Here is a 54,998-nt window from a genome sequence, read left to right as displayed (position 1 = left end):
TCGTACAGCAGCGCATGGCGCGCGGTGCGCACCAGCACCGCCTGGCCCTGGCCCACATCGGCCGCCAGCAGCTCGAACTGCCCCGGCGGCGGGCGTGGCGCCTGCCACCACAGAGCCGGCAACAGCAGCGGCAGCCCCAGCAGGCGCAGGGCCCAGGGCAGGCGCAGCGCCAGCAGCGCGCCACCGGCCACGGCCGCCACGCCGGCCCACAGCGGCGCCATGGGCAGGGCGATCTGCGCCCAGGGCCAGGCGGCGAGCCACTGCAGCAGCAGCGTGAGCGCCTGCACGCACCAGGCCGCCGCCTGCCACAGCGGCGCCCACAACACACCCAGCAACGCCAGCGGCGTGACCACCAGCGTCGCCCACGGAATGGCCAGCAGATTGGCCAGCAGCCCGACGAGCGACACCTGGCCAAACAGGAGCAGCGAGAGCGGCGTGAGCGCCAGCGTCACCACCCATTGCTCGCGCAGCAAGGCATAAAAATGGCCTGTAACGCCCGCTGGATAAGCGCTAATAGCTCTATTATCAGTAGCAAATAACACCGCCACGGCAATGAAGCTGAGCCAGAACCCCGGCTGCAGCAGCGCCCAGGGGTCGGCCAGCAGCACCACGGCGCAGGCCAGCAGCCAGACCTGCGGCCAGGGCCAGCGCCGCCCCGACAGGCGCAGCAGCGCGACCGTGGCCAGCATGACCACCGTGCGCTGCGCCGGCACGCCCCAGCCGCTGAAGAGCGCATAGGCGCCGGCCAGCAGCACCCCGCCCACCAGCGCGGCCGTTGGCGCGGGCAACATCAGGCACAGCCGGGCCGAGCGGCGCCAGGCGCGCCCCAGCAGCGCGGCCGCCAGCCAGGCAAACAGCGTGATGTGCAGGCCCGAGATGCTCATCAGATGCGCCACGCCCGTGGCGCGAAAGACATCCCAGTCGGCGCGCTCTATGGCGCGCTGGTCGCCCGTGACCAGGGCCGCCACCACACCGATGGCACGCTGCTGAGCACCGTCCGCAGCGCTGTCCACACCGCGCAGGATGGCGTCGCGCACCCGCTCGCGCAGCTGCTCAACCGGATAACGCCAGGTGGCGGCCAACCGCTCTGGCGGGCCGTGCAGCGCATCCAGCCGCGCGCTGCTGCGCACATAGCCGGTGGCCTGCACGCCCTGCTCCCACAGCCACAGCTCATAGTCAAAGCCATGTGGATTGCGCGCGCCATGCGGGGCCTTGAGCCGCACCGTCAGGCGCCAGCGCTCGCCCGCATGCACGGCGGGCGGGGGGTCTGCCTGCGCGGCATCGCCCGCTGCGCCGGCATACCAGGCCAGATCCACCAGCGGGGGCAGGCGTACGGGGGCGCCATCGCTGCGCGCCGACTCCACGGCCAGCCGCAGGCGCAAGCCGGTCTCGCGCGCCTGCGGCATGGCGGCAATCACGCCGGTGACCTGCAGGTCGCGCCCCTCCAGAGCGGGTTGCAGCGCATGATCCAGAAAGACCGTGGCGCGCAGCCCGCACAGGCCGAAAGCCAAGGCCATGGCCACCAGCGGCAGCGCCATGCCCTGCCGGCGCCCCGGCACCCATGCTGGCCAGGCCAGGCCGGCCGCAGCCAGCAGGCCGGCGCCCAGCAGCGCCGCATACGCCGACCAGGGCCACAGCGCCGCCTGCTGCAGCTGCAGCGCCACGCCCGCAACGCCCCCCAGCAGCGCCCAGGTCATGCGGCCGGCGCCGACCCTGGGCCACAGGGCCGGCTCGTCGATGGCAGACGATTCCTGCTGCAACACGGAGGCCGGTGCGCTCATGGGCGCATGCTAAGGTACGCCACCGATTTTTTCATTCATCTGTTTTCGAGGACTGCCATGAGCGTTTACGACAAGCTGAAAGCACTCAACATCACCCTGCCCCCGGTGGCCGTGCCCGCCGCCGCCTATGTGCCCTATGTGCAGACCGGCAACCTGGTGTTCCTGTCGGGCCACATCGCGCGCAAGGACGGCAAGCCCTGGGTGGGCCAGCTGGGCAAGAACATGGCCACCGAAGAAGGCAAGGCCGCGGCACGCGCCATTGCCATCGAACTCATGGGCACGCTGCACGCGGCCGCCGGCGGCGACCTGAACCGCGTCAAGCGCATCGTCAAGCTGATGAGCCTGGTCAATTCGACCGGCGACTACACCGAGCAGCACCTGGTGACCAACGGCGCCAGCGAGCTCATCGGCGAGGTCTTTGGCGACGCCGGCAAGCACGCGCGCAGCGCCTTTGGCGTGGCGCAGATCCCCATGGGCGCCTGCGTCGAGATCGAGCTGATCGCCGAGCTGAACTAAACCCGTTCAGCCATGACAAAGGGGCGCCACCGAGCGCCCCTTTGTCATTTGTGCAGCGGCACAAGCCGCCGTCAGTGCGCCGTCGGCTGCTGTCTCAGCGCCTCCATGGTCGCGTCGGGCTGGCCACCTTCGGCCAGATGCTGCTTGTACCAGACGCTCAGAATGCTGCTGACCACCGGGCCGGGGTTGGCTTGCACCTTGGCAAAGTCCCAGCCGTTGAGCTGGCAGATGCGCTCGACCAAGTCCATGTCCAGGTCGATGGCGTCCTGCGCGCAACGGCGCAGCTTGAGGTCTTCAAACACCGCGCCCTCGGGCAGCTTGAGCGCCAGGGTGGTGTCGTTGCTTGGGGTCATCGTCATACCAATTCCTTGTTGCGTTATTCCACGCGCGTCACGGTCGCCGGCTTGAAGCCCAGGTCGGCCGCCTTGCCCTTGCGGCCGCGCGGCGCGCGGGCGTTGTTCAGGCTGCGAATCTCCAGCTGCTCCTCGCGCTCCTTGCCGCCACGGCCCAGGCCGGCGATGCGCACGCTGCGCGTGTACGCCGCCGCACCGGCCAGGCTGTCCTTGTCTTCCAGGGCAATCAGCTGCAGGCCGCGCCCGCCGCCCGCCATGGTTTTGAGCTCGCTGATCTCAAACGTCAGGATGCGCCCGCCCACCGAGGCGCAGCACACGTGGGTGGCAGCGGCCAGGGGCGCGCTGGCGCTGCTGCCCGCTGCGTGCGAAGGAACGCACAGCGTCTCACCCTCGCCCAGCGTGACAAAGGCCTTGCCGCCGCGGTTGCGCGCCACCATGTGCTCGACCTGCGCCAAGAAGCCGTAGCCACCCGAGCCCGACAGCAGCAGCTGCGCGGCCAGCGGCCCGGCAAAGTAGTGGCGTATCTGCGTGCCCGTCTCCAGCTCGATCAGCGTGGTGATTGGCTGGCCGTCGCCGCGCCCGCCCGGCAGGCTGGCCACCGCGACCGAGTACACGCGGCCGTTGCTGCCAAAGACGATGAGCTGGTCGACGCTGCGGCATTCAAACGTGGCGTAGAGCGCGTCGCCCGCCTTGAAGGCGAAGGCGCCCGCCTCGTGCCCGTGGCCGGTGCGCGCACGCACCCAGCCTTTGTCTGAGACGACCACGGTGACGGGTTCATCGACGATCTTGACCTCGGCCACGGCCTTTTTCTCGGCCTGGATGAGGGTGCGGCGTGCGTCCTGAAACTGCTTGGCGTCGGCTTCTATCTCCTTGACCATCAGGCGGCGCAGCGAGGCCGGGTTGACCAGGATGTCCTCGAGCTTGCCCTGCTCCTCGCGCAGCTGCTTCAATTCCTGCTCGATCTTGATGGCCTCCAGCCTTGCCAGCTGGCGCAGGCGGATTTCCAAAATATCTTCGGCCTGGCGATCCGACAGATTGAAGCGCGCGATGAGCGCCGCCTTGGGCTCGTCGGCGGCGCGGATGATGGCAATCACCTCGTCGATATTGAGCAGCACCAGCTGCCGCCCTTCCAGAATATGGATGCGGTCGAGCACCTTGGCCAGCCGGTGCTGGCTGCGCCGCGTGATCGTCTGCTGGCGAAACGCGATCCACTCCACCAGCATCTGGCGCAGCGACTTTTGCACCGGCCGCCCGTCGATGCCGACCATGGTCAGGTTGATGGGCGCGGAGGTCTCCAGGCTGGTGTGCGCCAAGAGCGCGGTAATCAAATCCTGCTGCGGCACGCGGCCGGTCTTGGGCTCGATGACCAGGCGCACCGGCGCGTCCTTGCTCGATTCGTCGCGCACGCCGTCGAGCAGCGCCAGCATGGATGCCTTGAGCTGCTGCTGCTCCTGCGTGAGCGCCTTCTTGCCGGTCTTGACCTTGGGGTTGCTGATGTCCTCGATTTCTTCCAGCACCTTTTGCGTCGACACGCCCGGCGGCAGCTCGGTGACGACCAGCTGCCACTGGCCGCGCGCCAGGTCTTCGATCTTCCAGCGCGCGCGCACCTTCAGGCTGCCGCGCCCGCTTTGGTAGGCGTCTTGAATGTCGGCCGCACTGCTGATGATTTGCCCGCCGCCGGGGTAATCCGGGCCGGGTATCAGGCCAAACAGCTCTGCATCGGCAAGGTTCGGGTTCTTCACCAGGGCGATACAGGCATCCGCCACCTCGCGCAGGTTGTGGCTGGGGATCTCGGTCGCCAGGCCCACGGCAATGCCGCTGGCGCCGTTCAAGAGAGCAAACGGCAGGCGTGCCGGCAGCTGGCAGGGCTCCTGCGTCGATCCGTCGTAGTTGGGCTGGAAGTCCACCGTGCCCATGTCGATCTCGGACAGCAGCAGGCTGGTGATGCGCGCCAGGCGCGCCTCGGTGTAGCGCATGGCCGCCGCGCCGTCGCCGTCGCGGCTGCCAAAGTTGCCCTGGCCGTCGATCAGCGGGTAGCGCTGGTTGAAGTCCTGCGCCAGGCGCACCAGCGCGTCGTAGGCCGACTGGTCGCCGTGGGGGTGAAAACGCCCCAGCACGTCGCCCACCACGCGCGCGCTTTTCACGGGCTTGGGCGGGGTGTTGCCATTCGGCCCGCTCCACGACAGGCCCATGCGCTCCATGGCGTACAAAATGCGCCGCTGCACCGGCTTCATGCCGTCGCAGACATCGGGCAGGGCGCGGCCTTTGACCACGGAAAGGGCGTATTCCAGATAGGCGCGCTGGGCGTAGCCGCCCAGGCTGTCGTCGGCGGGCGCGGTGGGGTCTAAAAGGGTGTTTGCTTGCTCTGTCATACTATAAAAAATCTAGCTGTTTGCGCTTAATGGATAAGCGTTATAGGCCAAAAACATTCGAATATTTCACTCGGCGATACCGCCCAACTCCTGCTCAATCTGCTCGATGCTGGGCAGGCTCGACTCCAGGGTGGCGGGCAGCGCGCGCGTCAGCTCGAAGCTGGAGACGCCAATGGGTTTCTCGACACCACGCAGCGCATATTCGGCCAGCACGCGGTTGTGCTGCTGGCACAGGATCAGGCCCATGGTGGGCTGGTCGTGCGCATGGCGCAGCCGGTCATCGACCACGCTGCAGTAAAAATTCATCTTGCCCGCGTACTCGGGTTTGAATTCGCCGCGCTTGAGCTCGATCACCACATAGGGGTCTTTCAGCGTCTGCTGCACCAGGTCGGATTCGGGCTTGGGCAGGCGCAGGGCAAAGTTGCTCGCGGCGCGGCCCTGGCGCTGGTGCGCAGCGGTCTCGATCTGCATCACCAAAATGCTGCGGCTCCAGCCATGCTCCAGCGCGGCCTGCATGTACCAGTGGCGCGTGGCGGGGTCTTTGACCTTGGCCATCAGGATGGCGTGATGCGTCCAGGGCAAGGCCAAAATCAGCTCCGCCGTAAAAAGTGCCGCAGCTTGTGGCACTTTTGGCCCGGTCTCTATTTGTGCAGCAGGCTGCTGCACAAATGACAATTGCGCGTACTCCCGGTAAAACGCCAGCATCTGCTTGATGTTGCGCTCAGAAAAACCCTTCTCCTCTGGCAAATCGTTGTGCAAATCGCGCGCAAGACGGGGAATCACGCCCGCGCCCCAACCCTCTTGCTGCTGGCGCTCATCAATCACCCGGCCAATGTCCCAGTACAGGCGAATCAGCTCGGCATTGACCGCCAGCATGGCGCGCACCTGGGCGCGCCGCACGCGCTGCTTGATGTCGGCCAGCAGAGTGGCGTAGAGCGCCGGCACGTTGGGCTCAGGGGGTGTTTCAGGTTTTTTTACGCGCATGGCAGCAATTCCCGCACGCCATCCCACTGCCTGTCCTTGACCATCACGAACCGGCAGCGCCCCCCGGACAGTTCGGCCCACAGATTGCCGATCAAACGGTCATCCTCGGCGCTGCTCCAGCGGTCGGCTCCTTTGTACTCAACCACCAGCACCGCGCCATTGGGCAGTTGGCAGACAAAGTCGGGATAGAAACGCCCATCGGCCTTTTGCAGAAAGAACGAGCAGCCTTCGCGGCGCACCAGGTTGCGCACCCAGAACTGGATGCGCCCCTGCTGCGCCCACATGTCCAGCTGGCGGGCGCATTCAAACTCTTCCTTGCTGTCGAAGTCCCCCATGCGCCCGTAGAAATGTTTGCGAAAGTCGAACTGGCCAAAGCGCCCGTCGTAGTCGCGGCTGGGTGCGTAGGCGTGGGGCGCAAACTCAAAGGCGTATTGATCCGAGACCGCCACCCGCATGGCCGCATCGTCGCCAAAAAGCGCCTGCTGGAACGCCTTGCCCACGGCCTGCTTGCGCAGCTCCCGAATGCGCGCCTCGATCAGATTGCGTATCTGAAATTTCTGCAGGTTGGCCCGCGCCAGCGTGTAACCGTCACGGCGCAGCAAATCACTAAGCCACGCCGCCACGAAGGCCTGCTTGGACGGGTGGGTCAGCGACGGCTCAGGCAGGTTGCGGCACAGCCAGGTGGCAATGCGCACCGCATCCCAGTTCTCGGGCTGATAAACCAAGCCCAAATCACGCTGCAACTCGGGCAGAAAGCGGGTGAAAACCTTGCCGCTGCCCTCGTCGATGTCGATCGCACCGCCTTCCGACACCTTCAAGGCCGCGCCCAAGGCCGACAGGTCGGCCGCCGTGGGCGCCGCGTCGTTGAGCGAGACATCCCAGGGGTAGTCCAGTACCTCCGGGTCGTCAAACAGCACCAATTCCCCTTGCTGGACTGGCACCCGCAAGGCCAGCTGCGGCACGCGCAAGCGCTCGCCCAACTCGGCAGGCGTCTGAAAAAACTCGATCGCCGTGGTGCGACTGACCTCGGCGGCCTGCACGATGGCCGCCGCAGCGGCTGGCGAACTGACACAGGCCTTGAGCGTTTCGGCCTCATCCTCAGTCAGCGGCGCGCTGATGGTCAGGGTATTGAGCTGGCCGTCCCAACTCACCTTGCCCCGCACCGTTTTGGGCACGCTCTTCAAGTCCGGTTTTTCGGGCAAGGCAACCGCCACCGGGCGCAGCACCACGCGCCCGGCGTGGCCCTCCAAATCCAGCCGCGCCTGGTCGGGCAGCACGGCGGCGACAAACTCGGCCACCTCGCGCCGTTCGAACCCGGCCCCCGCCACCAGCCGGTCGCGCAAGGCGCCTGCCGTCTCAGCAAAGTCGCGCGACACCACAAAGGCATAGGACTGGTTGAGCAGCGGGGATGCCCGCTGGCTGGCCCCCGGCTGACGCAGCACGCGCCCGAGCAACTGCTCCACCGCCGTGCTCGACGACATCGACGCCATGCTCACCAAAATGTAGGCAAACGGGCAATCCCACCCTTCAGCCAGCGCTTTTTGCGTGATGACGAACTTCACCGGGCAGGCCGGGTCGACCATGCCCAGCGGGTAATCGGCGTCGATCTGCTCCAGCCCCTTTTCCTCGCCCGTGGCCACCACGATTTCACTGGCCGGGATGCCATGGTTGGCGATCAACTCCTGGCGCAGCTTGTCAAAGTCCAGCGTCTCAACCCCTGCGCGGCGCGGCTCGGACTGGATCAGCACCAGGGGGCGCAAATACGGCGCACCCGCGCGGCGCTCCTCATCGGCCAGCGCTTGCAGCGCATCGCGCCGGCCAATCGCGTCCGCCAGGCATTGCTGCCAATGGGGCTCGGTTTGCAGCAGCACCGGCAGCTTGATCATCTCCTCGGCCTTCAGCTCGGCCGCCGACACACTGTGCAGCACATTGCTGGGCGTGCGCTGCACGTCGGGCGTGGCGGTGAGCTCCATCACCCCGCTGGGGCGAAAGCGCGCCAGCATGTCAAAGGCCAGCTCGGTGCGGCTGTTGTGCGCCTCGTTCACCACCACAAAGGGGCGGCGCAGGCGCAGCACATTGGCCAGCGAATACGGCGTGCTGCGCTCGGTGCCTTCACCGTCGGCCAGCAACTCGGCGCGCTGGGCGGGCGCGAGGTGGTCAAAGTGGTGCATCAGCGCGCCGCTGCTTTGGTACACCTTGCGGCACTCCTCCTCTTCCACCTGAAAGGCCTGGCGCGTGGCGACGATGACGGTGGTCGTGGTGTCCAGCGTGCTGCGGGTCACGCTCTTGGCCTCGTCCAAATCCAGCACCGTGACCGGCCCCGCCTCGCGCAATGCCAGGTGGTAGGGGTGGCTGCGGTTTTTCAACGCCCGAATGGTTTGCTCGCGAATCGGCTTGCTGGGCACCAGCCACAGAATCACGCTGTGCTCGGTGCGCAGCAAATGCGTGTTGACCAGCGCCACGCTTTTCGCCGCCAGCCAGGTTTTGCCACCGCCCGTGGGCACACGCAGGCAAAAGTACGGCATGTCGGCAGGAAAGCCAGGCAGCGGGTGGTAGGGATTGCCACGCCCCCACAGGCGTTCGGTGGTGGCGGTAAAGGCGATTGAGGGCGAGGGCAACTCGTGGCAGGCCTTGAAATAAGCCTCCACGCTATCGAGCACCTGTTGCTGGTAGGTTTTGGGGGTAAAGGCACTCATGCGGACTCTGCCTTGGTTTCAGGCGAGTCCAGCTCCGGGGTCGGCGTCGGGGTAGGGGTCGGTTGGGGCTTGATGTGCTCCAGCACGCCATTGCGCGTCACCACCAAATCGGTGCCGGTTTGCACCGCCACCTCACGCGCACGCTGCGCGGCACGCTGCAAAGCCTGCCAGGAGCCGCGCAAATCGCTGCTACGGGCGTTCTCTAAGGGTTTGCCGTTCATCGTTCACTCCAATCCAGCAACACCGGCACTTCACCGGCGTTGTCGTACAAGGCCCAGACATCCACCGCAGGCGCGTAGTAGCGCTGGAAATTTTCCAGCCCCGCCACAAAACGCCGGCGTATCACTTCGGGCGGAATATCGTGCCCGCCCTGGCGCACCCGCTGCGCCACCCGTGCAACGGCCTCTTCGGCGCTGCTCAGACGCAAGAAAATCAGCTTTACCTCATACCCCGCCTGCTGCCAGCGCGCGATATGGCGCAAATAGGCGCGGCCCGACAGCGTGGTTTCAAAGGCAAAGCTACTACCCGCCTGAAAGTGCCGCTCCAACTCAGACAACATCAGCCGCCCGGCCTGCACCGCCGCCGACTCGGGCGCAAAAGGCGCCAGCCCGGCGGCAATCAAATCGGCATTGACGAACACCGGGCAAGCGGCCTCGTGCGGCAAGAACTCACGGGCGAACGTGGTTTTGCCCGCGCCATTGGGCCCGGCGATGATGATGACCTTGCGCTCCTGTGCGGCCATGGCTCACACCTCCAGCGCGTAGGGCGTTTGCTTGAAGGTAATGCCTGCGCGCGCCGTGCGACTGCCCAGGCGGTTGGCGGCGGCGTAAATCACCTTGGGGCCATCAAAGGGCGGCAGCACGGCCAGCACCGGGGCGGTGAGCACATTGCCGCCGGCCACGGATTTGTCCTTGAGGATGCCGTTGTAGAGCAGGTAAATGGCGCGGCCCTCATGCACGCCCAGCAGGGGCGAATCGGCCTGACCGGTGTAACCGGTTTGGGTTTCAGCCAACCAGACGAATTTAGCCAGTTCGGCAAACGTGACATCGCTGCGGATTTGACCGTAGGCGTCGAACAAAGGCTCAGACGACAGGCGGCAGAACTGAAAACCGCCGCCCAGGCCAGCTGCGGCCTGGCCTTTGGCGTTGGTGTAGCCACCGGCCACACGCCGCACGCGCTCGGCGGTGACGTTTTGGGCGATGTTTTCATCCATTTCAACGAGGATGAAGTGGCGCTGGCCGCCGTCCTCGGCGTTTTGCTTGAGTACGGCGTGGGCGGTGGTGCCGCTGCCGGCAAAGCTGTCAAGAACGATGGAATCTTTATCGGTAGCGATTTGCAGGATGCGCTGAATCAACAGCGAAGGCTTGGGTGTGGCGAAATCCGATACCGAAGGCACGTCATGCAGCACTTCGCGCAGCTCTTTACGTGAACCATCGGTGTGACCGGCGAATTCGTGCGGCCACAGCGTTTGCGGCACTACACCATCATTGCGCAACGCATGCTTGTAGCGCTTGTAGGCCGGCACTTTTCCCTTGCCATCCTTGCCCCAGTAAATCAAATCCTCCGCTCTATGCCGTTGATGCTCATCCTGCGAATAAGACCAAACACGGGTGCGTTTAGGCCAAATTTCTTCACCGGTGTTGGGGTTGGTGACCGGGTAATACAGATTGGGGCGTTCTTCGGCAGTCTTGGCGCATGTGTAATCGCTACTACGAAATTGCCCCTTTTCATCCTCAAATTTGTACTGGCTGTCCTTTTCTTCACCACGCGGCAGCAGGTTGCGCTGCCAACTAGGTGAGCGCTGGTACACCAGCACGAAGTCATGCATAGGTGCAATGGTTTTGTGGTCGTTGGCAACGGCGTATTTTTTCTGCCAGATGACATTGGCAACAAAATTACCCGACCCAAAAATCTCATCCATCAACAAGCGCAACGTCCCCACTTCGTTGTCGTCAATCGACACAAAAATCGCCCCGTCCTCGCGCAGAAATTGTTTCAAAAGCACCAGGCGCGGATACATCATGCACAGCCAGCGGTCGTGGCGGTCCAACGTTTCGCCCTCCTTGCCCACCACCTCGCCCAGCCAGCGGCGAATCTCCGGGCTGTTGACGTTGTCGTTATAGACCCAGCCCTCGTTGCCGGTGTTGTAGGGCGGGTCGATGTAGATGCATTTGACCTGCCCCGCGTAGCGCGGCAGCAGGGCTTTCAGGGCGTGCAGGTTGTCGCCCTGCACGATCAGGTTGCCACTGCCAGCCGCGCCGCAGGACAGCGCAGCATCGGGCTCCAGCAGGCGAAACGGCACGTCCTTGTGGTGTTTGACGACGACGTCCTTGCCGATCCAGTTCAATGTGGGCATGGGTTTTTACTTCAAAATCAATAGCTGCTCGCGCTTGCTGGATAAGCGTTAGACGTCAAAAAAAAAAGGAATTCCACCTCGCCCGCAGCGCCCACCGTTAACCCCAGCTGCGCGTCAGCAGTTCGTCCAGCGCGTCGCTGATGGCCTGGCCCTGCTCTGCCAGGCTGCCCACCACCGGCCCGAGCTGTTCCAGGGCGACGGACACCATGTCCAGCGGGTGCAGCACCACGGTTTGCCCGGCGATTTCAAAAACGGGGTTCATGCGCGTGCCGGCCACGCGGCCGCCGGCGGGCAGGGCCGAGCGGAGCACCAGCGGCACGACGACGCGGCGACGGTAGCCGTCGAACAGGGCCGACTGCACCAGCACCACCAGGGGCACGGTACCCCGCTGCGGGCCGGGGTTGAGGTGGACGTCAAATTGCGGCATGGGAACGGGTTTTACAGGGTGGAATGCGCGTCCGCAAAAGAACCGCTTGCATCGTGCAGCGCGTTCCAGTCGGCCACCGCCGCTTGCGCCTGCTGCTGGTGCTGGCTGCGCGCCTGGCGCTGCGCCTCCACATAGGCCTGGAGCATTTCCTCGACCTTGGCCGACAGGTTGCCGCAGTACGCCCGCGACTCGCGCACCAGGGCCTCGTTGAGCGACAGATTGACGGGTTTTTTGGCGCTGGATTCCAGGGCGGTCATGGCTTGGCTCCTTTTATGCGCATTTTATGCGCATGCCGGTTGGCAAGCCGCCCTTGGAACATGTGCAAGCCCTTTTCATGGCGGCCAGCCGCACCGGCAAAAGGCGGCGCGTGTCGGGGTTGCCCGGTGGGCGCGCTGGACTTCACACCATAGGGCCCGGCGCTCATGAATCACCGATGCAGCTTTTCCTGCAGCCACACCTTGATCAGCGACTGATACGGCACGTCCCGTGCGTTGGCCGCCGCCTTGATGGAATCGAGCAAATGCTGCGGCAGGCGCAGCGAGATGGTCTTGGTGGTGGGCTTGAGGTTGGGCAGCACCACGCTGTGCGCCTGCGACCAATCAAGATAGTCGGTCGAGTCCTGGCTTTCCCAGAAGGCGCGTTCTTCCGCCTCGCTGGCAAAGTGCGGGATTGTTTTAGTGGGCTTGTTCATAAAACGCTCGCTCCTTGCGGTGCATGTCACGGGCCGAAATCACGCGGATCAGGCTGCCTGAGCCACGCAGGGTAAAGGTCAGGTGCAGCAGCCGACCGTCATCGCTGCGGCCCAGGGCGTGGTAGCGCGGCTCTTGCTGGCTGTGCTTGGCATCGCCCAGGATCAGCAGCGGCGCGTTGAAGAAAACCTGTTCCGCCTGCGCCATGGAAACACCGTGTCTGTCGTTCTTGCGCTCATTGCCGGCGTCCCAGTCAAAACCGGTGATTTCTGCCAGTTTCAGCATATTTTGTATGTTATAGCCATATACAGTAAAGACAAGGCCGGATGCTTAAACATCCACCTCCACCGCATCCCCATGCAGCTCCATCAGCTCGCGGCGGGATGCCGCTTCACCCTTGCCCATGAGGCGGGTGATCAGCCCCTCGGTGGCGGCAAAGTCCATGGCGCCCAATTGCACAGGCAAGAGGCGCCGGGTGTCGGGGTTGAGCGTGGTGTCCCACAGCTGCTCGGCGTTCATCTCGCCCAGGCCCTTGAAGCGGCTGATCTGGCATTTCTCGCGCGCCACGCCGTCCTTGGCGGCCTTGTCGAGGATGGCCTCGAGTTCGCCCTCGTCCAGCGCGTACAGCTTGGCGGCGGGTTTTTTGCCGCGCGCGGGCACGTCCACGCGGTAGAGCGGCGGGCGCGCCACGTAGATGTGGCCGGCCTCTATCAACTTGGGGAAGTGGCGGAAGAACAGCGTGAGCAGCAGCACCTGGATGTGCGCGCCGTCCACGTCGGCGTCTGACAGGATGCAGACCTTGCCGTAGCGCAGGCCGCTCAAATCGGGTTGGTCATGGGGCCCGTGCGGGTCGACGCCGATGGCGACCGCAATGTCGTGCACCTCGTTGTTCTTGAACAGCAGGTCGCGCTCGACCTCCCAGGTGTTGAGCACCTTGCCGCGCAGCGGCAGGATGGCCTGCGTTTCCTTGTCGCGGCCCATTTTGGCGCTGCCGCCGGCGCTGTCGCCCTCGACCAGAAAGACTTCGTTATAGGCCAGGTCGCGGCTTTCGCAGTCGGTCAGCTTGCCGGGCAGCACGGCCACGCCGCTGCCTTTTTTCTTCTCGACCTTTTGCCCGGCTCTTTGCCGGGTTTGTGCCGCCTTGATGGCGAGTTCGGCCAGCTTTTTGCCCCAGTCCACATGCTGGTTGAGCCACAGTTCGAGCGCTGGGCGCACAAAGCTGCTCACCAGCCGCACGGCGTCGCGCGAATTGAGCCGCTCCTTGATCTGGCCCTGGAATTGCGGGTCCAGCACCTTGGCGCTCAGCACGTAGCTGGCGCGGGCGAACACGTCCTCGGGCATCAGTTTCACGCCCTTGGGCAAGAGCGAATGCAGCTCGATAAAGCCCTTGACGGCCTGGAACAGGCCATCGCGCAAGCCGCTGTCGTGCGTGCCGCCGGCGCTGGTGGGGATGAGGTTGACGTAGCTCTCACGCACCGGCGCGCCGTCTTCGGTAAAGGCCACGGCCCAGGCAGCGCCCTCGCCCTCGGCAAAGCTCTCGTCGCTGCCGCTGGCAAAGCCCTCGCCCTCGAACAGCGGGATCACCGGGTCGGCGGCAAGCGTCTGCGTCAGGTAGTCGACCAGGCCGCCCTTGTACTGCCAGGTCTGGGTGTCGCGGGTTTTCTCGTTGATGAGCTGCACCGTCACGCCGGGCATGAGCACGGCCTTGCTGCGCAGCAAATGCGTCAGCTCGCCCATGGGCAGCTGGGCGGATTCAAAGTATTTGGCATCGGGCCAGGCGCGCACCGTCGTGCCCTGCTTGCGCTCGCCTGTCTCCAGCGGCCTAGCCACCAGGGGCTCGACCACATCGCCCGCGGCAAAGGCCAGACGCGCGATCTGGCCCTCGCGGTGCGTGGCCACTTCCAGGCGCGTGGACAGGGCATTGGTCACCGACACGCCCACGCCGTGCAGCCCGCCCGAGAAGCTGTAGGCGCCGCCCACGCCCTTGTCGAACTTGCCGCCCGCGTGCAGGCGGGTGAACACCAGCTCGACCACCGGCGCGCCCTCTTCCGGGTGCAGGCCGAAGGGAATGCCGCGGCCGTCGTCCTCGACGCTGACCGAGCCGTCGGCGTGCAGCGTGACCTTGATCTTCTTGCCGTAGCCCGCCAGCGCCTCATCGGCGGCGTTGTCCAGCACCTCCTGGATGATGTGCAGGGGATTGTCGGTGCGGGTGTACATGCCCGGGCGCTGCTTGACGGGCTCCAGGCCCTTCAGGACGCGGATCGAGCCTTCGGAATATGCGGGTGAAGTAATCGGTTTGACTGCCATGGGCGCGGATTGTAGTGCTGGATATAAAGCCAGGTTTTCATGCTTTAAATGGCCGCGTCAGGCAGTCAACCCGGGTTTTCGCTACATTCGTGCGATGCACGACGCGACGCGAAAACTCTCCATAGCCCAGGTGCTGATCTGCGGCGCCACCATCGTCACCCTGTCCATGGGCATACGCCACGGCTTTGGCATGTGGCTGGCGCCCATCACGCAGGACATGGGCTGGACGCGCCAGACCTTCGCCCTGGCCATGGCCATTCAAAACCTGTCCTGGGGCATTTTTGGCATCTTCGGCGGCATGATGGCGGATCGCTTCGGCGCGTTTCGCGTGCTGATCCTGGGCGCCCTGCTCTACGCCCTGGGCCTGGCGGGCATGGCGCTGTCGCCCACGCCGCTGCTGTTTTCGCTGACCACCGGCGTGCTGATCGGCGCGGCCCAGGCCGGCACCACCTATGCCGTGATCTACGGCGTGCTGGGGCGGCAGATCTCGGCCGAGCGGAGATCCTGGGCCATGGGCGTGGCGGCGGCCGCGGGCTCGTTCGGGCAGTTTTTGATGATGCCGCTCGAAGGCCAGCTGATCGCACAACTGGGCTGGCAGACGGCGCTGCTGGTGCTCGCCGCCATGGTGCTCTTGATCGTGCCACTGGCCTTTGGTCTGCGCGAGCCTGGCTTTCACGGCAGCGCGCCCATCCAGCGCACCCAGTCCGCCGGCCATGCCTTTGCCGAGGCGCTGCGCTACAAGAGCTTTCTGCTGCTCACCGCGGGCTACTTCGTCTGCGGCTTCCAGGTGGTGTTCATCGGCGTGCACATGCCCAGCTACCTCAAGGACCATGGCCTGTCGCCCCAGGTGGCCAGCACTGCGCTGGCGCTGATCGGGTTGTTCAACGTCTTTGGCACCTACGCCGCCGGCACGCTGGGCCAGCGCATGGCCAAACGCCATATCCTGGCCTTCATCTACTTTGCGCGCGCCGTGGTCATCACCATCTTTCTGCTGGTGCCGCTGTCGCCCATGTCGGTGTATGTGTTCTCGGCCGTGATGGGCACGCTGTGGCTGTCCACCGTGCCGCCCACGAATGCCGCCGTGGCGCAGATCTTTGGCGTGCAGCACCTGTCCATGCTCAGCGGCTTCGTCTTCTTCAGCCATCAGATCGGCAGCTTCTTTGGCGTGTGGCTGGGCGGCTATCTGTACGACACCAGCGGCAGCTATGACATCGTCTGGTACCTGGCGATTGCCCTGGGCGTGGCCGCCGGCCTGATCAACCTGCCGGTGCGCGAAGGCGCGATTGCCCGGCCCACACCACAGGCGGCCTGAGCATGCGGGCCACCCACAAGAAATGGCTTGCCGCCGCAGCTGCGGTGCTGGTGCTGCTGGCGGTGTTTGCGCTGTACCTGCGGCCCGACTTCATGCTGAGCCTGGCCGACCAGATCTGGGCCTGCTTCTGATGCACGGCCTGACTGCCCCATCCGACTGGGTTCGGCGCTGGTCGCATCTGGTACCCATGGGCGGCGGCGTGCTGGACGTGGCCTGCGGCCAGGGCCGGCACATGCGCTGGTTTCTTGAACGAAATCACCCCGTAACGGGCATAGATAAAGCGCAAGAAGCTATTGAATCACTAGCACAACTGGGCGAGGCGATCTGCGCCGACATCGAGGCCGGGCCCTGGCCTCTGCCCGGGCGCCGCTTTGACTGCGTGGTGGTCACCAACTACCTGTGGCGCCCGCTGCTGCCCACCATCTTGGACAGCGTGGCGCCGGGCGGCGTGCTGCTGTACGAGACCTTTGCCCAGGGCAACGAGAGCGTGGGCCGGCCCGCGCGGGCGGATTTTTTGCTGCGCCCGGGTGAATTGCTGCAGGCCTTCGGGGCACTGCGCGTGGTGGCCTACGAGGACGGCTTTCTCGACGCGCCGGCACGCTTCGTGCAGCGCATCGCGGCCGTGCGCGAGCCGCTGGCGCCCAGCGGGCCTTTGCGCCTGCCGCTGGTGGGCACGCCGTAGTTAGAATGCTCTTTTACCGTTTTTGACCGCGGACATGACCTCTTCCAGCGCCACCCTCACCGGCAGCATCGTCGCCCTCGTCACCCCCATGCACGACGACGGCAGTGTGGACTACCCCACGCTGCGCAAACTCATAGACTGGCATATCCAGGAAGGCACCGATTGCATAGGCGTGGTCGGCACCACGGGTGAATCGCCCACGGTGAACGTGGAGGAGCATTGCGAAATCATCCGCGTGTCGGTGGAGCAATCCGCCGGCCGCGTGCCCGTCATGGCCGGCTGCGGCGCCAACTCCACGTTTGAAGCCATCGAGCTGGCCCGCTACGCCAAGAAGGTCGGCGCCAACAGCCAGCTGCAGGTCGTGCCCTATTACAACAAGCCCACGCAAGAGGGCCAGTACCAGCACTTCAAAGCGATTGCCGAGGCCACGGGCGACCTGCCCATGGTGCTGTACAACGTGCCCGGCCGCAGCGTGGCCGACATGCACCACGAGACCGTGCTGCGCCTGACCCAGGTGCCGGGCATCGTCGGCATCAAGGAGGCCACGGGCAACATCGAGCGCGCGCAGTGGCTGATCCGCGACGTGCCCAAGGGCTTTGCCGTGTATTCGGGCGACGACCCCACGGCCGTGGCCCTGATGCTCTGCGGCGGCCAGGGCAACATCAGCGTGACGGCCAACGTGGCGCCGCGCCTGATGCACGAGCTGTGCGTGGCGGCCATCGCCGGCGACCGCCGCCGCGCGATGGACATCCAGTTCCAGTTGCTGCCGGTGCACAAAAATCTGTTCGTCGAAGCCAACCCCATCCCCGTGAAATGGGCCATGCAGCGCATGGGCCTGTGCGGCGGCGCCATGCGCCTGCCCATGACGCCGCTGGCGCAGGGCAACGAGGCCGTGGTCGAAACCGCCCTGCGCGCCGCCGGCCTGCTGGCCGCGGACAGGGGCTGAAGCCATCTCCCCCGGCGCACTCCTGCGCCCGGGTCAGTCCTGGACTGTAGAAGGATTAACTGCGTGAACGCTACCACCCGCCTGGGCCTGCTGGGCCTTGCCATGACCCTGTCGGCCTGCTCCGTGCTGGAGAACGACAAGATCGACTACAAAAGCGCCACCAAGGGCGCAACGCTGGAGGTCCCGCCCGACCTGAACCAGCTGTCGCGCGAGACGCGCTACACCGTGCCCGGCGCCACCGTCTCGGCCGCTGCCTTCGAGGCCGGCCAGGCGCGGCAGCCGCGCGGCACTGCCAGCGCCGCACCACAATCCATCGGCGACGTGCGCATAGAACGTGACGGCAACCAGCGCTGGCTGGTGGTCAACCGCCCCGCCGATCAACTGTGGGAGCCGGTGCGCGACTTCTGGCTGGAAAGCGGCTTCGTCCTCACCGTCGAGCAGCCCAAGCTCGGCCTGCTGGAAACCGACTGGGCCGAAAACCGCGCCAAGCTGCCGCAGGACATCATCCGCTCGACCATTGGCAAGGTGTTCGATTCGCTGTATTCCACCGGCGAACGCGACAAGTTCCGCACCCGCCTGGAGCGCACGGCCGGCGGCGCCACCGAGATCTTCATCACCCACCGCGGCATGGAAGAGGTCTACACCAGCAGCCAGAAGGACAACACGATCTGGCAGCCGCGCCCGGCCAACGCCGAGCTGGAGACCGAGTTCCTGCGCCGCCTGATGGTCAAACTGGGCGTGAGCGAGGAGCAGTCCAAGGCCGTCGCGGCTGCGCCGGTACCCGTCACGCCGAGCGCGCGCATGGCCACGCTGAACAATGTGCCCGTGGTGCAGCTCGACGAAGGCTTTGACCGCGCCTGGCGCCGCGTCGGCGTGTCGCTGGACCGCACGGGCTTCACCGTGGAAGACCGCGACCGCAGCCAGGGCGTGTACTTCGTGCGCTATGTGGCGCCCGGGGAAAAGAAGGAACAGGGCTTCTTCAGCAAGCTGTTCTCCAGCTCGCCCGACGCCGTGGCACCGCTCAAGTACCGCATCGTGGTGCGCAGCGAGGGCAACCAGAGCACGGTCTCCGTGCTCAACGCCACGGGGGCACCCGAGACATCGGCCAACGCGCAGCGCATCGTGCGCGTGCTGGCGGACGATCTGAAGTAAGCCGCGCAAAGCGGCCAACAAAAAACCCCGGTCGATTGGCCGGGGTTTTTTGTTACTGCCAGGCTCGCAAGCCTGGAGCGGGAGTGCTTACTTGGACGCGCCAGCGGCTGCATTGGCAGCAGCGTCGGCAGCCTTCTTGGCGGCGTCAGCGGCAGCGTCGGCGGCTTCCTTGGTGGCGTCCACAGCGGCGGCGGCAGCATCCTTGGTGGCGTCCACGGCAGCAGCAGCGGCATCCTTGGTGGCGTCAGCAGCATCCTTGGTGGCGTCCACAGCGGCGGCAGCGGCATCCTTGGCGGCGTCAGCAGCTTCGGCGGCGGGGGCTGCCACGGGTGCCGGAGCAGGTGCAGGTGCGGGCTCTTCCTTCTTGCCGCAAGCGGCGAGGGCAGCAGCAGCAATCAGGGCAGCCAGAACGACGGAGTTCTTCATTTCAGTTTCCTATGGGAACAAGTGATAGTCATGGAAAGCCGCGACACCCGCCTCTTGCAGCGGTATACCCGGCGACGATGCATTGCTTGATTTAAAGCAAACACCAAGCTTAATACCAGCCGCCGATTATAGAAAGTTTTCGTCAATAGTGGATAACGCGAAGAAACCACTACCTTTATTACAACAGTGTGCGCAGCTCACAGGCCCAAGGTGGAGGCAGGAAAGCCGGGAGCACTTTTACGCTCCAGCCATTCGTTGATGGCCTCGCGCAGCAGGATGCGCCGCTCGGGCTCAACTCCGGTCACACCGTTGCAACGCAAGGGATCATGGCGCTGCAAGACCCACTGGGGCGACCAGATGGCGCTGGGCAGATCCTGCGCATCCACCGCGCCAGCGCGGCGGCACACGATGATGTGATCCCAGCGTACGCGCCACTGCACGAAGCGCGCGTGGCGCCGCTGCACCTCGGCATAGTCGGCCGCCAGCATGGTCAGGCGCCGCCCGCCGCTGGCCCATTGCTGCAGCGACTCGACCACGGCGCGCTCGCCCAGGGGCCAGTCGTGGAAGTTGGCATCGCTCACAATCAGTTCGCGCCAGCCCTCCTGGGCGGCGCAGGCCAGGGCGTCGCGCACCAGCTTTTGAAACGCCTCGCGCCCTTCAAAGCGGCCGCTGGGCAATGCCGGCGTCGCCTGCTCCTGGTTGGGATCAGCGTGCATGGGCCCAGCCGGCTTCGCACCATGCGGACAGCAGCTCCAGCGCTTCGTCGCTGGCGCGCACCAGATCGCGTGGCTCAAGGCGGCGTTCGTCGGCCAGGCGGCGCATCAGCGTGGCGTCGCGCCCGGAGGCGCGGTAGCTCTCGCCATTGATGAAGACATGCTTGTCGTCATACATCATGCGCGTGCGCCTATCCAGCGTCAGGCATTCGAGCATCCCGCCAGCCTCGGCGGGCTCGAACCAGACATTCGGCTTGGGCTCGGTCAGCGCCTCGCCCAGCGCACATTCGAGCGCCTGCGGCTGCGCCAGCGCGCGCTGCACGGCCTGGCGGGCAAAGTCCTGCAGCTCGGCCGGAATGGCACCGGGCCCGGCCACGGCCGGCTGCTGCGCGTCGCGGTAGATGGCACCCTCCTCATCGGCAGCGCCCTCGGCCATGCGCTGCAGCACTTCGTGCGCCAGCTGGGCGCCGTTGGGCGAGCGAAAGCCGATCGAGTAGGTCATGCATTCGCCCACGGCGATGCCGTCATGCGCCCAGCCCGGGGGCAGGTAGAGCATGTCGCCGGGCTCCAGCACATGCTCCTCCTCGGGCTCGAAGGCCGCCAGGATCTTGAGCGGCAGGCCGGAGCGCAGCGTCTTGTCCTTTTGCCGGCCGATGCGCCAGCGCCGCTGGCCATGGGCCTGCAGCAGGAAGACGTCGTAGTTGTCGAAATGCGGGCCGACGCCACCGCCGTCGGTGGCGTAGCTGATCATCAGGTCATCCAGGCGCGCCTCGGGCACAAAACGGAACTGCTGCATCAGCGCATGCACGCCCTCGTGGTGCAGATCCACGCCCTGCACCAGCGCCGTCCAGCGCGGCGTGGCCAGGGGCGGCAGCGAGCGGCGCGCCAGCGGCCCGTGGCGCAGCACCCACTGCCCGCCCTTGTCCTGGATGAAGCGCGACTCCACGCCCTCGCGTCCGGCCAGCTCGAGCAGCTCTGCGCGGGCGAGCAGCGGCTTGAAGCCGGCAATCGCCTGGCGCACCAGCAAAGGTTTCTTGTGCCAATGGCGGCGCATGAACTGGGCCGGGCTCAGGCCTCCGAGCAGGGCCAAAGGTTGTTGTACATCCATGGGATAGACGCGGCCGCGCGGGCCTTGAGGCTGTGAACTGCGACAATTGTCCTATGGAAATAACCGAACAATGTGTGGTCGCCCTGACCTGGGTCTTGAAGGACACGCTGGGTGAGGAGCTGGACGTGCTCGACGATCCGGTGGAGTTTCTGGTGGGTGGCGACGACCTGCTGGCGCGCATAGAAGAGGCCCTGCAGGGCCATGGCGTGGGCGCCGCGCTGGCGCTGCACCTGGAGCCCGAGGACGCCTTTGGCGACTACCAGGACAAGCTGCTGTTCCTGGAGCCGCGCCATCTGTTCCCCGACGACATCGAGGAGGGCATGACCTTCGAGGGCACGGCCCTGCCCGAAGGCATCAACCCCGAGGCGCCGCGCGACGCGCTGTACACCGTGGCCCAGATCTATCCCGAGCATGTGGTGCTGGACGGCAACCACCCTCTGGCCGGCATTGCACTGCGCCTGGCGCTCAAGGTGCACGGCGTGCGCGAGGCCGCCGAGGAAGAAATCGGCCGTGGCACGGCCGGGACCGGGTTCTTTCGCATACAACCGCAGGCGCCGGGCAACGACCTGCTGCATTGAGCAGCCACCGGCAGGCTCAATGATTGCCGGTGGAGCCGTAGCCGCCCTCGCCGCGCTCGCTGGCGGGAAACTCGGTCACCACATTGAACTGCGCCTGCAGCACCGGCACGATGACCAGCTGCGCCAGCCGCTCCATGGGCTCCAGCGTGAAGGCCTGGTCGCTGCGGTTCCAGGCGCTGACCATAAGCTGGCCCTGGTAGTCGCTGTCGATCAGCCCCACCAGATTGCCCAGCACGATGCCATGCTTGTGGCCCAGGCCCGAGCGCGGCAGGATCAGCGCCGCGTAGCCCGGGTCCTTCAGGTAGATGGCGATGCCCGTGGGCACGAGCTGCCAGGCATTGGGCGCCAGCTCCAGGGGCGCGTCCAGGCAGGCGCGCAGATCCAGCCCGGCGCTGCCCGGCGTGGCGTAGGTGGGCAACTGTTCCGCCATGCGCGGGTCGAGAATTTTGACGTCTATCTTCATGGGTACAAGGGTAGTAACTCAACGGGCCCCGCCGCCTCGGCCGTGCCTGGATTTCCATACGCCATGGCCCACGCCCGCCACTATCACGCCGGCCATGACAAAGGGCAACAGCGCGGGCGCAAACCACATCAGCAGCACCAGCAGCGCGCCGAGCAACAGCGGCCATTTGGCCGGCAGAGTGCGCGTGACGGCCTGCTTCGCGGGGCGGCGCGGAGCGGTCGTGGCGGCAGCGGGCGCCGCCGCCTTGGCAACCGCCACAGGCCGCTGCCCGGCGGCCGCCCCGGCCTGCAATACGCCACGCCGCAGGTCCTGGCTCTGCAACAGGCGCTCGATATAGCGAGCGTAGTCGCCACCGGGCGGCTCGCCGTAGTCGCCAAGCCAGGGCTGTGGTGCGCTCATGAACGGGGCGCGCCGGCCTCACCCAGGCGCCGTGCGATCTCGGCCACCAGCTGGCGCCCGAGCTCGGACTTGGGCGCGCGCGGCAGCTCGCGGTGGCCCTGTGCGTCCACCAGCAGCAGCGCGTTGTCGTCCTGGCCGAAGGTGGCCGGGCCAATGTTGCCCACCAGCAGCGGCACGCCCTTGCGCACGCGCTTGGCGCTGGCGTGCGCCAGCAGGTTCTCGCTCTCGGCGGCAAAGCCCACGCAGTACAGCTGGCCGGCGCGTGCACGAGCGGATTGCGCCACCTGGGCCAGGATGTCCGGGTTCTCCACGAAGGCGAGCGTCGGGGTGTCGCCCGAGCCATCCTTCTTGATCTTGTGCTCGGCGGCATGGGCCGGGCGCCAGTCGGCCACGGCCGCGGTAGCTATGAAAATAGTAGCTTCCGGCGCTTGTGTATCAACCGCTTGAAGCATGTTTTGTGCTGAACGCACATCGATGCGGCGCACGCCGCGCGGCGTGGGCAGGTGCACCGGGCCGGCCACCAGCGTGACCTCGGCCCCCGCCGCGCGCGCCGCGCGGGCAATGGCAAAGCCCATCTTGCCCGACGACAGGTTGGTGATGCCGCGCACCGGGTCTATGGCCTCGAACGTCGGCCCGGCGGTGATCAGCACGCGCTGGCCCACGAGCAGCTTGGGGGCAAAGAACGCTTGCAGCTCCTCCAGGATTTCCTCGGCCTCCAGCATGCGGCCGTCGCCGACCTCGCCACAGGCCTGCTCGCCACAGCCCACGCCCAGCACCGTGGCGCCGTCTGCCGCCACCTGCGCCAGATTGCGCCGCGTCGCCGGGTGGGCCCACATCTCGCGGTTCATGGCCGGGGCGATGAGCAGCGGCACGCGCTCCATCGGCCGGGCCAGGCACATCAGGGAGAGCAGCTCGTCGGCGCGCCCCTGCACCAGGCGCGCGATGAAGTCCGCGCTGCACGGCGCAATGAGGATGGCATCGGCCTCGCGGCTGAGGTTGATGTGCGGCATGTTGTTGGCCTCGCGCGCATCCCACTGCGAGCGGTAGACGCTGCGCCCCGACAGCGCCTGCATGGTCACGGGCGTGATGAACTGCTCGGCCGCCTCGGTCATCACCACCTGCACCGTGGCGCCGGCCTTGGTCAGCAGCCGCGTCAGCTCGGCACTCTTGTAGCAGGCCACGCCACCGCTCAGGCCCAGGACGATATGTTTGCCGGAAAGCTCATTCATGGGCGCCAATTTAGCAGACGGCACCCAGGGGCAAGGCGGTGCGTGCGCCGCCGCCCTGGCCGGACTTCCTATAATCGCAATTTCCCACATCCACTCAAAAAGATGACCAAATTCGTCTTCGTCACCGGCGGTGTGGTGTCTTCCCTGGGCAAGGGAATCGCCTCAGCCTCCCTTGCCGCGATCCTCGAATCGCGCGGTCTCAAAGTCACCCTCATCAAGCTCGACCCGTACATCAACGTGGATCCGGGCACCATGTCGCCCTTCCAGCATGGTGAGGTCTTCGTGACCGACGACGGCGCCGAGACCGACCTGGACCTGGGCCATTACGAGCGTTTCATCGAAACGCGCATGAAGCAGGCCAACAACTTCACCACCGGCCGCATCTACCAGAGCGTGCTCGAGAAAGAACGCCGCGGCGACTATCTGGGCAAGACGGTGCAGGTCATCCCGCATGTCACGGGCGAGATCCAGGAGTTCATCAAGCGCGGCGCCGGCATCGGCACGGCGGACGCCGTGGACGTGGCCATCTGCGAGGTCGGCGGCACGGTGGGCGACATCGAGTCCCTGCCCTTCCTGGAGGCCGTGCGCCAGCTGTCCCTGAAGCTGGGGCCGAACAACTCGGCCTTCGTGCACCTGACCTACCTGCCCTGGATTGCCACGGCCGGTGAATTGAAGACCAAGCCCACCCAGCACACGGTGCAGAAGCTGCGCGAGATCGGCATCCAGCCCGACGCCCTGCTGTGCCGCGCCCACCATGCTGTGCCCGACGAGGAGCGCGAGAAGATCTCGCTGTTCACCAACGTGCAGGAATGGGGCGTGATCAGCATGTGGGACGTGGACACCATCTACAAGGTGCCGCGCATGCTGCACGAGCAGGGGCTGGACGGCCTGATCTGCGACAAGCTGCGCCTGAACACGCCGCCGGCCAACCTGAAGCGCTGGGACGATCTGGTGCGCGAGTACGAACACCCGCAGGGCGAGGTGCAGATCGCCATGGTGGGCAAGTATGTGGAACTGTCGGACGCCTACAAGTCGGTGAACGAGGCGCTCAAGCACGCCGGCATGCAAAGCCATATGCGCGTGAAGATCACGCATGTCGATTCCGAGACCATCACCGACGCCAACGCCGCCGAGCAGCTGGGCCAGTACCACGCCATCCTGGTGCCGGGCGGCTTTGGCTCGCGCGGGGTCGAGGGCAAGATCAGCACCGCCAGGTACGCGCGCGAGCACAAGGTGCCCTACCTGGGCATCTGCCTGGGGATGCAGGTGGCCACCATCGAGTACGCGCGCCATGTGGCGGGCCTGGCCGGCGCCAACTCCACCGAGTTCGACGCGCACTGCCAGCACCCGGTGATCGCCCTGATCACCGAGTGGAAGGACGAGGACGGCAGCATCAAGACGCGCGACGAGAACTCCGACCTGGGCGGCACCATGCGCCTGGGCGCGCAAAGCTCGGACGTGCAGGCCGGCACGCTGGCGCACAGCATCTACGGCAGCGTGGTCACCGAGCGCCACCGCCACCGCTACGAGGCCAACGTGCAGTACCTGGATCAGCTGCGCAAGGCCGGCCTGGTGATCTCGGCGCTGACGCAGCGCGAGCACCTGACCGAGATCGTGGAACTGCCGCAAAGCATGCACCCCTGGTACATCGGCGTGCAGTTCCACCCCGAATTCAAATCCACGCCCTGGAACGGCCACCCGCTGTTCAACGCCTTCGTGAAGGCGGCCATTGCGCACCAAAAGGCATGAAAGGGAGCAGTACCCATGCAACTCTGCGGCTTTGACGTTGGCCTGGATCAACGCTTCTTCCTCATCGCGGGCACCTGCTCCATCGAGAGCCTGCAGCTGTCGCTCGACGTCGCAGGCCAGCTCAAGGAGGCCTGCACCGCCCTGGGCGTGCCGCTGATCTACAAGGGCTCGTTCGACAAGGCGAACCGCTCGTCGGGCAGCAGCCAGCGCGGCGTGGGAATCGACGCCGGCCTGAAGATCCTGGCCGAGGTGCGGCGCCAGCTGCAGCTGCCCATCCTGACCGACGTGCACGAGGCCGCGCAGGTGGCCGAGGTGGCCAGCGTGGTCGACGTGCTGCAGACGCCGGCCTTTCTGTGCCGCCAGACCGATTTCATCCGCGCGGTGGCGCAGTCCGGCAAGCCGGTGAACATCAAGAAGGGCCAGTTCCTGGCACCCTGGGACATGAAGAACGTCATCGACAAGGCACGCGACGCAGCGCGCGAGGTGGGCCTCTCGGAAGACCGCTTCCTGGCCTGCGAGCGCGGCGTGAGCTTTGGCTACAACAACCTGGTGGCCGACATGACCAGTCTGGCCGAGATGCGCAACTCCGGCGCGCCGGTGGTGTTCGACGTGACGCACTCGGTGCAAAAGCCCGGCGGCCTGGGGGCCGTGAGCGGCGGCGCCCGCGCCATGGTGCCGGTGCTGGCGCGCGCAGCCGTGGGCGTGGGCGTGGCGGGGCTGTTCATGGAAACCCACCCCAGGCCCGCCGAGGCCTGGTCCGACGGCCCCAATGCCGTGCCGCTCAGGCATATGCGTGCGCTGCTGGAGACCCTGGTGGCGCTGGATCAGGTCACCAAGAAGAACGGCTTTCTCGAAGACCACTTTGACGCCTGAAAGCCTGACAGGACGCGCCCAGGGCGAAACCATTGCGCCCGCAATGCACGCAATGGCGCGCGCCGCATCACCGATACTCGCGGCTGCGGCCCAGGCCAGAATACTATGCTATTGATAGCTTCTTGCGCTTGATACATAAGCGCTACAGCCATATTTGACCGCAAATCACCCGATACCGATTTCAAGCAACCCAGAAGGAAACTCCATGAGTGCCATTGTTGACATCGTAGGCCGCGAAGTGCTGGACAGCCGCGGCAACCCCACCGTCGAGTGCGACGTGCTGCTCGAGTCGGGCGTGATGGGCCGCGCCGCCGTGCCCTCGGGCGCATCGACCGGCTCGCGCGAGGCCATCGAGCTGCGCGACGGTGACAAGAGCCGCTATCTGGGCAAGGGCGTGCTCAAGGCCGTCGAGCACATCAACACCGAGATCTCCGAGGCCGTGCTGGGCCTGGACGCTTCGGAACAGGCCTTCCTGGACAAGACCCTGATCGACCTGGACGGCACCTACAACAAGAGCCGCCTGGGTGCCAACGCCATGCTGGCCGTGTCCATGGCCGTGGCCCGCGCCGCCGCCGAGGAGGCCGGCCTGCCGCTGTACCGCTACTTCGGCGGCATGAACGGCTGCCAGCTGCCGGTGCCGATGATGAACGTCATCAACGGCGGCGCGCACGCCAACAACAGCCTGGATCTGCAAGAGTTCATGATCATCCCGGTGGGCGCCCCGACCTTCCGCGAGGCGCTGCGCTGGGGCGCCGAGGTGTTCCATGCGCTGAAGAAAATCATCCATGACAAGGGCATGAGCACGGCCGTGGGCGACGAGGGCGGCTTTGCCCCCAGCGTGGAAAACCACGAGGCCGCCATCCAGCTGATCCTGCAGGCCATCGAGGCCGCCGGCTACACCGCCGGCGAGCAGATCGTGCTGGCCCTGGACTGCGCCGCCAGCGAGTTCTATCGTGAAGGCAAGTACGTGCTCGAAGGCGAAGGCGGCATTGAGCTGACGGCCCAGCAGTGGACCGACATGCTGGCCAGCTGGTGCGACAAGTACCCCATCATCAGCATCGAAGACGGCATGGCCGAGGGTGACTGGGACGGCTGGAAGATTCTGTCCGAGCGCCTGGGCAAGAACGTGCAGCTGGTGGGCGACGACCTGTTCGTGACCAATACCAAGATCCTCAAGGAAGGCATCGACAAGGGCATCGGCAACTCCATCCTCATCAAGATCAACCAGATCGGCACGCTGACCGAAACCTTTGCCGCCATCGAGATGGCCAAGCGCGCCGGCTACACGGCCGTCATCAGCCACCGCTCGGGCGAGACCGAGGATTCGACGATTGCCGACATCGCCGTGGGCCTGAACGCCGGCCAGATCAAGACCGGCAGCTTGAGCCGCTCGGACCGCATCGCCAAGTACAACCAGCTGCTGCGCATCGAGGAAGACCTGGGCGACGTGGCCGAGTACCCGGGCCGCAGCGCCTTCTACAACCTGCGTTAAACGCGCCTTTGCACCCCACCCCATGGTCGCTCGCATCGTCCCGCTGTTCCTGCTACTACTGCTCGTGGGCATACACGCGCAGCTGTGGACGGGGCGCGGCAGCGTCGGCCATGTGCAGGAGCTGCGCCAACAGATCGCCGAGCAGCAGGCCGCCAACGCCCAGGCGCGCGCGGTCAACGAACATCTTGCCGCCGAGGTTGGCGACCTGAAAAGCGGCCTGGAGATGGTCGAGGAAAAGGCGCGCAACGAGCTGGGCATGGTCAAGCCCGGCGAGATCTACGTGCAGGTGGTGCGCGCGCCGCAGCGCTGAAAAATTGAACCAAAATAGCTGCCAGCGCTTTATGGGCAAGCGCTGGCAGCTATTTTTTTATGAGCAATCTACTTCAGATTGCCTGACAGAAAGCGCGCCAGCCGTTCGCTCCTGGGGTTGGCCATGACCATGCGCGGGTCGCCCTGCTCCTCGATCAGGCCCTGGTGCAGAAAGATCACCTGGTTGGACACCTCGCGTGCAAAGCCCATTTCGTGCGTGACGACGAGCATGGTGCGCCCCTCCTGGGCCAGCAGCTGCATCACCCGCAGCACCTCGCCGACCAGCTCGGGGTCGAGCGCGCTGGTGGGCTCGTCGAACAGCATCACCTCGGGCTCCACCGCCAGCGCACGGGCAATCGCCACGCGCTGCTGCTGGCCGCCGCTCATGTGGTTCGGGTAGGCGTCCTCGCGCCCCTCCAGGCCCACCAGGCGCAGGTATTTGCGCGCGCGCTCCACGGCCTCGTCGCGCGGCAGGCCCAGCACATGCACCGGCGCCTCGATGATGTTGGCCAGCACCGTCATATGCGCCCACAGGTTGAAGTGCTGGAACACCATGGACAGGCGCGTGCGCAGGCGCTGCAGCTGCCGGGCGTCTTGTGCCTCCAGGTCGCCGTCACGCCCGGGACGCAGGGCCAGCTCCTCGCCCGCCACCAGGATGCGGCCCTGCTGCGGGCGCTCCAGCAGGTTGATGCAGCGCAGCAGCGTGCTCTTGCCCGAGCCCGAGCTGCCGATGATGCTGATCACGTCGCCCGCGTGGGCCGTGAGCGACACGCCCTTGAGCACCTCGTTGGCGCCATAGCGCTTGTGGATGTCCAGGGCCTGGAGTTTGATCGGTGAGGTGCTCATGGATTCAATTCTTGCGCGGCACCAGGTAGCCCAGGAAGCGCCGCTCCACCAGTTTGGAGACGCTCAGCAGGCACAGGGTGATGCACAGGTAGATGGCCGCGGCAAACAGATAGGCCTCGAACGGCAGATAAAAGTCGGCGTAGACGCGGCTGGCCGCGCCCGTCAGATCCAGCAGCGCCGGCACGGTGCTGGCCAGGCTGGAGCTGTGCAGCATCATCACCACCTCGTTGCCGTAGGCAGGCAGCATGCGGCGTATGGCGCTGGGCAGCACGATGCGGCGCATCAGCTTCCAGGGGCCCATGCCCATGGCACGCGCGGCCTCGACCTCGCCCTTGTTCGTCTCGCGGATGCTGCCCGCCAGGGTCTCGGCCGTGTAGGCCGCGGTGTTCAGGCTGAACGACAGCAGGGTGCAGAAGAACGGCTCCTTGAAGTTGGTCCAGGGCCAGACGGCATCCCAGCGTGCCTGCACCCATTCCAGCTGGGCCACGCCGTAGTAGATCAGGTACACCTGGATCAGCAGCGGCGTGCCGCGCATGAAATAGGTGAAGGCCTGGGCCGGCCAGCGCAGCAGCGTATTGCTGCTGACCAGGGCCAGCGCGCACAGCAGCGCCAGCAGCGCGCCAATGCCGAGGCTGTAGAGCGTGAGCTGCAGGGTGACGAGCAGGCCCTCGCCGTACAGAGCGAGCGTATCGGGCTCGAAGATGACGGCCCAGTTCATAACAGCTGCACCTTGTCCGTGCCCAGGCTGTAGCGGCGGCTGACGGCGCGCAGCGCCCACAGCGACAGCGAGGTGAACACCAGATACAGGGCGGCGGCAAACAGGAAGAAGGCAAACGGCTCGCGCACGGCGGCGCTGGACTGCTTGGCCAGGTAGGTCATGTCGTGCAGGCCTATCAGGCTGACCAGGGCCGTGGCCTTGATCAGCACCAGCCAGTTGTTGGTGAAGCTGGGCAGCGCGTAGCGCACCATCTGCGGCAGCGTGATGCGCACAAAGGTCTGCAGCCGGCCCATGCCAAAGGCCCAGGCGGCCTCCATCTGGCCGCGTGGAATGGCCAGGATGGCGCCGCGAAAGGTCTCGGTCATGTAGGCGCCGTAGATGAAGCCAATGGTCAGCACGCCGGCGACGAAGGGGTCGAGATCCACGCCCTCCTGGTTGCCCCACAGCTCCAGCAGGTGGTTCAGGCCGATGGCGCCGCCGTAAAAAATCAGCAGCATCATCAACAGCTCCGGCACGCCGCGCACCACGGTGGTGTAGAGCTGGGCCAGCCACACCAGCGGCCGGCTGCCCGAGAGCTTGGCCGCCGCGCCCAGCAGCCCCAGCAGCGTGGCCACGGCGAGCGAGGCCAGCGACACGCCCACGGTGAGCAGCGAGCCTTGCAGGATGGCCAGGTAGTAATCACTCATGGATAAAAAACGGGGCGTTGCGCGCCGAGGGCCGCAAGGCACCCGACGCCAACGCCCCATCGGGCTTTACTTGCCGTAGGGATCGAAGTCGAAGTACTTCTTGGCGATCTTCTCGTAGGTGCCGTTGGCGCGAATGGTGTCGATGGCGTCGTTGAGCTGCTGCTTCAAATCGCCCTGGCCCTTGCGCAGCGCAATGCCAATGCCCTCGCCGTAGTACTTCACGTCGTACTGGTCGGCGCCGACATAGCCAAAGTCCTTGCCCTCGGGTTTGCGCAGGAAGCCACCGTTGACCTCGACCTTGTCGGCCACCGTGCCGTCGATGCGGCCGGCCTGGATGTCCAGGTAGACCTGGTTCTGCGACTGGTAGGGCACGACGGTGACGCCGGCGGGCTTCAACTCGCCCAGGGCCCATTTCTCCTGCGTGCTGGCCTTGAGCACGCCGATCTTCATGCCCTTGAGCGAGGCCGGGCCTTCGTACTTGACGCTCTTCTTGACCACGATGGCACTGGGGGTCTTGTAGTAGCGCTTGGTGAAGTCCACCACGCGGGCGCGCTCGGGCGTGATCGACATGGAGCTGACGATGACGTCGAACTTCTTGGCCTGCAGGCCAGGGATGATGGAGTCCCACTCGGACTCGACGAACACGCACTTGCGCTTGATCTGCTCGCACAGGGCGTTGGCGATGTCCACGTCGAAGCCGACGATCTCGCCCGTGGGCGTCTTGGACTCGAAGGGTTCGTAGGCCGGGTTCAGGCCGACACGCAGGTCGGCGGCAACGGCCGCGCCCGCCAGGCCAGCGAGCGCCAGGGCAATGATGCTTTTGCGCATGGTAGTGGTTCCTTGGAAAGGGAAGGCAAAGCGCGTATTGTCGCCGCTGCGCGCGGCCACGCCGGCGGGACACCCCGCCCCGCCCTTATTGCACGGACGACGAGACCGGCGGCTGCTGGCCCGGCGCGGTGAACAGCTGCACCGCGTCCACGGCGTCGAAGTGGTATTGCTGCCCACAGTATTCGCAGCCCACGTCGATGGTGCGGCGCTCGTGCAGAATGCTCTGCACCTCGCCCTCGCCCAGGCTGCGCAGCATGTTGCCCACGCGCGCGCGGCTGCACGAGCAGGCAAAGCGCGGCCCGTCCGCCCCCTGCTGGGGCACGAAGCGCAGCAGCTTTTCCTCCCAGAACAAACGGTGCAAGATGGTGTCCACGTCCAGGGTGAGCAATTCCTCGCGCGTCAGGCTGGCGGCCAGCGTGGCGATGCGGTTGTAGTCCTCGTTCTGGCCGATCTGGTCTTCGTCGGCCTGGCCGGCGGCGCCCGCCAGGTTGCCCTCGCCCTTGAGCGGCATGCGCTGGATCAGCAGGCCGGCGGCCACCTGGTCGTTGGCGGCCAGCACCAGCGTGGTGTCCAGCTGCTCGGACTGCAACATGTAGTGCTGCAACACATCGCTGAGCCTGGTGAGCTTTTCCTTGTGGTCGCCATGCAGCGGCACCACGCCCTGGTAGGGCTGCTGGCCGGGCAGGCGATCCTTGGGGTCGAGCGTGATGGCGCAGCGCCCGCCGCCGCCCACATTCACCATGTCCGGCAGGCGCGCATCGGCCGGCAGCTCGCCGGTCACCGAGGCCGTCGCGCGCAGGCTCAGGTCGGACTGCACCTCGGCCACGGCCAGCTTCACCGGCCCGTCGCCAAAGATCTGCAGCACCAGCGCGCCGTTGAACTTGATGTTGGATTGCATCAGCACGGCGGCGGCGGCCATTTCGCCCAGAAGCTCGCTCACGGGCACCGGGTACGGCCCGGTCTCGGTATTACCGGCGCGGCGCGCGAGCAGCTCCGTCCAGGCATCGGTCAGGCGCACGACCATGCCGCGCACGGGCAGGCCATCAAACAAAAACTTGTGCAGTTCAGACATCCAGTCGCATCAATCCAGTTGGCGCAGGCCCGCTTTGAAGCGGCGCGCGTTTTCCATATAGTGCCGCGCACTGGTGCGCAGCCCCTCGATCTGCTCGGGCGAGAGCTGGCGCACGACGCGCGCCGGACTGCCCAGGATCATGGAGCCGTCGGGAAACTCCTTTCCCTCGGTCACCAGCGAGCCCGCGCCCACCAGACAGTTCCTGCCGATGCGCGCGCCGTTGAGCACCACGGCGCCAATGCCGATCAGCGACTCGTCGCCAATCGTGCAGCCATGCAGCATGACCTGGTGGCCCACCGTCACATTGCTGCCTATCACCAGCGGCACGCCGATGTCGGCATGCAGCACGCTGGCGTCCTGCACGTTGCTGCCGGCGCCTATGGTGATGCGGTCGGCGTCGCCGCGTACCACAGTGCCGAACCAGACGCTGGCGCCCTCGCCCAGCACCACATCGCCTATCACCTGCGCGCTGTCGGCCACCCAGGCCGATGCCGCCACCTGCGGCGCGACGCCGTCGAGTTCATAGATCGCCATGGCTGCCTGCCTCCGTGGTTCAAAACCTACAATTGTAGGGATGGAGCTTCGTCAACACGCCCTGCAGGTCTTATGCCTCACAGATCCTGAACAAAAATCGGCCGCAGCGCTTGATATGCAAGCGCAAGCAGCTACATTTTTAATAGCTACAGATGCCGTCATCAAGGCGCCCGAGGCGCAGGCCCTGCCCGGCCGGCCGGAGCGCCCCGAGCTGCGCCACCACACCGCCGTGGCGCGCCGCTCACCCGCCACGGCCGAGGGCCGCGCGGTGCTGATCCATGCCATCGCGCACATCGAGTTCAACGCCATCAACCTGGCGCTGGACGCCATCTGGCGCTTTCCCGGCATGCCCGAGCAGTTCTACCTGGACTGGCTGCGCGTGGCGGCCGAGGAGGCGAAGCACTTTCGCCTGCTGCGTGACCACCTGCGCCAGCATCTGGGCCACGACTATGGCGACTTCTCCGCGCACCAGGGCCTGTGGAGCATGTGCGAGAAGACGGCGCACGACATCACCGCGCGCATGGCCCTGGTGCCGCGCACACTGGAGGCGCGCGGCCTGGACGCCACGCCGCTGATCCAGCACAAGCTGCGCAGCGTGGGCACCAGCGACGCGCTGGCGGCCGTGGCCATACTGGACATCATCCTTGCCGAGGAAGTGGGCCATGTGGCCATAGGCAACCATTGGTATGGCTGGTTGTGCGCGCGCCAGGGGCTGGACCCGGTGGCGCATTACGCCGAGCTGGTTGCGCGCCACGAGGCGCCGCGCCCCAAGCCCCCCTTGAACTCGGCCGCACGCCGCGCCGCCGGCTTCACCGAGGCCGAGCTGCTCTGGCTGCAGCAAGGCTGAGCAACAACTTACTTCAGCCGAAATGGGCCAATTACCTACAATGAGGGATGCTCTAGCCCTTCCTGCCATGTCCAACACCGCCACCGCCCCAACCTCCTCCAGCCCCGCCACCCCAGCGCCGGGTGGCGGCGTGGGCGCCATGATTGCGCGCCAGGCGATCGTGGACGGCCAGCAGAGCGTCGTCGGTTACGAACTGTTCAACCGCTCACGCTCTCAGGTCGAGCACACGGCCGCCAGCGATGTGCTGCTGGTGTTCACGGCGCTGTCGCATGCCGGCACCGAGGAGCTGATCGGCAAGATGCTGCTCTTCGTCAACTGCACGCATGAGAGCCTGAGCGGCGGCCACCTGGAGTTGGTGAACCCGGACAAGGTGGTCCTGGAGATCCCCCCGCTGGGCCACGCCGCGATGGAGGAGGTGCAGGCCCGGCTGCCGATTCTGGCGGCGCTGCGCGAACGGGGCTTTCACCTCGCGTTCAACCACCAGGTGCTGGAGTCCGCCTACGCCCCCTGGCTGCCGCTGGCCGACTTCATCAAGCTCGACATCAGCCTGCTGCCCCCCGAGCAGCTGGCGGTGCTGGTGAAGTACGCCGGCCGGCAGTCGCAGGCCCGGCTGATCGCCGAGAAGGTGGAAACCGCGCAGCAGTTCGACATGGTGTCGGCGCTGGGCGTGCAGCTGTTCCAGGGCTATCTGTTTGCGCGCCCCACGGTGGTGCAGACCAGGCTCCTCAGCCCCGGGCAGGCCAGCATCGTGCAGTTGCTGAACCTGCTGCGCGGCCAGGCGAGCACCGATGCCATCGAGGAAGTCCTGAAGAAGGACGCCGGCCTGGCCTTCAACCTGATGCGCCTGATCAACTCCGCCAGCCTGGGGCTGACGCGCGAGATCACCTCCATCCGCCAGGCGGTGCTGCTGCTGGGCCTGAAGAAGCTGTTCCGCTGGGCGGCGCTGCTGCTGACGGCCGCACGCAGCGCCGGCTCGCCGCCGGCAACGGGCCAGACGGCCGTGGTGCGCGGCCGCCTCATGGAGCTGCTGGCGAACGAATTCATGTCGCCCGAGGAGGCCGACCAGGCCTTCGTGATCGGCGTCTTCTCCATGCTGGATCAGATGCTGGGCATGCCGCAGGCCAGCGCCGTCGGCCTGCTGAACCTGCCCGATGAACTATCGACGGCGCTGCTCGAGCGCAGCAATGTGCACGGCCGGCTGCTCAACCTGGTCGAAGCCTGCGAAAGCGGCGACGACGACAGCTTCGACCAGGCCGCGCAGGCGCTGCCACTGACCAGCCAGCAGATCAACTGGGCCCACCTGCAGGCCCTGGCCTGGGCCGATGCCATCACCCAGGCCTGACCATCTCATAGCCCTTTCAAAGAATTCAATCACCACCCATGTCCAGCCCCACCAATCCCATGACCGCAGCCGAGCCCGGCGCTGAAGACGCCGACAACCAGGTCGTCATCGCCCGCCAGGCCATCCTGGATGAAAACCGCGCCGTCTTCGGCTATGAGCTCTTTGACCGCAGCACGGCTGCCCACAGCCATACCGCGGCCAGCGATGCGGCGCTGCTGTTCAACGCCCTGTGCTATGCCGGATCCGAGGCGCTGGGCAGCAAGAAGATCGTCTTCATCAACTGCACGCACGAGAGCCTGGCCGGCGGCCACCTGGAGCTGGTCCACCCCGAGAAGGTGGTGCTGGAGGTGCCGACACTGGCCGCCAACGCCACGCCGGAGCAGATAGAACAGCTGCTGCCCACGCTGCAGGCGCTGCGCACGCGCGGCTTTCGCCTGGCCTTCAGCCAGGACGTGCTGCGCCGCGCCTATGGCAGCTGGCTGCCGCTGGCGAACTTCATCAAGCTGAACATGCTGGCCATCAAGCCCGAACTGATCGAACCGCTGGTGAAATATGTGCGCGCCAACGCCCAGGCCACGCTGATCGCCGAAAAGGTCGAGACGGCCGAGCAGCACGAGCGCATGGCCGCCCTGGGCGTGAAGCTGTTCCAGGGCTACTGGTTTGCGCGCCCGGCCATGGTCAAGGCGCAGACCATCAGGCCCTCGCAGGCCACCATCATCCAGCTCATCAACCTGGTGCGCCAGCAGGCGAGTACGGACGAAATCGAGGATCTGCTGAAGAAAGACCCCACGCTGTCGTTCAACCTGCTGCGCTTCATCAACTCCTCGGGCTTTGGGCTGTCGTGCGAGATCACCTCGTTCCGCCACGCGGTGATGATCCTGGGGCTGAAGAAGCTGTTTCGCTGGGCGGCGCTGCTGCTCACCACCTCGCGCAAGGATGGCACGGCACCGGCCGTAGGCCAGACCGCGGTGGTGCGCGGCCGCCTCATGGAGCTGCTGGCGGCCGAGCTGCTGCCCAAGGAAGAATGCGACAACGCCTTCGTGGTCGGCGTGTTCTCCATGCTCGACAGCATGCTGAACATGCCCATGGAGCGCGCGCTCGAAAGCGTGGCCCTGCCCGACTCGGTGCAACAGGCCCTGCTGCACAACCAGGGCGTGTTCGCGCCCTTTTTGGAACTCACCAAGGCCTGCGAAAGCGGCGACGACGCGGCCTTTGCCCGCTGCGCCGAGGCGCTGCACCTGTCCAACCGCCAGGTCAACTGGGCCCACCTGCAGGCCCTGGCCTGGGCCGAAAGCCTGGCTACAGAGGCCTGAAGCCGCAGCTGCTACCCCCGTGGATGGTGCTGCGCATGCAGCTGCTTGAGCCGCTCGCGCGCCACATGGGTGTAGATGGTGGTGGTGGAGATATCGGCATGGCCCAGCAGCAGCTGCACCACGCGCAGGTCGGCGCCGTGGTTCAACAGATGGGTGGCGAAGGCGTGGCGCAGCGTGTGCGGCGACAGCGGCGCGGTGATGCCGGCCAGCTGCGCACATTTCTTCACGATGATCCAGAACATCACGCGCGACATGGCGCTGCCGCGTTGGGTGACGAACAGATCGTCCGTCTGCTGCCCGCCCAGGATGACGCCGCGCGCCTCAAGCAGGTAGCGTTCCAGCCAGCGCCGCGCCTCGTCGCCAAACGGCACCAGCCGCTCCTTGCCGCCCTTGCCCATGATGCGCAGCACGCCCTCGGCCAGGCCCAGGTGAAAGGTCTTGAGCGTGACCAGCTCGGAGACACGCAGGCCGCTGGCATACATCAGCTCCAGCATGGCGCGGTCGCGCAGGCCCAGCGGCGTGGACGGGTCGGGCGCATGCAGCAGCGCCTCCACCTGCGCCTGGGTCAGCGTCCCGGGCACGCGCAGCGGCTGGCGCGCAGCCAGCAGGCGCACCGTGGGGTCTTGCGTGATGCGCCGCTCGCGCAGCGCCCAGTGAAAGTAGCGCCGCAGCACCGTCAGGCGCCGGTTGGCGGTGGTGGCGCGCGTCTGTGCGTGGCGCGCGGCAAAGTAGCCCTGCAGGTGGTGCTCGGCCGTGGCGTCCAGCACCAGCGGCGGCTGTTGCTGCGCCAGCCACTGGGCATACAGCGTCAGGTCGCGCCGGTAGGCAGCCAGGGTGTTGCGCGCCAGGCCGTCCTCCAGCCACAGGGCATCTAGAAACAAGTCAATGGCGGTCTGACTATCCGGCAGCATGATGAAAAACGCCCGTGGGCGGCGGGCGGTGTGTTGAAGCCCGTGGCCTATTCCAGCGTCAGCTTCTGCTTTTGCACCACTTCCTTGTACACGGCATTCTCGGCCTTGATCTGCTCGGCAAACTGCTCGGGCGTGTTGGCGACGATGAAGGAACCCGTGTCCTCGATGCGCTTCTTCACCACCGGATCCTCCAGCACCTTCTTCACGCCGGCATTGATCTTGTCCACCACCTCCTTGGGCATGCCCTTGGGGCCGACGATGCCGTAGAACGCCAGGCGGTTCACCGGCTCCAGGCCCACCTCCTTGAAGGTGGGCACGTTGGGCAGCACGGCCAGGCGCTGGGGCGCGGCGACGACGATGGGCACCAGGCGGCCATCCTTGATGAAGGGCAGCGAGGACGGCAGGTTGTCCAGGTTCATGCTGACCTGGTTGGCCACCACGTCGTTCAGGGCCGGGCCCGCACCCCGGTAGGGGATATGCGTCATGAAGGTGCCCGACAGGTTCTTGTACAGCTCCATCAGCAGATGCTGAATGGTGCCGGTGCCCGACGAGGCGTAGGAATACCTGCCCGGGTTCTTCTTCAGCTCGGCAACAAAGCTCTGGTAATCCTTGGCCGGAAACTTCGGGTTCACGGCAATCACGTTGGGCGTGGCCGCCACGTTGATGACGGGCGTGAAGTCCGTCAGCGCGTTGTACGGCACCTTGGGGTTGATCGCCGGGGCGGTGGCCGTGGTGGACACCGTGGCGATGCCCAGGTTGTAGCCATCGGGCGCGGCGCGCGCGGTCTCCTGCGCACCGATGATGCCGCCGCCGCCGCCGCGGTTGTCCACCACCACCGGCTGGCCCAGGACCTTGCCCAGCGGGTCGGCGATGGCGCGGGCAATGATGTCGGTGGTACCACCGGGCGCGAACGGCACCAGCAGCTTGATGGGCTTGGCGGGATAGGCCTGGGCAAAGGCGGTGCCCGCGGTTGCGAGCAGAACCAGGGCCAGGTAGTTACGACGTTGCATGCAAACGCTCCTTGTCCAATACGTCCAATGAAAGAAACAAATTGTAGGCCGCGATGCTACCGACGCTCCTGGCCGCGAGCGCCCTGGTAATTACCCCGGTTGCACCGCGCTATGCTGCGCGCCGTGAACTACGCGCAGCTGCTCATCCCCGACTTCTCGCTGATCCTGTGCGGCTATCTGGTCTGCCGCTACACACCGCTGAACCGCACAGTCTGGCAGCCCGTGGAAAGCCTGGTGTACTACCTGCTGTTTCCGGTGCTGCTGTTCCAGTCCATCGTCAAAAGCCCCATCGACGTGGGCGAGGCCACGGGCCTGGTCGTCGCCGGCGTGGGCACCCTGCTGTGTGGCGTGGCCCTGGCCTACAGCCTGCCGCACCTGCCCTGGCTGGGCCGGCGCATCGACCGGCGCGACCACGCGGCTGCGGCCCAGGTGGCGTTTCGCTTCAACTCCTACCTGGTGCTGGCCCTGGCCGAGCGCCTGGCCGGCGCCCAGGGTCTGCTGATGGTGGCGGTGCTGATTGGCGTGTGCGTGCCGCTGGTGAACGTGGCGGCGGTGTGGCCCATGGCGCGCGGTGGCCAGCGCGGCTTCTGGGGCGAGCTGCTGCGCAACCCCTTGATCATCGCCACGGCCACCGGCCTGGTGGCGAATGCGCTGGGCCTGCGCATCCCCGGCTGGCTGGAGCCTGCGGTGGGCCGCATCGGCGCCGCGTCGCTGGCCCTGGGGCTGATGGCCGCCGGCGCCGGCATGCAGTTCGGCCTGCTCCGGCGCGGCAAGCTGCTCAGCGCGTCGGTGCTTTCCATCCGCCATGTGGCGCTGCCGCTGATCGCCTGGGCATGGGTGCTGCTGCTGGGGCTGGATGCCACACAGGCCCAGGCGCTGATGGTGTTTTGCGCCGTGTCCACGGCCTCCAGCTGCTACGTGCTCACGGCACGCATGGGCTACAACGGCGCCTACGTGGCGGGGCTGGTCACGCTGTCCACCGCCCTGGGCGTGCTGAGCCTGCCGTTCGGACTCGGGCTATTGCGCTGATACTATTATTTTTATAGCTATTTGCGCTTTACCAGCAGGCGCTACGGCCGTTTTTCTTCTAAAAGAGCCCAGGCCACATGCTCGCGCACCAGCGCGCTGGCGTCGTCGGCCCGGGTGAGCAAGGCGGCGCGCAGCCGCTCGTCGCCCGTGGCGCGCAGCGCGTTGCCCAGCGCCACGGCGATGTTGCGCAGCCAGCGCTCGTGGCCTATGCGGCGTATCGGCCCGCCCTCGGTCTGGCGCAAAAAGGTGGCCTCGTCCCAGGCGAACAGCTGCACCAGCTGCTGGCCGACCAGGGGCGCGCGCGCGTCGAAGTCGGGCAGGCTGCTGGTGTGGGCGAACTTATTCCAGGGGCAGATCAGCTGGCAGTCGTCGCAGCCGTAGATGCGGTTGCCCATCAGCGGGCGCAGCTCCAGGGGTATAGCCCCGGCATGCTCTATGGTCAGGTAGGAGATGCAGCGGCGCGCGTCCACGCGGTGCGGGGCGACGATGGCCTGCGTGGGGCACACGTCCATGCAGGCCTGGCAGCTGCCGCAGTGGGCGGTGACGGGCTGCGTGGGCGCAAGCGCCATGTCCAGGTAGATCTCGCCCAGGAAGAACATCGAGCCCGCCTCGCGGCTCAGCACCAGCGTGTGCTTGCCGCGCCAGCCCTGGCCGCTGCGGCGCGCCAGCTCGGCCTCCAGCACCGGGGCGGAATCGGTGAACACGCGGTGGCCGAACGGGCCCACGGCGCCTGCGATGCGCTCGCTGAGCTTTTGCAGGCGCGCGCGCAGCACCTTGTGGTAGTCGCGCCCCCGGGCGTAGACGGAGACGATGGCCTCCCGCGGGCGCGTCAGGCGATCAAACTCCACGGCCTGCCAGCCCGGCGGCGTGGCGCGCGGCAAATAGTCCATGCGCGCCGTGATCACGCTCACCGTGCCCGGCACCAGCTCGGCCGGGCGCGCGCGCCTGAGGCCGTGCGCGGCCATGTAATGCATCTCGCCGTGGAAACCTTCGGCCAGCCATTGCATCAATCCAGGCTCGGCGGCGGACAAGTCCACGCCGGCCACGCCGATTTGGGAAAATCCGAGCTCGCGCGCCCAGCCCCGAATTTGAGGAACGAGTTGACTGCTGCTGACCATCATCGCCCGATTGTAGAAATGCCGCCCCCGCTGTCGCTGCACTGGCAGGGCGAGGACGACGCCGCCCGCTTTGCCGCGCGCCTGGCGGCGCAGCCCGGCATCGCCAACGCCTTCATCGCCCTGCATGGCGATCTGGGCGCGGGCAAGACCACGCTGGTGCGCCACCTGCTGCGCGCGCTCGGCGTGGCCGGGCGCATCAAGAGCCCGACCTATGCCGTGGTCGAGCCGCACCAGGCGCCGGGCCTGGCCATCTGGCATTTCGACTTCTACCGCTTCAACGATCCACGCGAGTGGGAGGATGCCGGTTTTCGCGACCTTTTCGCCAGCCCGGGCCTGAAGCTTGCAGAGTGGCCCAACAACGCATCAGGGCTTATCCCAGTTGCGGATATTGCTATTTACATTGAAGCGGAGGATGATCACGCCCGGCATGTCACGCTGCAGGCCCACACGCCCCAAGGCAGCGCCGTACTGCAAGGACTGAATACCCCATGAGCGACGAGCGCCTCCCCCGACCGCACCACAGCCGCCGCCGCCTGCTGCAGGCCGGCAGCCTGGTGCTGCTGCTGGGCGCGCAGCAGATCGCGCGCGGCGCCAGCATCGTGGCAGTGCGCGTGTGGCCCGCGGCCGACTATTCGCGCGTGACCATAGAGTCCGACCGCGCCCTCGTCGCCAAGCAGTTTTTCGTGTCCACGCCGCCGCGCCTGGCGGTGGATATCGAAGGCCTGGATCTCGATCCGTCGCTGCGCGAGCTGGTGGCCAAGGTGCAGCCCGACGACCCCAACATCGCCGGCATACGCGTGGGCCAAAACACCCCCGGCGTGGTGCGCCTGGTGGTGGACCTGAAACAGGCCGCCAGGCCGCAGGTGTTCACGCTCGCGCCGGTGGCCGCCTACCAGCACCGGCTGGTGTTCGACCTCTACCCCGCCGAGGCCCCCGACCCGCTGGAGGCACTGATTGCCGAGCGCCTGCGCGACGCCAACAGCGCCACGGCAGCACCATTGCCGGCCTCCGCCCCGGATCCGCTGGGTGATCTGATTGCCCAGCAAAGCCAGAGGCCCGAGGCGCCCGCCCCTGCCGCGCCACCACCCAAGGCCCGCGCGCCGGCCGTCCGCACTCCTGCGCGCAGCACCGACCGGCTGATCATCGTCGCGCTCGACCCCGGCCATGGCGGCGAAGACCCGGGAGCCATAGGCCCCGGCGGCACACGCGAGAAAGACGTGGTGCTGAAGGTCGCGCGCCAGCTGCGTGACCGCATCAACGCCACCCAGGTGGGCGGCAACCCGATGCGCGCCTTTCTCACGCGCGACGGCGATTTTTTCGTACCCCTGGGCACGCGCGTAGAGAAGGCCCGGCGCGTGCAGGCCGACCTGTTTGTCTCCATCCATGCCGACGCCTTCACCACTCCGTCCGCGCGCGGCGCCAGCGTATTCGCCCTGAGCCAGGGCGGGGCATCGAGCTCGGCCGCGCGCTGGCTGGCCAGCAAGGAGAACGAGGCCGACCTGATAGGCGGCGTGAACGTGGGCAGCCAGGACCGCCATGTGCAGCGCGCCCTGCTGGACATGAGCACCACGGCGCAGATCAACGACAGCCTGAAGCTCGGCAGCGTGCTGCTGGGCGAGATTGGCGGCATGGCCCGGCTGCACAAGCCGCGCGTCGAGCAGGCCGGTTTTGCGGTGCTGAAGGCACCCGACATTCCCAGCGTGCTGGTCGAGACCGCCTTCATCAGCAACCCCGAGGAAGAAGCCAAGCTGCGCTCGGCCGCCTACCAGGAGCAGCTGGCCGACGCGCTGATGCGCGGCATCGTGCGCTACTTCGCCAAGAACCCGCCGCTGGCACGCAGCCGCACCGTGTAGCGGCGCCAGGCCCGCCGCCATGCGGCGCGCAAGGCGCTGCGCGCCCACCAGGGTTAACCCAGGCGTTATAAAGCCCATCGCATATCGAGTATCAGGGGGCCTGAATGCGCAAGTGCCCCGCGTGGGTGCACCATTGGCGCAACGACGGCATTGCCCTGCCCGCTTGCCCTTTGGACTGCCCATGACATACGCCACACCCTCAGACCACAGCCGCGCCATCCGCTTCTATCACCGGGGTGAGATCGTCAGCGTCAGCGGCGTACAGAGCACGCGCTCGGTACTCGACTGGCTGCGCGAGGATGCACGCCACACCGGCACCAAGGAAGGCTGCAACGAGGGCGACTGCGGCGCCTGCACCGTGGTCGTGGGCGAGCTGGACGCCGCCGGCCAGCTGCAGCTGGCCAGCGTCAACGCCTGCATCCAGTTTCTGCCCACGCTCGACGGCAAGGCGCTGTTCACCGTGGAAGACCTGAGCCAGCTGGCACCGGCCGGCGCCAGCTGCTGCGGCGGCGCTTGCGGCAGCGGCACCCAGCCCCAGCTGCACCCGGTGCAGCAGGCGCTGGTGGACTGCCACGGCTCGCAATGCGGTTTTTGCACGCCGGGCATCGCCATGACGCTGTGGAACAGCTACGAGTCGCACCAAAGCGCCGGCACGCGGCCCACGCGCCAGCAGCTGGCCGACGCGCTGTCGGGCAATCTGTGCCGCTGTACCGGCTACCGCCCCATCCTGGACGCGGGCGAGCGCATGTTCGACCTGCCCGATGCGCGCCTTGACCGCGCCGCCGTGACGGCCGCCCTGCAAGAGCTGGCCAAGGCGCCGGCGCTTGCCTACAGCGCGCCCAACCCGGCCGCTAGCCCGGCGCGCAGCGACCGCTTCCACGCCCCGCGCACGCTGGACGACCTGGCCGCGCTGCGCCTGGCGCTGCCCCAGGCGCGGCTGCTGGCCGGCTCGACCGACATCGGCCTGTGGGTCAACAAACAGTTTCGCGATGTCGGCGACCTGATCTATGTGGGCCAGGTGGCCGAGCTGCGCACCGTCGAGGAACGCGGCGACCAACTGTGGATAGGCGCCGGCGCCTCGCTCGAAGATGCCTGGCGCGCCCTAGCCGCGCGCGCGCCAACGCTGACTGACTGCTGGCTGCGCTTCGCCTCCACGCCGATCCGCCACGCCGGCACCATGGGCGGCAACGTCGCCAACGGCTCGCCGATTGGCGACGCACCACCGATTCTGATGGCGCTGGACGCGGCCGTGGAGCTGCGCCGCGGCGCCGCCGTGCGCCGCCTGGCGCTGACCGATTTCTACCTGGACTACATGAAAAACGCGCTGCAAGAGGGCGAGTTCGTGCAGGCCATCACCGTGCCGCTGGCGGCCTTTGCGCGCCAGATTCGCGGCTACAAGATCAGCAAACGTTTTGACTGCGACATCTCGGCGCTGTGCGCCGGCATGGCCATGGAGCTGGACGGCGACACCGTGGCCAGCGTGCGCCTGGCCTACGGCGGCATGGCCGCCACGGTGCGCCGCGCCGCCCAGGCCGAAGCCGCGCTGCTTGGCCAGCGCTGGGACGAGGCCGCGGTGCGCGCCGCCCAGGCCGCGCTGGCGCGCGACTTCGCTCCCCTGAGCGACATGCGCGCCAGCAGCGCCTACCGCCTGCAGGTGGCGCAAAACCTGATCCAGCGCCTGTGGCTGGAGACGCGCGCCACCAACCCGCTGGGCAGCGACGCCACCAGCGTGTTCAGCGTCATGCCACACGCCGCAGCGTAAGGAGAAACGCCATGAACCAGCCCATCTCCAGCCAGCTGCTGGCCCGCCCGGTGGCCTTTGCCCCCTATCAAGACAACCACGGCCTGCGCCTGGACTCCGCCGCCGAGGCCCGCGCCCACGCCGCCGGCGCCCGCGTGGGCATCAGCCAGGCGCATGAATCGGCGCAGCTGCACGTCACCGGCAGCGCCACCTATACCGACGACATTCCCGAGCTGGCCGGCACCCTGCACTGCGCGCTGGGTCTGGCGCCGGTGGCCGCCGGGCGCCTGCTGTCCATCGACCTGGCGCTGCTCGCAGCCCAGCCCGGCGTGGTGCGGGTGTTCACCGCGGCCGACATTCCCGGCAGCAACGACTGGGGCTCGATCGTGCACGACGACCCCATCCTGTGCGACGGCGACATCCGCTACCTGGGCCAGCCGGTGTTTGCCGTGGTGGCCGAGTCGCGCGAGCAGGCGCGCCGCGCCGCCGCCCTGGCCAAAAAGCTGATTCAGGCCGAGGCCGCCACGCCGGTGCTGACGCCGCAGGACGCCCACGCCAAGAGCCAGTACGTGGTGCCGCCCATGCATCTGGTGCGCAGCAGCAGCGGCCTGGATGAGGCCGGCATACAAGCGCGCATCCAGGCCGCGCCGCACCGCCTGCAGGGCCAACTGGACGTGGGCGGGCAAGAGCAGTTCTATCTGGAAGGCCAGATCAGTTACGCCATTCCCAAAGAGGCCGGCGGCATGCATGTGCACTGCTCGACCCAGCACCCCAGCGAGATGCAGCACCTGGTGGCGCACGCACTGGGCGTGGCGGCGCACGCCGTGCTGGTCGAATGCCGGCGCATGGGCGGCGGCTTTGGCGGCAAGGAGTCGCAGTCGGCGCTGTTCGCCTGCATGGCCAGCGTGGCCGCGCAGCAGCTGCAGCGCCCGGTCAAGCTGCGCCTGGACCGCGACGACGATTTCATGATCACCGGCCGGCGCCACTGCTTCTGGTACGAGTACGACGTGGGCTATGACGACGCCGGGCGCATCCTGGGCGCGGCCGTCACCATGGTGTCGCGCGCCGGGCATTCGGCCGACCTGTCGGCGCCGGTGATGACGCGCGCGCTGTGCCACTTCGACAATGCCTACTGGCTGCCCGAGGTCGCCATGCACGGCTTTTGCGGCAAGACCAACACGCAGAGCAATACCGCGTTTCGCGGCTTTGGCGGGCCCCAGGGCGCGATTGCCATCGAGTACATCCTCGACAGCATCGCACGCCAGCTGCAGCAAGACCCGCTGGCCGTGCGCCGCGCCAACTTTTACGGCACCGCCACGCACAACATCACCCCCTATCTGCAGCCGGTGCGCGACAACGTCATCCACGAACTGGTCGACCAGCTGGAAGAGCGCAGCAGCTACCAGGCACGCCGCGCCGCCATTGCCGCATTCAACGCCACCAGCCCGGTGCTCAAGCGCGGCCTGGCGCTGACGCCGGTGAAGTTCGGCATCAGCTTCAACGTCAAGCATTTCAACCAGGCCGGCGCGCTGGTCCATGTGTATACCGATGGCTCCATCCTGGTCAACCACGGCGGCACCGAGATGGGCCAGGGCCTGAACACCAAGGTGGCGCAGGTCGTGGCGCACGAGCTGGGCGTGGACTTTGCCCGCGTGCGCGCCACCGCCACCGACACCAGCAAGGTGGCCAACACCTCGGCCACGGCGGCGTCCACCGGCACCGATTTGAACGGCAAGGCGGCTCAGGACGCGGCGCGCCAGATCCGCGAGCGCCTGGCCGCCTGCGCCGCCGCCCGCCACGGCGGCGCGGCCGAGGACGTGCGCTTTGCCAACGGCCAGGTCACGGTGGCCGGCAAGACGATCAGTTTTGAAACCCTGGTCGGCGAGGCCTACCTGGACCGCGTGCAGCTGTGGTCCGACGGCTTCTACGCCACGCCCGGCCTCTCCTGGGACCGCGAAAAAATGCAGGGCAACCCGTTCTACTACTTCGCCTACGGCGCCGCCGTCAGCGAGGTGGTGGTGGACACACTGACCGGCGAATGGAAGCTCTTGCGCGCCGACGTGCTGCACGACGTGGGGCGCTCGCTCAACCCGGCCGTGGACATAGGCCAGGTCGAGGGCGCCTTCATCCAGGGCATGGGCTGGCTGACCACGGAAGAGCTGGTCTGGCATCCGCAAACCGGCCTCTTGATGACGCACGCGCCCAGCACCTACAAGATTCCCACGGCCAACGACTGCCCGCCGGAGTTTCATGTGCAGCTGTTCGAGGGCGCCAATGCGATGGACTCGATCCACCGCAGCAAGGCCGTGGGTGAGCCGCCGCTGTTGCTGCCGTTCTCGGTGTTCTTTGCCATCCGCGACGCGGTGGCCGCTGCCGGCGGGCACCAGGCTCTGCCACCGCTGCAGGCTCCAGCCACCAGCGAGGCGATCCTGCGCGCCATTGGCGCCGTGCAGGCCGGCTGAAATCCCACGCCATGCCGCCCTCAACACCCCCCACCGCGCCCGCCGGTGCCGGCGATCAGCACCTGTTCGACCGCATAGACCTGCACCTGATACGCGTGCTGCACACCGTGCTGACCGAGCGCAGCGTCTCGCGCGCGGCGCTGCGTCTGGGCATGCACCAGCCGGCGGTATCCACGGCGCTCAAGCGCCTGCGCGAGCTCTCGGGCGATCCGCTGCTGGTCAGGAACGGCGCCCACATGGTGCCCACCGAGGCCGGCCAGCGCATGCTGGAGCCCGCCGCCAACGTGCTGCGCACGGCCGAAACCCTGTTCACCGAGGCGCGCAGCTTTGACCCCCGCACCAGCTGCCAGACCTTTCATATTGCCGCCAGCGACTACCTGGATCCACTGTTCCTGCCGCGCCTGGTGGCCGACATCAAGCGCCAGGCACCGCTGGCCAGGGTGGAGATCCATGCGCTGACGCGCGAGGCCGACTACCGTGCCCAGCTGGCCCTGGGCGAGATCGACCTGGTCATAGGCAACTGGCTGCAGCCCCCGGACGAGCTGCACCTGGCACGGCTGTTCGAGGACGAGGTGGTGTCCCTGGTCAGCCGCCACCACCCGGCCGTGCGCCGTGGCTGGGACGAGGCCGCCTGGCTGGCCGCCGAGCACATTGCCCCCATGCCCACGCACCCGGGCGCGCGCGGCATCATCGACCAGATGCTCGACGGCCTGGGGCTCAAGCGCCATATCGCCGTGCGCAGCGCCTACTTCAGCCTGATACCGGACATGGTCGCCGGCACCCAGCTGGTGCTGACCACGGGGCGCCGCTATTGCGAGCGCGTGGCCAGCCGCCTGCCCCTGGTGATCCTGCCCTGCCCCGTGGCCCTGGCGCCACTGCAGTACTACCAGCTGTGGCATGCGCGCAGCCAGCATTCCAGCGCCGCACGCTGGCTGCGCGAGCGCACGCGCGACGCCATTGCCGGCCTGCAGCTGTAGCCCACAACGCCGCTCTCACCGCTTTCCTGAGCACAACACCACAAGGAGACATACGCCATGAATGCCAAGGACCTGACAGGCATGCCGACCACGCCACCACAAGCCGCGGCCACGGGCTTGTTGGAGCGGCTGTTCAAGCTGCGCGAGCATGGCACCACGCCGCGCACCGAGGTGATCGCCGGCATCACCACCTTTCTGACGATGGCCTACATCATCTTCGTCAACCCCTCCATCCTGGGCGATGCCGGCATGCCCAAGGACGCGGTGTTCGTCGCTACCTGCCTGATAGCGGCCTTGGGCTCGGCCATCATGGGGCTGTACGCCAACTACCCCATCGCCATGGCGCCGGGCATGGGGCTGAACGCCTACTTTGCCTACGCCGTGGTGCTGCACATGGGCTTTACCTGGCAGGCGGCGCTGGGGGCGGTGTTCATCTCCGGCTGTTTGTTCCTGGTCGTGACGCTGTTCGGCATACGCAGGCACATCATCGACGGCATACCGCAGTCGCTGCGCAGCGCCATCACCGTGGGCATCGGTCTGTTCCTGGCACTGATCGCGCTCAAGAGCGCCGGTATCGTCGTCGGCGACAAGGCCACGCTGGTGACGCTGGGCGACCTGCACTCGGCCCCTGTGATCCTGGCGGTGCTGGGTTTTCTGGCCATCGTGGCGCTGGACAAGGCGCGCGTGCCGGGCGCCATCCTGATCGGCATCGTCGGCGTCACCGTGGCCTCGTTCTTCTTTGGCGGCAACCAGTTCCGTGGCATCTTTTCGGCGCCGCCATCGATCGCCCCCACCTTCCTGCAACTGGACATCCACACCGCCGTCACCAAGGGCCTGCTCAACGTGGTGCTGGTGTTCTTCCTGGTCGAGCTGTTCGATGCCACCGGCACGCTGATGGGCGTGGCCAAGCGCGCCGGCCTGCTGGTGCCGGGCAAGATGGAGCGCCTGAACAAGTCGCTGCTGGCCGACAGCGGCGCCATCTTCGCCGGCTCGCTGCTGGGCACATCCAGCACCACGGCCTATGTGGAGAGCGCTGCCGGCGTGCAGGCCGGCGGGCGCACCGGCATGACGGCGCTCACCGTGGCCGCGCTGTTCCTGGCCTGTTTGTTCATCGCCCCGCTGGCCGGCGTGGTGCCGGCCTACGCCACGGCGCCGGCGCTGTTCTTCGTCGCCTGCCTGATGCTGCGCGAGCTCACCGAGCTGAACTGGGACGACTCCACCGAGGTCGTGCCCGCCGCCGTCACCGCGCTGCTGATGCCCTTCACCTACTCCATCGCCAACGGCCTGGCCTTCGGCTTCATCACCTACGCCGCGGCCAAGCTGTTCACTGGGCGCGTGCGCGAGGTGCACTTCATGGTGTGGATCATCGCCGCCGTGTTCCTGTTCAAGTTCTTCTACATCGGCGGACATTGACACCATGAGCCCCCACGCCTTTCGCGCGCAGTTGCTGCGCTTTGACGCCGACGGCCAGCCGCTGTATGACGACGACGGCCTGCTGGTCACTGCCACCGACGCCCAGGGCGTGCGGCGCGTGCTCGATGCCGGCCCCTTTGGCGCGCTGCGCGAGCGCCATGCCCAGGTTCCGCTCACGCACTGGCCCGGGCGCCTCATCGCCCCCGGCTTCATCGACATGCATGTGCACTACCCGCAGCTGGATGTCATCGGCGCGCCCGCCGACGGCCTGCTGCCCTGGCTGGAGCACTACACCTTCCCGGCCGAGTCGCGCTTTGCCGACCCGGAGCATGCGGCCGAGGTGGCTGGCTTTTTCTTTGACGAACTGCAGCGCAATGGCGTGACCACGGCGCTGACATTTGCCACCTCGCACCCGGCCTCGGTGGACGCTTTCTTCGGCCAGGCACAGCGGCGCGGCCTGCGCATGATCGGCGGCAAGGTGCTGCAGGACAGGCACAGCCCCGACGGCGTACGCGATGCCACCGAGCAAAGCCTGATCGACACCGAGGCGCTGATTCAGCGCTGGCATGGCCAGGGCCGCCTGGGCTACGCCATCACGCCACGCTTTGCGCCGTCGTGCTCCGACGCACAGATGCACGGTGCGGCCGAGCTGGCGCGCCGTCACCCCGACACCTGGATACAGTCGCATGTGGCCGAGAACCGGGACGAGGTGCGCTGGGTGCGCGAGCTCTACCCGCAGGCGCGCTCCTACCTGGACGTGTACGCCGGCTTCGGCCTGTTGCGCCGCCGCGCGGTGTACGCGCATTGCATTTATCTGGACGACGCTGACCGCCAGCTGATGCACGAAACGGGCACCGCCGCCGCCGTCAGCCCAACGAGCAACCTGTTCCTGGGCAGCGGCTTCTTCAACTTCATCGGCGCCGATCGACTGGGCATGCTGCACGGCCTGGCCAGCGACGTGGGCGGGGGCACCAGCTTCAGCCCGTTTCACACCATGCTGGCGGCCTACTACGTGGGCCGCGAAGGCCAGACCAAGCCGGGCTTGAGCCTGAAACCTTCGCAGCTATGGTGGCAGCACACCGGCGGCGCCGCGCGCGCGCTGGGGCTGGAGGGCGTGATAGGGACGCTGCGGGCCGGCACCGAGGCCGACTTCGTGGTACTCAACCCCCAGGCCACGCCGCTGCTGGCGCGCAAGACCGAGCGCGCGCAAAGCCTGGAGGAGCTACTGTTCGCCCTGATCGTGCTGGGCGACGACCGGCTGGTCGAGCGGGTAGTGATCGCTTAAGCCGGCTGTTGACGCCCCGCGCGCCAGGCACCAAAGATGGCGATCAGCCCCGGCACCAGGATCAGGCCCCAGATGATCTTCTCCAGATGCTGGCGCACCCAGGGCAGGTTGCCGAAGAAGTAACCGGCCGTGGCAATGCCCAGCACCCAGATCAGCGCCCCGGCCACGTTGTAGGCCGTGAACTTGGCCCGCCCCATGGCCGCCACCCCGGCCACGAAGGGCGCAAAGGTGCGGATGAACGGCATGAAGCGCGCCAGCACGATGGTGATGCCGCCATAGCGCTCGTAAAACGCATGGGCCTGGTCGAAGGCCTTCTTGTTGAACCAGCGCGAACCCTCCCACTGGAACACCTTGGGGCCAAGATAACGCCCGATGCTGTAATTGCATTGATCGCCCAGGATCGCCGCAACGACGAGCAGCGTGCAGGCCAGCGGAAAGTTGAGCAGCCCCGCGCCACTCAGGGCACCGACGATGAACAGCAGCGAATCGCCGGGCAGGAATGGCATGACCACCACGCCCGTCTCGACGAACACGATGAGAAACAGCAGCGCATACACCCAGGCGCCGTAACTGGCGACGAAGGCCTCCAGATGCTTGTCCACATGCAGGATGAAATCGATCAGAAACGCAATGATGTCCACGTAGCAAGCCCTTCGAATTGACGGCGCGTAATGTACCCGGGCGCGCCATGTCCGTACGGTGTGCGACACAAACATGGCAAGTGGACACAGTTGCTCGCAATCGGCAACCAGATAGCCATACACACTTCACACCCTGCCGCCACAGTGGCAGCACATCATTTGTTCCACCCATTCCGTTTCCAAATCATTCGTGTCTAGGCGCGAAGCCGCAGGCAGTGCTGTAGCACGACAAGGCGAAGCAACAACGACACGGGTGATTTAGAAATGGAATCATCCACCAAGGAATGCGTTTCATGATCTTCCGTCGTACCCACACCGTCCGCGCCCTGACCGTCGCCACCGCACTGGTGGGCGCCCTGGCGCTGGCCGGCTGCGCCCACCACCCCAGCAATGCCCAGATCGGCACCGGAGTGGGCGCCGTCGCCGGTGGCCTGGTCGGCAATGCGGTGTTTGGCTCCACCCTGGGCACCGTCGGCGGTGCCGCCGCAGGCGCGCTGATTGGCAACGAAGTCGGCAAGAACAACGACCGCGGCCGTGGCCGCCGCGGCCATCGCCACTGATCACCCTGGCACCCGGCGGGCCAGACCGGCCCCCTACAATCGCCGCGTGACCGCCCAGCCCTCCGACCCTGCCACCCCGTCCCCCCGCCGCCCGATACGCGACCTGCCCGATGAGCTGATCAGCCAGATTGCCGCAGGCGAGGTGGTGGAGCGCCCGGCCTCCGCCGTGCGCGAGCTGGTGGACAACGCGCTGGACGCCGGCGCGCGCCAGATCACGGTACGCCTGGCCGCGGGCGGCGTGCGCCTGATCGCCGTCGAGGACGATGGCTGCGGCATTCCGCGGGATGAGCTGCCGGTGGCCCTGCGCCGCCACGCCACCAGCAAGATCACCAATCTGCACGACCTGGAATCGGTCGCCACCATGGGCTTTCGTGGCGAGGCCCTGGCGGCCATTGCCTCGGTGTCCGAGATGGCGCTGCTGTCGCGCACCGCGCAGCAGGCCAGCGCCTTCGCACTCGACGCGCGCAGCGGCGAGCTACGCCCCGCGGCGCGCGGCACCGGCACCACGGTGGAGGTCAAGGAGCTGTTCTTCTCCACCCCCGCGCGGCGCAAATTCTTGAAGAGCGACACCACCGAGCTGGCCCACTGCGTGGAGGCCGTGCGCCGCCACGCGCTGGCGCGGCCGGACGTGGGCTTTGCCATCTGGCACGAGGGCCGGCTGGTCGAGCAGTGGCGCGCCAGCGCCGCCCCCGACGTGGACGCCGATGCCGCCCTGCGCCAGCGCCTGGGCGATGTACTGGGTGACGACTTTCTGCGCAACTCCGTGCCCGTGCAACTGCGCCTGGGTGCCGTCACCGTCACCGGCCGCGCCGGCCTGCCGGACGCCGCGCGCTCGCGCGCCGACCAGCAGTTCTGCTATGTCAACGGCCGCTTCGTGCGCGACAAGGTGCTCACGCACGCCGCGCGCACGGCCTACGAGGATCTGCTGCACGGCCAGAAGCAGCCGGTGTATGCGCTCTACGTGCAGATCGACCCGCAGCGGGTGGACGTGAATGTGCACCCAACAAAAATAGAAGTGCGCTTTCGCGACAGCCGCGAGGTGCACCAGGCCGTGCGCCACGCCGTGGAGAACGCCCTGGCCGCCCCGCGCGCCCAGGCATTGGCCGCTGCCAGTGCGACGCCCGCTGTGGCACCCCCAGGTGATTTTGAACAAAATAGGCCTGTAGCGCCCAACTGGCAAGCGCAAACAGCTATTAAATTTGATGAGCGCATGGGCCATAAGGTCTCCGACCTGCAGGCGCTATGGGGCACGCCGGCGGCGCAGCCTGCGCCCCCCGGGCCCACCATGGAGCCCGCCGGCGCAACCTCGCCTGCTGCCGCCATGCCCCTGCCAACTGCGGTCGAAACCCCTGCCGACGCAGCCAACACCTGGCCCCTGGGTCGCGCCCTGGCGCAGCTGCACGGCATCTACATCCTGGCCGAAAGCGCCCAGGGCCTGGTGCTGGTGGACATGCACGCAGCGCATGAGCGCATCGTCTACGAGCGCCTCAAGTCCCAGGTCGATCAGGGCGCGCGCATCGCCAGCCAGCCACTGCTCATCCCCGCTACCTTCGCCGCCACCCCCGAGGAGGTGGTCACGGCCGAGGCCCATGCCGACACGCTGGGCCTGCTGGGCCTGGAGGTGGTACCGTTTTCACCGCGCACCCTGGCCGTGCGCGCCGTGCCCACCCAGCTGGCCCAGGGCAACGCCGCGGAGCTGGCGCGCAGCGTGCTCGCCGAGCTGGGCCAGCATGACGCCAGCACCGTGATCCAGCGTGCACGCAATGAGATCCTGGCCACCATGGCCTGCCACGGCGCCGTGCGCGCCAACCGCCGCCTGACGCTGGACGAGATGAACGCCCTGCTGCGCCAGATGGAGGTCACCGAGCGTTCCGACCAGTGCAACCACGGCCGCCCCACCTGGCGCCAGCTGACCATGAAAGAGCTGGACGGGCTGTTTTTGCGCGGGCGCTGACGCAAGAGCCCGCGCAAGCGGGCCGCAGGCTTCAGTCGCGCGCCGCCTTGGCGTGGTCGGGGAAGTCGGCAAACACCCCATCCACGCCCAGCTGGTAGAACAGGCGGAACTCGGCCTTGGGGTCACCCTTGAAGTCCGATGCCAGGCGCCGCGCCTCGCTGCGGAAGGTGTAGGGGTGGACGAACAGCCCGGCGGCATGGGCGTTCTTGACCACATCGGTGGCCGGCAGCATGACCCGGTCGCGTTCGTCGATCTTGCCGTCACCGTTGAGGTCATCAGGCTTGCCGTCCTTGTTGGCGTCGACCAGCTTGGATGGGATCAGATAGGGCTTCCACGGGCCGATGCCGTCGGCGTAACTCTTGACGTCCTTGAGCCCGGCCGGCGTCAGCAGGCTGGCAAAGGTGCGGGCGTCGCCAGCCACGGCAAAGTCGTACGGCTTGTCATAGGGGGCTGTCAGGTCCATGCTGCCGTCGGCGTTGACGTCGTTGGCATCCACCAGCTGCACCAAGCGCACCTGGGTCTTGCTGCGCAGATACTTGAGGTTGGCCACCTCGAAGGACTGCACGATCACCGGCGCGCTCTTGCTGGTGTAACCGTACTTGCCCAGGATGGCGAGCAAGCGGTCTTCCAGCGCCAGACCCAGGCCCGCGTGGTAGCTCGGATGCTTGGTCTCGGGATAGACGCCGATGCTGCGATTCAGGCGTGCACCTTCGGTCTTGGCCAGCTCCAGCACCTCTTCGAAGGTCGGGATCAGATACTTGCCGTTGTGGCTCTGGTCGCGTTCGGCCAGGGGCTGCACGGCGCGCAGGGTCTTGAGCTCGGCCAGGGTGAAATCGGAAACAAACCAGCCCTCCTCGCTCACCCCATCGACCAGCTTCTTGCTCTTGCGTGCGGCAAATTCGCTGCGCTGGGCGACATCGGTGGTGGCGGTGATATTGGGTTCGTGGCGCGCCACCAACACCCCGTCCTTGGTGGCGACGAGATCAGGCTCAATGAAATCAGCGCCCAGCTCTATGGCCTTGCGGTAGCCCTCCAGGGTGTGGTCTGGCAGGTAGCCCGAGGCGCCCCGGTGACCAATCACCAGGGGCTTGTCACCCGTCAGGGTTGGATAATCACCCTTATCGTCACCACCGCCACAGGCCGCCAGCAACACCGCTGCCGCTGCCAGGGCCACGGCCCCCTTCGAAACATTGTGAATACGCATCGCTTGCACCTCTCTTGAAAAATCAGACTATGGGCCGCGATCGTGACAAAAAAAAGACGCTGCAGGCATGGCGAATCCCCACCCCACCCCGTGCCACGCTACCCAAGCACAGCATTGCGCGTGAGCGCCACACTAACTTTTGCACGGCTTATGCATGCACGCATGCTTTATTGGCATAATTCCATGCTGCAACGCCGCAATTTTTCTCTCCGATTCGAAGGTTTCCCAATGAAGCACGCATCCGTAGGCCAATTCCTGGAACAACTGGCCCAGCGCAACCCCGGTCAGCCCGAGTTCTTGCAAGCCGTGACCGAGGTCATGGAAAGCCTGTGGCCCTTCATCGAGAAGCACCCGCGCTACGCCGAACAGGCACTGCTGGAGCGCCTGGTGGAGCCCGAGCGGGTGATCATGTTCCGCGTCTCCTGGTTCGATGACCATGGCAACGTACATGTCAACCGCGGCTACCGCATCCAGCACAGCATGGCCGTGGGGCCGTTCAAGGGCGGGATTCGCTTTCACCCCTCGGTCACGCTGTCGGTGCTGAAGTTCCTGGCCTTCGAGCAAACTTTCAAGAACGCCCTGACCACCCTGCCCATGGGCGGCGGCAAGGGCGGCTCTGATTTCGACCCCAAGGGCAAGAGCCCGACCGAGATCATGCGCTTCTGCCAGGCCTTCGTGACCGAGCTGTTCCGCCATGTGGGCCCGGACACCGACGTGCCGGCGGGGGACATCGGCGTGGGCG

55 protein-coding genes (2 of these 55 running past the window's edge) are annotated in these 54,998 nt (G+C 66.7%); 25 read left to right on the top strand and 30 right to left on the bottom strand.

Going from position 1 to position 54,998, the window contains the following annotated elements; all coding sequences use genetic code 11:
• Positions 1–1,697, bottom strand: the 5' portion of a protein-coding gene (locus P4826_RS17960) for a DNA internalization-related competence protein ComEC/Rec2 (RefSeq protein ID WP_317703794.1). It extends 727 nt beyond the left edge of the window; the window shows 1,697 of its 2,424 coding nt (coding positions 1–1,697); it begins with the start codon at positions 1,695–1,697; its stop codon lies beyond the left edge, outside the window.
• A gap of 141 nt (positions 1,698–1,838) precedes the next feature.
• Here P4826_RS17960 and P4826_RS17955 point away from each other — a divergent pair, with 141 nt between their 5' ends.
• Positions 1,839–2,297 (top strand): RidA family protein, encoded by a 459-nt coding sequence (locus tag P4826_RS17955; RefSeq protein ID WP_317701712.1) that lies wholly within the window; start codon positions 1,839–1,841, stop codon positions 2,295–2,297.
• A 71-nt stretch (positions 2,298–2,368) separates the two neighbouring features.
• On the opposite strand, the gene P4826_RS17950 is transcribed toward P4826_RS17955, so the two are convergent.
• From P4826_RS17950 to P4826_RS17895, 12 genes are all read right to left on the bottom strand, one after another.
• Entirely contained in the window at positions 2,369–2,656 is a 288-nt protein-coding gene (locus tag P4826_RS17950; protein WP_317701711.1) for a hypothetical protein, read from the bottom strand.
• Between the two features lie 17 nt (positions 2,657–2,673).
• Positions 2,674–5,022 (bottom strand): DNA topoisomerase IV subunit A, encoded by a 2,349-nt coding sequence (gene parC, locus P4826_RS17945; RefSeq protein WP_317701710.1) that lies wholly within the window; start codon positions 5,020–5,022, stop codon positions 2,674–2,676.
• A 66-nt stretch (positions 5,023–5,088) separates the two neighbouring features.
• Positions 5,089–6,006, bottom strand: a complete 918-nt coding sequence (locus P4826_RS17940; RefSeq protein ID WP_317701709.1) for a PDDEXK nuclease domain-containing protein — start codon at positions 6,004–6,006, stop codon at positions 5,089–5,091.
• Positions 5,997–8,702: a DEAD/DEAH box helicase gene (locus P4826_RS17935; RefSeq protein WP_317701708.1), complete on the bottom strand. Its 2,706-nt coding sequence runs from the start codon at positions 8,700–8,702 to the stop codon at positions 5,997–5,999. The genes P4826_RS17940 and P4826_RS17935 overlap by 10 nt, the downstream gene beginning before the upstream one ends.
• Positions 8,699–8,923 (bottom strand): hypothetical protein, encoded by a 225-nt coding sequence (locus tag P4826_RS17930; protein ID WP_317701707.1) that lies wholly within the window; start codon positions 8,921–8,923, stop codon positions 8,699–8,701. Before P4826_RS17930 ends, P4826_RS17935 begins: the two co-directional genes overlap by 4 nt.
• Positions 8,920–9,444: an ATPase gene (locus P4826_RS17925; protein ID WP_317701706.1), complete on the bottom strand. Its 525-nt coding sequence runs from the start codon at positions 9,442–9,444 to the stop codon at positions 8,920–8,922. The genes P4826_RS17930 and P4826_RS17925 overlap by 4 nt, the downstream gene beginning before the upstream one ends.
• 3 nt (positions 9,445–9,447) lie before the next feature.
• Positions 9,448–11,058, bottom strand: a complete 1,611-nt coding sequence (locus tag P4826_RS17920) for a site-specific DNA-methyltransferase (protein WP_317701705.1) — start codon at positions 11,056–11,058, stop codon at positions 9,448–9,450.
• Positions 11,059–11,155: 97 nt separating this feature from the next.
• Entirely contained in the window at positions 11,156–11,485 is a 330-nt protein-coding gene (locus tag P4826_RS17915) for a CcdB family protein (RefSeq protein ID WP_317701704.1), read from the bottom strand.
• Positions 11,486–11,496: 11 nt separating this feature from the next.
• Entirely contained in the window at positions 11,497–11,742 is a 246-nt protein-coding gene (locus P4826_RS17910) for a type II toxin-antitoxin system CcdA family antitoxin (protein WP_317701703.1), read from the bottom strand.
• 170 nt (positions 11,743–11,912) lie between these two features.
• Entirely contained in the window at positions 11,913–12,176 is a 264-nt protein-coding gene (locus P4826_RS17905) for a BrnA antitoxin family protein (protein ID WP_317701702.1), read from the bottom strand.
• On the bottom strand, positions 12,160–12,459 hold the full coding sequence (locus P4826_RS17900) for a BrnT family toxin (protein ID WP_317701701.1): 300 nt from the start codon (positions 12,457–12,459) through the stop codon (positions 12,160–12,162). The genes P4826_RS17905 and P4826_RS17900 overlap by 17 nt, the downstream gene beginning before the upstream one ends.
• Before the next feature lie 45 nt (positions 12,460–12,504).
• The gene (locus P4826_RS17895) at positions 12,505–14,481 is read right to left on the bottom strand and encodes a DNA topoisomerase IV subunit B (protein WP_317701700.1); all 1,977 of its coding nucleotides are present in this window, start codon (positions 14,479–14,481) and stop codon (positions 12,505–12,507) included.
• 94 nt (positions 14,482–14,575) lie between these two features.
• Between P4826_RS17895 and P4826_RS17890 the strand changes: the two genes are divergently transcribed.
• The 5 genes from P4826_RS17890 (at position 14,576) to bamC (ending at position 18,573) form a co-directional block, all read left to right on the top strand.
• Positions 14,576–15,793: an MFS transporter gene (locus tag P4826_RS17890; RefSeq protein WP_317701699.1), complete on the top strand. Its 1,218-nt coding sequence runs from the start codon at positions 14,576–14,578 to the stop codon at positions 15,791–15,793.
• A 2-nt stretch (positions 15,794–15,795) separates the two neighbouring features.
• Positions 15,796–15,924 (top strand): hypothetical protein, encoded by a 129-nt coding sequence (locus P4826_RS17885; protein ID WP_317701698.1) that lies wholly within the window; start codon positions 15,796–15,798, stop codon positions 15,922–15,924.
• Positions 15,924–16,475: a class I SAM-dependent methyltransferase gene (locus tag P4826_RS17880; protein ID WP_317701697.1), complete on the top strand. Its 552-nt coding sequence runs from the start codon at positions 15,924–15,926 to the stop codon at positions 16,473–16,475. The genes P4826_RS17885 and P4826_RS17880 overlap by 1 nt, the downstream gene beginning before the upstream one ends.
• A 34-nt stretch (positions 16,476–16,509) precedes the next feature.
• A complete protein-coding gene (gene dapA, locus P4826_RS17875; RefSeq protein ID WP_317701696.1) occupies positions 16,510–17,421 on the top strand; it encodes a 4-hydroxy-tetrahydrodipicolinate synthase in 912 nt (303 codons plus the stop codon).
• 63 nt (positions 17,422–17,484) lie between these two features.
• Positions 17,485–18,573: an NlpB/DapX family lipoprotein gene (gene bamC / locus P4826_RS17870; RefSeq protein ID WP_317701695.1), complete on the top strand. Its 1,089-nt coding sequence runs from the start codon at positions 17,485–17,487 to the stop codon at positions 18,571–18,573.
• Between the two features lie 87 nt (positions 18,574–18,660).
• Here the strand turns inward: bamC and P4826_RS17865 are convergent, their stop codons facing one another.
• From P4826_RS17865 to P4826_RS17855, 3 genes are all read right to left on the bottom strand, one after another.
• Positions 18,661–18,999 carry a hypothetical protein gene (locus P4826_RS17865; protein WP_317701694.1) on the bottom strand — a complete coding sequence of 113 codons (339 nt, stop codon included), beginning with the start codon at positions 18,997–18,999 and terminating at the stop codon, positions 18,661–18,663.
• Positions 19,000–19,196: 197 nt separating this feature from the next.
• The gene (locus P4826_RS17860; protein ID WP_317701693.1) at positions 19,197–19,715 is read right to left on the bottom strand and encodes a hypothetical protein; all 519 of its coding nucleotides are present in this window, start codon (positions 19,713–19,715) and stop codon (positions 19,197–19,199) included.
• Complete coding sequence (locus P4826_RS17855; protein ID WP_317701692.1) at positions 19,705–20,820, bottom strand: JmjC domain-containing protein; 1,116 nt, start codon at positions 20,818–20,820, stop codon at positions 19,705–19,707. The genes P4826_RS17860 and P4826_RS17855 overlap by 11 nt, the downstream gene beginning before the upstream one ends.
• Before the next feature lie 53 nt (positions 20,821–20,873).
• Between P4826_RS17855 and P4826_RS17850 the strand changes: the two genes are divergently transcribed.
• The gene (locus tag P4826_RS17850; protein WP_317701691.1) at positions 20,874–21,398 is read left to right on the top strand and encodes an FKBP-type peptidyl-prolyl cis-trans isomerase; all 525 of its coding nucleotides are present in this window, start codon (positions 20,874–20,876) and stop codon (positions 21,396–21,398) included.
• Positions 21,399–21,414: 16 nt separating this feature from the next.
• On the opposite strand, the gene dut is transcribed toward P4826_RS17850, so the two are convergent.
• From dut to coaBC, 3 genes are read right to left on the bottom strand one after another with little or no spacing between them, the layout of a single operon-like run.
• Entirely contained in the window at positions 21,415–21,861 is a 447-nt protein-coding gene (gene dut / locus P4826_RS17845) for a dUTP diphosphatase (protein WP_317701690.1), read from the bottom strand.
• Positions 21,862–21,879: 18 nt separating this feature from the next.
• Positions 21,880–22,260: a hypothetical protein gene (locus tag P4826_RS17840; protein WP_317701689.1), complete on the bottom strand. Its 381-nt coding sequence runs from the start codon at positions 22,258–22,260 to the stop codon at positions 21,880–21,882.
• Positions 22,257–23,489: a bifunctional phosphopantothenoylcysteine decarboxylase/phosphopantothenate--cysteine ligase CoaBC gene (gene coaBC / locus P4826_RS17835; protein ID WP_317701688.1), complete on the bottom strand. Its 1,233-nt coding sequence runs from the start codon at positions 23,487–23,489 to the stop codon at positions 22,257–22,259. The genes P4826_RS17840 and coaBC overlap by 4 nt, the downstream gene beginning before the upstream one ends.
• 102 nt (positions 23,490–23,591) lie before the next feature.
• On the opposite strand from coaBC, the gene pyrG reads away from it, so the two are divergent.
• The 4 genes from pyrG (at position 23,592) to P4826_RS17815 (ending at position 27,913) form a co-directional block, all read left to right on the top strand.
• Positions 23,592–25,238 (top strand): CTP synthase, encoded by a 1,647-nt coding sequence (gene pyrG, locus P4826_RS17830; RefSeq protein ID WP_317701687.1) that lies wholly within the window; start codon positions 23,592–23,594, stop codon positions 25,236–25,238.
• A 15-nt stretch (positions 25,239–25,253) separates the two neighbouring features.
• Positions 25,254–26,111: a 3-deoxy-8-phosphooctulonate synthase gene (gene kdsA, locus P4826_RS17825; protein WP_317701686.1), complete on the top strand. Its 858-nt coding sequence runs from the start codon at positions 25,254–25,256 to the stop codon at positions 26,109–26,111.
• Positions 26,112–26,316: 205 nt separating this feature from the next.
• On the top strand, positions 26,317–27,603 hold the full coding sequence (gene eno / locus P4826_RS17820) for a phosphopyruvate hydratase (protein WP_317701685.1): 1,287 nt from the start codon (positions 26,317–26,319) through the stop codon (positions 27,601–27,603).
• A 22-nt stretch (positions 27,604–27,625) separates the two neighbouring features.
• Entirely contained in the window at positions 27,626–27,913 is a 288-nt protein-coding gene (locus P4826_RS17815; RefSeq protein ID WP_317701684.1) for a septum formation initiator family protein, read from the top strand.
• A gap of 68 nt (positions 27,914–27,981) precedes the next feature.
• Here P4826_RS17815 and P4826_RS17810 read toward each other — a convergent pair whose 3' ends face one another.
• The 6 genes from P4826_RS17810 to P4826_RS17785 all read right to left on the bottom strand — a co-directional run bounded on the left by P4826_RS17810 (position 27,982) and on the right by P4826_RS17785 (position 32,596).
• On the bottom strand, positions 27,982–28,758 hold the full coding sequence (locus P4826_RS17810) for an ABC transporter ATP-binding protein (RefSeq protein ID WP_317701683.1): 777 nt from the start codon (positions 28,756–28,758) through the stop codon (positions 27,982–27,984).
• Positions 28,759–28,762: 4 nt separating this feature from the next.
• The gene (locus P4826_RS17805; RefSeq protein WP_317701682.1) at positions 28,763–29,476 is read right to left on the bottom strand and encodes an ABC transporter permease; all 714 of its coding nucleotides are present in this window, start codon (positions 29,474–29,476) and stop codon (positions 28,763–28,765) included.
• Positions 29,473–30,162, bottom strand: a complete 690-nt coding sequence (locus P4826_RS17800; protein ID WP_317701681.1) for an ABC transporter permease — start codon at positions 30,160–30,162, stop codon at positions 29,473–29,475. Before P4826_RS17800 ends, P4826_RS17805 begins: the two co-directional genes overlap by 4 nt.
• A 66-nt stretch (positions 30,163–30,228) precedes the next feature.
• A complete protein-coding gene (locus P4826_RS17795; protein ID WP_317701680.1) occupies positions 30,229–30,990 on the bottom strand; it encodes a lysine/arginine/ornithine ABC transporter substrate-binding protein in 762 nt (253 codons plus the stop codon).
• Between the two features lie 85 nt (positions 30,991–31,075).
• Positions 31,076–32,062, bottom strand: coding sequence for an Hsp33 family molecular chaperone HslO (gene hslO, locus P4826_RS17790; RefSeq protein WP_317701679.1), 987 nt, complete (start codon positions 32,060–32,062; stop codon positions 31,076–31,078).
• A gap of 9 nt (positions 32,063–32,071) precedes the next feature.
• Positions 32,072–32,596 carry a gamma carbonic anhydrase family protein gene (locus P4826_RS17785; RefSeq protein WP_317701678.1) on the bottom strand — a complete coding sequence of 175 codons (525 nt, stop codon included), beginning with the start codon at positions 32,594–32,596 and terminating at the stop codon, positions 32,072–32,074.
• A 40-nt stretch (positions 32,597–32,636) separates the two neighbouring features.
• On the opposite strand from P4826_RS17785, the gene P4826_RS17780 reads away from it, so the two are divergent.
• From P4826_RS17780 to P4826_RS17770, 3 genes are all read left to right on the top strand, one after another.
• On the top strand, positions 32,637–33,443 hold the full coding sequence (locus tag P4826_RS17780) for a ferritin-like domain-containing protein (protein ID WP_317701677.1): 807 nt from the start codon (positions 32,637–32,639) through the stop codon (positions 33,441–33,443).
• Positions 33,444–33,510: 67 nt separating this feature from the next.
• Positions 33,511–34,785 carry an EAL and HDOD domain-containing protein gene (locus P4826_RS17775; RefSeq protein ID WP_317701676.1) on the top strand — a complete coding sequence of 425 codons (1,275 nt, stop codon included), beginning with the start codon at positions 33,511–33,513 and terminating at the stop codon, positions 34,783–34,785.
• Positions 34,786–34,823: 38 nt separating this feature from the next.
• Positions 34,824–36,098: an EAL and HDOD domain-containing protein gene (locus P4826_RS17770; RefSeq protein ID WP_425605186.1), complete on the top strand. Its 1,275-nt coding sequence runs from the start codon at positions 34,824–34,826 to the stop codon at positions 36,096–36,098.
• 11 nt (positions 36,099–36,109) lie between these two features.
• Here the strand turns inward: P4826_RS17770 and xerD are convergent, their stop codons facing one another.
• Entirely contained in the window at positions 36,110–37,009 is a 900-nt protein-coding gene (gene xerD, locus P4826_RS17765) for a site-specific tyrosine recombinase XerD (RefSeq protein WP_317701675.1), read from the bottom strand.
• A 47-nt stretch (positions 37,010–37,056) separates the two neighbouring features.
• Entirely contained in the window at positions 37,057–38,019 is a 963-nt protein-coding gene (locus P4826_RS17760; protein WP_317701674.1) for a tripartite tricarboxylate transporter substrate binding protein BugE, read from the bottom strand.
• A 111-nt stretch (positions 38,020–38,130) separates the two neighbouring features.
• On the opposite strand from P4826_RS17760, the gene P4826_RS17755 reads away from it, so the two are divergent.
• Entirely contained in the window at positions 38,131–39,048 is a 918-nt protein-coding gene (locus tag P4826_RS17755; protein ID WP_317701673.1) for an AEC family transporter, read from the top strand.
• A gap of 41 nt (positions 39,049–39,089) precedes the next feature.
• On the opposite strand, the gene queG is transcribed toward P4826_RS17755, so the two are convergent.
• On the bottom strand, positions 39,090–40,166 hold the full coding sequence (gene queG / locus P4826_RS17750) for a tRNA epoxyqueuosine(34) reductase QueG (protein WP_317703792.1): 1,077 nt from the start codon (positions 40,164–40,166) through the stop codon (positions 39,090–39,092).
• On the opposite strand from queG, the gene tsaE reads away from it, so the two are divergent.
• The 7 genes from tsaE (at position 40,149) to guaD (ending at position 49,897) form a co-directional block, all read left to right on the top strand.
• Positions 40,149–40,658: a tRNA (adenosine(37)-N6)-threonylcarbamoyltransferase complex ATPase subunit type 1 TsaE gene (gene tsaE, locus P4826_RS17745; RefSeq protein WP_425605185.1), complete on the top strand. Its 510-nt coding sequence runs from the start codon at positions 40,149–40,151 to the stop codon at positions 40,656–40,658. The genes queG and tsaE overlap by 18 nt on opposite strands.
• Entirely contained in the window at positions 40,655–42,019 is a 1,365-nt protein-coding gene (locus tag P4826_RS17740; RefSeq protein WP_317701671.1) for an N-acetylmuramoyl-L-alanine amidase, read from the top strand. Before tsaE ends, P4826_RS17740 begins: the two co-directional genes overlap by 4 nt.
• A gap of 181 nt (positions 42,020–42,200) precedes the next feature.
• On the top strand, positions 42,201–43,781 hold the full coding sequence (gene xdhA / locus P4826_RS17735; RefSeq protein ID WP_317701670.1) for a xanthine dehydrogenase small subunit: 1,581 nt from the start codon (positions 42,201–42,203) through the stop codon (positions 43,779–43,781).
• An 11-nt stretch (positions 43,782–43,792) separates the two neighbouring features.
• Positions 43,793–46,222 carry a xanthine dehydrogenase molybdopterin binding subunit gene (gene xdhB / locus P4826_RS17730; protein ID WP_317701669.1) on the top strand — a complete coding sequence of 810 codons (2,430 nt, stop codon included), beginning with the start codon at positions 43,793–43,795 and terminating at the stop codon, positions 46,220–46,222.
• Positions 46,223–46,233: 11 nt separating this feature from the next.
• A complete protein-coding gene (locus P4826_RS17725) occupies positions 46,234–47,199 on the top strand; it encodes a LysR family transcriptional regulator (protein ID WP_317701668.1) in 966 nt (321 codons plus the stop codon).
• An 81-nt stretch (positions 47,200–47,280) separates the two neighbouring features.
• Positions 47,281–48,612: an NCS2 family permease gene (locus P4826_RS17720; RefSeq protein ID WP_317703791.1), complete on the top strand. Its 1,332-nt coding sequence runs from the start codon at positions 47,281–47,283 to the stop codon at positions 48,610–48,612.
• 4 nt (positions 48,613–48,616) lie between these two features.
• Complete coding sequence (gene guaD / locus P4826_RS17715; protein WP_317701667.1) at positions 48,617–49,897, top strand: guanine deaminase; 1,281 nt, start codon at positions 48,617–48,619, stop codon at positions 49,895–49,897.
• Here guaD and P4826_RS17710 read toward each other — a convergent pair.
• Positions 49,894–50,538: a DedA family protein gene (locus P4826_RS17710; RefSeq protein WP_317701666.1), complete on the bottom strand. Its 645-nt coding sequence runs from the start codon at positions 50,536–50,538 to the stop codon at positions 49,894–49,896. The two genes, guaD and P4826_RS17710, sit on opposite strands and share 4 nt — an antisense overlap.
• 293 nt (positions 50,539–50,831) lie before the next feature.
• Between P4826_RS17710 and P4826_RS17705 the strand changes: the two genes are divergently transcribed.
• Both P4826_RS17705 and mutL read left to right on the top strand, forming a co-directional pair.
• Complete coding sequence (locus tag P4826_RS17705; protein WP_317701665.1) at positions 50,832–51,098, top strand: glycine zipper 2TM domain-containing protein; 267 nt, start codon at positions 50,832–50,834, stop codon at positions 51,096–51,098.
• Between the two features lie 46 nt (positions 51,099–51,144).
• The gene (mutL, locus tag P4826_RS17700; protein WP_317701664.1) at positions 51,145–53,052 is read left to right on the top strand and encodes a DNA mismatch repair endonuclease MutL; all 1,908 of its coding nucleotides are present in this window, start codon (positions 51,145–51,147) and stop codon (positions 53,050–53,052) included.
• A gap of 31 nt (positions 53,053–53,083) precedes the next feature.
• Here the strand turns inward: mutL and P4826_RS17695 are convergent, their stop codons facing one another.
• Positions 53,084–54,256 carry a glycerophosphodiester phosphodiesterase gene (locus P4826_RS17695; protein ID WP_317701663.1) on the bottom strand — a complete coding sequence of 391 codons (1,173 nt, stop codon included), beginning with the start codon at positions 54,254–54,256 and terminating at the stop codon, positions 53,084–53,086.
• Positions 54,257–54,484: 228 nt separating this feature from the next.
• Here P4826_RS17695 and gdhA point away from each other — a divergent pair, with 228 nt between their 5' ends.
• Positions 54,485–54,998, top strand: the 5' end (the start) of a protein-coding gene (gdhA, locus tag P4826_RS17690) for an NADP-specific glutamate dehydrogenase (RefSeq protein WP_317701662.1). Its footprint extends 830 nt past the window's final position; 514 of the gene's 1,344 nt are visible here — the first part of the coding sequence; its start codon is at positions 54,485–54,487; its stop codon lies beyond the right edge, outside the window.

Source organism: Diaphorobacter limosus, from assembly GCF_033100095.1.
Taxonomy (GTDB): Bacteria; Pseudomonadota; Gammaproteobacteria; order Burkholderiales; family Burkholderiaceae_C; genus Alicycliphilus; species Alicycliphilus limosus.
Note: the sequence above shows the minus strand (reverse complement) of the source record. Positions and strands in the feature narration are given on the sequence as shown.

What these genes read in the sequence shown, in the direction of transcription:
- P4826_RS17850 (WP_317701691.1), top strand. Translation starts at nt 20,874, where the DNA reads ATGGAAATAACCGAACAATGTGTGGTCGCCCTGACCTGGGTCTTGAAG.
- P4826_RS17930 (WP_317701707.1), bottom strand. Translation starts at nt 8,923, where the DNA reads ATGAACGGCAAACCCTTAGAGAACGCCCGTAGCAGCGATTTGCGCGGC.
- parC (WP_317701710.1), bottom strand. Translation starts at nt 5,022, where the DNA reads ATGACAGAGCAAGCAAACACCCTTTTAGACCCCACCGCGCCCGCCGAC.
- P4826_RS17800 (WP_317701681.1), bottom strand. Translation starts at nt 30,162, where the DNA reads ATGAGTGATTACTACCTGGCCATCCTGCAAGGCTCGCTGCTCACCGTG.
- P4826_RS17840 (WP_317701689.1), bottom strand. Translation starts at nt 22,260, where the DNA reads ATGAGCGCACCACAGCCCTGGCTTGGCGACTACGGCGAGCCGCCCGGT.
- P4826_RS17705 (WP_317701665.1), top strand. Translation starts at nt 50,832, where the DNA reads ATGATCTTCCGTCGTACCCACACCGTCCGCGCCCTGACCGTCGCCACC.
- xdhB (WP_317701669.1), top strand. Translation starts at nt 43,793, where the DNA reads ATGAACCAGCCCATCTCCAGCCAGCTGCTGGCCCGCCCGGTGGCCTTT.
- P4826_RS17910 (WP_317701703.1), bottom strand. Translation starts at nt 11,742, where the DNA reads ATGACCGCCCTGGAATCCAGCGCCAAAAAACCCGTCAATCTGTCGCTC.
- P4826_RS17795 (WP_317701680.1), bottom strand. Translation starts at nt 30,990, where the DNA reads ATGCGCAAAAGCATCATTGCCCTGGCGCTCGCTGGCCTGGCGGGCGCG.
- P4826_RS17760 (WP_317701674.1), bottom strand. Translation starts at nt 38,019, where the DNA reads ATGCAACGTCGTAACTACCTGGCCCTGGTTCTGCTCGCAACCGCGGGC.
- P4826_RS17740 (WP_317701671.1), top strand. Translation starts at nt 40,655, where the DNA reads ATGAGCGACGAGCGCCTCCCCCGACCGCACCACAGCCGCCGCCGCCTG.
- P4826_RS17810 (WP_317701683.1), bottom strand. Translation starts at nt 28,758, where the DNA reads ATGAGCACCTCACCGATCAAACTCCAGGCCCTGGACATCCACAAGCGC.
- P4826_RS17775 (WP_317701676.1), top strand. Translation starts at nt 33,511, where the DNA reads ATGTCCAACACCGCCACCGCCCCAACCTCCTCCAGCCCCGCCACCCCA.
- P4826_RS17855 (WP_317701692.1), bottom strand. Translation starts at nt 20,820, where the DNA reads ATGGATGTACAACAACCTTTGGCCCTGCTCGGAGGCCTGAGCCCGGCC.
- P4826_RS17885 (WP_317701698.1), top strand. Translation starts at nt 15,796, where the DNA reads ATGCGGGCCACCCACAAGAAATGGCTTGCCGCCGCAGCTGCGGTGCTG.
- P4826_RS17815 (WP_317701684.1), top strand. Translation starts at nt 27,626, where the DNA reads ATGGTCGCTCGCATCGTCCCGCTGTTCCTGCTACTACTGCTCGTGGGC.
- P4826_RS17860 (WP_317701693.1), bottom strand. Translation starts at nt 19,715, where the DNA reads ATGCACGCTGATCCCAACCAGGAGCAGGCGACGCCGGCATTGCCCAGC.
- eno (WP_317701685.1), top strand. Translation starts at nt 26,317, where the DNA reads ATGAGTGCCATTGTTGACATCGTAGGCCGCGAAGTGCTGGACAGCCGC.
- P4826_RS17770 (WP_425605186.1), top strand. Translation starts at nt 34,824, where the DNA reads ATGTCCAGCCCCACCAATCCCATGACCGCAGCCGAGCCCGGCGCTGAA.
- coaBC (WP_317701688.1), bottom strand. Translation starts at nt 23,489, where the DNA reads ATGAATGAGCTTTCCGGCAAACATATCGTCCTGGGCCTGAGCGGTGGC.
- P4826_RS17895 (WP_317701700.1), bottom strand. Translation starts at nt 14,481, where the DNA reads ATGGCAGTCAAACCGATTACTTCACCCGCATATTCCGAAGGCTCGATC.
- P4826_RS17880 (WP_317701697.1), top strand. Translation starts at nt 15,924, where the DNA reads ATGCACGGCCTGACTGCCCCATCCGACTGGGTTCGGCGCTGGTCGCAT.
- P4826_RS17925 (WP_317701706.1), bottom strand. Translation starts at nt 9,444, where the DNA reads ATGGCCGCACAGGAGCGCAAGGTCATCATCATCGCCGGGCCCAATGGC.
- P4826_RS17920 (WP_317701705.1), bottom strand. Translation starts at nt 11,058, where the DNA reads ATGCCCACATTGAACTGGATCGGCAAGGACGTCGTCGTCAAACACCAC.
- P4826_RS17865 (WP_317701694.1), bottom strand. Translation starts at nt 18,999, where the DNA reads ATGAAGAACTCCGTCGTTCTGGCTGCCCTGATTGCTGCTGCTGCCCTC.
- kdsA (WP_317701686.1), top strand. Translation starts at nt 25,254, where the DNA reads ATGCAACTCTGCGGCTTTGACGTTGGCCTGGATCAACGCTTCTTCCTC.
- pyrG (WP_317701687.1), top strand. Translation starts at nt 23,592, where the DNA reads ATGACCAAATTCGTCTTCGTCACCGGCGGTGTGGTGTCTTCCCTGGGC.
- P4826_RS17915 (WP_317701704.1), bottom strand. Translation starts at nt 11,485, where the DNA reads ATGCCGCAATTTGACGTCCACCTCAACCCCGGCCCGCAGCGGGGTACC.
- P4826_RS17780 (WP_317701677.1), top strand. Translation starts at nt 32,637, where the DNA reads ATGGAGCTTCGTCAACACGCCCTGCAGGTCTTATGCCTCACAGATCCT.
- guaD (WP_317701667.1), top strand. Translation starts at nt 48,617, where the DNA reads ATGAGCCCCCACGCCTTTCGCGCGCAGTTGCTGCGCTTTGACGCCGAC.
- P4826_RS17950 (WP_317701711.1), bottom strand. Translation starts at nt 2,656, where the DNA reads ATGACGATGACCCCAAGCAACGACACCACCCTGGCGCTCAAGCTGCCC.
- P4826_RS17720 (WP_317703791.1), top strand. Translation starts at nt 47,281, where the DNA reads ATGCCGACCACGCCACCACAAGCCGCGGCCACGGGCTTGTTGGAGCGG.
- P4826_RS17935 (WP_317701708.1), bottom strand. Translation starts at nt 8,702, where the DNA reads ATGAGTGCCTTTACCCCCAAAACCTACCAGCAACAGGTGCTCGATAGC.
- P4826_RS17695 (WP_317701663.1), bottom strand. Translation starts at nt 54,256, where the DNA reads ATGCGTATTCACAATGTTTCGAAGGGGGCCGTGGCCCTGGCAGCGGCA.
- P4826_RS17755 (WP_317701673.1), top strand. Translation starts at nt 38,131, where the DNA reads ATGCTGCGCGCCGTGAACTACGCGCAGCTGCTCATCCCCGACTTCTCG.
- queG (WP_317703792.1), bottom strand. Translation starts at nt 40,166, where the DNA reads ATGGTCAGCAGCAGTCAACTCGTTCCTCAAATTCGGGGCTGGGCGCGC.
- P4826_RS17900 (WP_317701701.1), bottom strand. Translation starts at nt 12,459, where the DNA reads ATGCTGAAACTGGCAGAAATCACCGGTTTTGACTGGGACGCCGGCAAT.
- P4826_RS17725 (WP_317701668.1), top strand. Translation starts at nt 46,234, where the DNA reads ATGCCGCCCTCAACACCCCCCACCGCGCCCGCCGGTGCCGGCGATCAG.
- P4826_RS17890 (WP_317701699.1), top strand. Translation starts at nt 14,576, where the DNA reads ATGCACGACGCGACGCGAAAACTCTCCATAGCCCAGGTGCTGATCTGC.
- P4826_RS17785 (WP_317701678.1), bottom strand. Translation starts at nt 32,596, where the DNA reads ATGGCGATCTATGAACTCGACGGCGTCGCGCCGCAGGTGGCGGCATCG.
- xerD (WP_317701675.1), bottom strand. Translation starts at nt 37,009, where the DNA reads ATGCTGCCGGATAGTCAGACCGCCATTGACTTGTTTCTAGATGCCCTG.
- P4826_RS17955 (WP_317701712.1), top strand. Translation starts at nt 1,839, where the DNA reads ATGAGCGTTTACGACAAGCTGAAAGCACTCAACATCACCCTGCCCCCG.
- P4826_RS17905 (WP_317701702.1), bottom strand. Translation starts at nt 12,176, where the DNA reads ATGAACAAGCCCACTAAAACAATCCCGCACTTTGCCAGCGAGGCGGAA.
- P4826_RS17940 (WP_317701709.1), bottom strand. Translation starts at nt 6,006, where the DNA reads ATGCGCGTAAAAAAACCTGAAACACCCCCTGAGCCCAACGTGCCGGCG.
- dapA (WP_317701696.1), top strand. Translation starts at nt 16,510, where the DNA reads ATGACCTCTTCCAGCGCCACCCTCACCGGCAGCATCGTCGCCCTCGTC.
- xdhA (WP_317701670.1), top strand. Translation starts at nt 42,201, where the DNA reads ATGACATACGCCACACCCTCAGACCACAGCCGCGCCATCCGCTTCTAT.
- dut (WP_317701690.1), bottom strand. Translation starts at nt 21,861, where the DNA reads ATGAAGATAGACGTCAAAATTCTCGACCCGCGCATGGCGGAACAGTTG.
- P4826_RS17805 (WP_317701682.1), bottom strand. Translation starts at nt 29,476, where the DNA reads ATGAACTGGGCCGTCATCTTCGAGCCCGATACGCTCGCTCTGTACGGC.
- hslO (WP_317701679.1), bottom strand. Translation starts at nt 32,062, where the DNA reads ATGTCTGAACTGCACAAGTTTTTGTTTGATGGCCTGCCCGTGCGCGGC.